General features: G+C 50.2%; 56 protein-coding genes (2 of these 56 cut by a window edge). 28 read left to right on the top strand and 28 right to left on the bottom strand.

Going from position 1 to position 56,843, the window contains the following annotated elements; all coding sequences use genetic code 11:
- The 8 genes from I2I11_RS03325 to I2I11_RS03360 form a co-directional block, all read left to right on the top strand.
- Positions 1–88: the end of a lysophospholipid acyltransferase family protein gene (locus I2I11_RS03325; RefSeq protein ID WP_230679859.1), read on the top strand. The gene continues 719 nt to the left of window position 1, outside the view; only the last 88 of its 807 coding nucleotides appear in the window; its start codon lies beyond the left edge, outside the window; its stop codon occupies positions 86–88.
- Positions 30–317, top strand: coding sequence for an Asp-tRNA(Asn)/Glu-tRNA(Gln) amidotransferase subunit GatC (gatC, locus tag I2I11_RS03330; RefSeq protein WP_196266217.1), 288 nt, complete (start codon positions 30–32; stop codon positions 315–317). The genes I2I11_RS03325 and gatC overlap by 59 nt, the downstream gene beginning before the upstream one ends.
- Before the next feature lie 15 nt (positions 318–332).
- A complete protein-coding gene (locus I2I11_RS03335) occupies positions 333–3,371 on the top strand; it encodes a hypothetical protein (RefSeq protein WP_196266218.1) in 3,039 nt (1,012 codons plus the stop codon).
- 11 nt (positions 3,372–3,382) lie between these two features.
- Positions 3,383–4,108 carry an ABC transporter ATP-binding protein gene (locus I2I11_RS03340; RefSeq protein WP_230679860.1) on the top strand — a complete coding sequence of 242 codons (726 nt, stop codon included), beginning with the start codon at positions 3,383–3,385 and terminating at the stop codon, positions 4,106–4,108.
- Positions 4,108–4,656, top strand: a complete 549-nt coding sequence (locus I2I11_RS03345; protein WP_196266219.1) for a cob(I)yrinic acid a,c-diamide adenosyltransferase — start codon at positions 4,108–4,110, stop codon at positions 4,654–4,656. The genes I2I11_RS03340 and I2I11_RS03345 overlap by 1 nt, the downstream gene beginning before the upstream one ends.
- A gap of 30 nt (positions 4,657–4,686) precedes the next feature.
- Positions 4,687–5,763 carry a branched-chain amino acid aminotransferase gene (locus I2I11_RS03350; RefSeq protein WP_196266220.1) on the top strand — a complete coding sequence of 359 codons (1,077 nt, stop codon included), beginning with the start codon at positions 4,687–4,689 and terminating at the stop codon, positions 5,761–5,763.
- Positions 5,764–5,942: 179 nt separating this feature from the next.
- Positions 5,943–7,020, top strand: a protein-coding gene (gene prfB / locus I2I11_RS03355) for a peptide chain release factor 2 (protein WP_196266221.1) whose coding sequence is annotated in 2 segments (ribosomal slippage) — positions 5,943–6,002 and positions 6,004–7,020 — 1,077 coding nt in all. Because the reading frame shifts where the segments join, the coding sequence is not laid out codon by codon here.
- Between the two features lie 135 nt (positions 7,021–7,155).
- Positions 7,156–7,734 (top strand): ribonuclease HII, encoded by a 579-nt coding sequence (locus I2I11_RS03360; RefSeq protein WP_196266222.1) that lies wholly within the window; start codon positions 7,156–7,158, stop codon positions 7,732–7,734.
- Positions 7,735–7,784: 50 nt separating this feature from the next.
- Here I2I11_RS03360 and I2I11_RS03365 read toward each other — a convergent pair whose 3' ends face one another.
- Together I2I11_RS03365 and I2I11_RS03370 are read right to left on the bottom strand one after the other, a co-directional pair.
- Positions 7,785–8,219 (bottom strand): response regulator, encoded by a 435-nt coding sequence (locus tag I2I11_RS03365; RefSeq protein WP_196266223.1) that lies wholly within the window; start codon positions 8,217–8,219, stop codon positions 7,785–7,787.
- Between the two features lie 42 nt (positions 8,220–8,261).
- Positions 8,262–9,749: a sensor histidine kinase gene (locus tag I2I11_RS03370; RefSeq protein WP_196266224.1), complete on the bottom strand. Its 1,488-nt coding sequence runs from the start codon at positions 9,747–9,749 to the stop codon at positions 8,262–8,264.
- A 273-nt stretch (positions 9,750–10,022) separates the two neighbouring features.
- Here I2I11_RS03370 and gcvT point away from each other — a divergent pair, with 273 nt between their 5' ends.
- A complete protein-coding gene (gcvT, locus tag I2I11_RS03375; protein ID WP_196266225.1) occupies positions 10,023–11,111 on the top strand; it encodes a glycine cleavage system aminomethyltransferase GcvT in 1,089 nt (362 codons plus the stop codon).
- Positions 11,112–11,192: 81 nt separating this feature from the next.
- Positions 11,193–11,912 (top strand): 2-phosphosulfolactate phosphatase, encoded by a 720-nt coding sequence (locus I2I11_RS03380; protein WP_196266226.1) that lies wholly within the window; start codon positions 11,193–11,195, stop codon positions 11,910–11,912.
- A gap of 52 nt (positions 11,913–11,964) precedes the next feature.
- Here the strand turns inward: I2I11_RS03380 and I2I11_RS03385 are convergent, their stop codons facing one another.
- From I2I11_RS03385 to I2I11_RS03395, 3 genes are all read right to left on the bottom strand, one after another.
- Positions 11,965–12,291: a nucleotide pyrophosphohydrolase gene (locus tag I2I11_RS03385; protein ID WP_196266227.1), complete on the bottom strand. Its 327-nt coding sequence runs from the start codon at positions 12,289–12,291 to the stop codon at positions 11,965–11,967.
- A gap of 93 nt (positions 12,292–12,384) precedes the next feature.
- Positions 12,385–12,837, bottom strand: coding sequence for a D-aminoacyl-tRNA deacylase (gene dtd / locus I2I11_RS03390; protein WP_196266228.1), 453 nt, complete (start codon positions 12,835–12,837; stop codon positions 12,385–12,387).
- A 195-nt stretch (positions 12,838–13,032) separates the two neighbouring features.
- Complete coding sequence (locus tag I2I11_RS03395) at positions 13,033–13,683, bottom strand: hypothetical protein (protein ID WP_196266229.1); 651 nt, start codon at positions 13,681–13,683, stop codon at positions 13,033–13,035.
- Between the two features lie 137 nt (positions 13,684–13,820).
- Between I2I11_RS03395 and I2I11_RS03400 the strand changes: the two genes are divergently transcribed.
- Positions 13,821–14,732: an ATP-grasp domain-containing protein gene (locus I2I11_RS03400; protein ID WP_230679861.1), complete on the top strand. Its 912-nt coding sequence runs from the start codon at positions 13,821–13,823 to the stop codon at positions 14,730–14,732.
- A gap of 381 nt (positions 14,733–15,113) precedes the next feature.
- Here the strand turns inward: I2I11_RS03400 and I2I11_RS03405 are convergent, their stop codons facing one another.
- On the bottom strand, positions 15,114–15,995 hold the full coding sequence (locus I2I11_RS03405; protein WP_196266230.1) for a universal stress protein: 882 nt from the start codon (positions 15,993–15,995) through the stop codon (positions 15,114–15,116).
- A gap of 164 nt (positions 15,996–16,159) precedes the next feature.
- Between I2I11_RS03405 and I2I11_RS03410 the strand changes: the two genes are divergently transcribed.
- A complete protein-coding gene (locus I2I11_RS03410) occupies positions 16,160–18,877 on the top strand; it encodes a hypothetical protein (RefSeq protein ID WP_196266231.1) in 2,718 nt (905 codons plus the stop codon).
- 159 nt (positions 18,878–19,036) lie between these two features.
- On the opposite strand, the gene corA is transcribed toward I2I11_RS03410, so the two are convergent.
- Positions 19,037–20,167 carry a magnesium/cobalt transporter CorA gene (gene corA / locus I2I11_RS03415; RefSeq protein WP_196266232.1) on the bottom strand — a complete coding sequence of 377 codons (1,131 nt, stop codon included), beginning with the start codon at positions 20,165–20,167 and terminating at the stop codon, positions 19,037–19,039.
- A 69-nt stretch (positions 20,168–20,236) separates the two neighbouring features.
- Positions 20,237–20,839, bottom strand: a complete 603-nt coding sequence (locus tag I2I11_RS03420; RefSeq protein ID WP_196266233.1) for an IMPACT family protein — start codon at positions 20,837–20,839, stop codon at positions 20,237–20,239.
- A 206-nt stretch (positions 20,840–21,045) separates the two neighbouring features.
- Here I2I11_RS03420 and I2I11_RS03425 point away from each other — a divergent pair, with 206 nt between their 5' ends.
- From I2I11_RS03425 to I2I11_RS03450, 6 genes are all read left to right on the top strand, one after another.
- Positions 21,046–21,459: a sugar 3,4-ketoisomerase gene (locus I2I11_RS03425; RefSeq protein ID WP_196266234.1), complete on the top strand. Its 414-nt coding sequence runs from the start codon at positions 21,046–21,048 to the stop codon at positions 21,457–21,459.
- Positions 21,460–21,539: 80 nt separating this feature from the next.
- A complete protein-coding gene (locus I2I11_RS03430) occupies positions 21,540–22,646 on the top strand; it encodes a DegT/DnrJ/EryC1/StrS family aminotransferase (RefSeq protein ID WP_196266235.1) in 1,107 nt (368 codons plus the stop codon).
- A gap of 63 nt (positions 22,647–22,709) precedes the next feature.
- Positions 22,710–23,660 (top strand): glycosyltransferase, encoded by a 951-nt coding sequence (locus I2I11_RS03435; RefSeq protein ID WP_196266236.1) that lies wholly within the window; start codon positions 22,710–22,712, stop codon positions 23,658–23,660.
- Positions 23,661–23,985: 325 nt separating this feature from the next.
- The gene (locus I2I11_RS03440) at positions 23,986–24,963 is read left to right on the top strand and encodes an acyl-ACP desaturase (protein WP_196266237.1); all 978 of its coding nucleotides are present in this window, start codon (positions 23,986–23,988) and stop codon (positions 24,961–24,963) included.
- 446 nt (positions 24,964–25,409) lie between these two features.
- A complete protein-coding gene (locus tag I2I11_RS03445) occupies positions 25,410–26,510 on the top strand; it encodes a vWA domain-containing protein (protein ID WP_196266238.1) in 1,101 nt (366 codons plus the stop codon).
- A gap of 245 nt (positions 26,511–26,755) precedes the next feature.
- A complete protein-coding gene (locus I2I11_RS03450) occupies positions 26,756–28,273 on the top strand; it encodes a sigma 54-interacting transcriptional regulator (RefSeq protein ID WP_196266239.1) in 1,518 nt (505 codons plus the stop codon).
- A gap of 88 nt (positions 28,274–28,361) precedes the next feature.
- Here the strand turns inward: I2I11_RS03450 and I2I11_RS03455 are convergent, their stop codons facing one another.
- Entirely contained in the window at positions 28,362–28,646 is a 285-nt protein-coding gene (locus I2I11_RS03455) for a hypothetical protein (protein ID WP_196266240.1), read from the bottom strand.
- A 125-nt stretch (positions 28,647–28,771) separates the two neighbouring features.
- On the bottom strand, positions 28,772–29,422 hold the full coding sequence (locus tag I2I11_RS03460; RefSeq protein WP_196266241.1) for a hypothetical protein: 651 nt from the start codon (positions 29,420–29,422) through the stop codon (positions 28,772–28,774).
- A gap of 223 nt (positions 29,423–29,645) precedes the next feature.
- Here I2I11_RS03460 and I2I11_RS03465 point away from each other — a divergent pair, with 223 nt between their 5' ends.
- Positions 29,646–30,374, top strand: coding sequence for a ZIP family metal transporter (locus tag I2I11_RS03465; RefSeq protein ID WP_196266242.1), 729 nt, complete (start codon positions 29,646–29,648; stop codon positions 30,372–30,374).
- Between the two features lie 302 nt (positions 30,375–30,676).
- Positions 30,677–31,444: a ZIP family metal transporter gene (locus tag I2I11_RS03470; RefSeq protein WP_196266243.1), complete on the top strand. Its 768-nt coding sequence runs from the start codon at positions 30,677–30,679 to the stop codon at positions 31,442–31,444.
- Between the two features lie 59 nt (positions 31,445–31,503).
- On the opposite strand, the gene I2I11_RS03475 is transcribed toward I2I11_RS03470, so the two are convergent.
- The gene (locus I2I11_RS03475) at positions 31,504–31,962 is read right to left on the bottom strand and encodes a peptidylprolyl isomerase (RefSeq protein WP_196266244.1); all 459 of its coding nucleotides are present in this window, start codon (positions 31,960–31,962) and stop codon (positions 31,504–31,506) included.
- A gap of 147 nt (positions 31,963–32,109) precedes the next feature.
- Between I2I11_RS03475 and I2I11_RS03480 the strand changes: the two genes are divergently transcribed.
- Positions 32,110–32,766 (top strand): fasciclin domain-containing protein, encoded by a 657-nt coding sequence (locus I2I11_RS03480; RefSeq protein ID WP_196266245.1) that lies wholly within the window; start codon positions 32,110–32,112, stop codon positions 32,764–32,766.
- Positions 32,767–32,976: 210 nt separating this feature from the next.
- On the opposite strand, the gene I2I11_RS03485 is transcribed toward I2I11_RS03480, so the two are convergent.
- From I2I11_RS03485 to I2I11_RS03495, 3 genes are all read right to left on the bottom strand, one after another.
- Positions 32,977–33,687, bottom strand: a complete 711-nt coding sequence (locus I2I11_RS03485; protein ID WP_196266246.1) for an SDR family oxidoreductase — start codon at positions 33,685–33,687, stop codon at positions 32,977–32,979.
- 107 nt (positions 33,688–33,794) lie between these two features.
- Positions 33,795–34,718: a ribosome small subunit-dependent GTPase A gene (gene rsgA, locus I2I11_RS03490; RefSeq protein ID WP_196266247.1), complete on the bottom strand. Its 924-nt coding sequence runs from the start codon at positions 34,716–34,718 to the stop codon at positions 33,795–33,797.
- A complete protein-coding gene (locus tag I2I11_RS03495; RefSeq protein ID WP_196266248.1) occupies positions 34,715–35,965 on the bottom strand; it encodes a 3-deoxy-D-manno-octulosonic acid transferase in 1,251 nt (416 codons plus the stop codon). The genes rsgA and I2I11_RS03495 overlap by 4 nt, the downstream gene beginning before the upstream one ends.
- Positions 35,966–36,425: 460 nt before the next feature.
- Here I2I11_RS03495 and I2I11_RS03500 point away from each other — a divergent pair, with 460 nt between their 5' ends.
- Positions 36,426–36,758 carry a hypothetical protein gene (locus tag I2I11_RS03500; RefSeq protein ID WP_196266249.1) on the top strand — a complete coding sequence of 111 codons (333 nt, stop codon included), beginning with the start codon at positions 36,426–36,428 and terminating at the stop codon, positions 36,756–36,758.
- 119 nt (positions 36,759–36,877) lie between these two features.
- Positions 36,878–37,198 carry a DUF6970 domain-containing protein gene (locus I2I11_RS03505; RefSeq protein WP_230679862.1) on the top strand — a complete coding sequence of 107 codons (321 nt, stop codon included), beginning with the start codon at positions 36,878–36,880 and terminating at the stop codon, positions 37,196–37,198.
- Between the two features lie 218 nt (positions 37,199–37,416).
- Here I2I11_RS03505 and I2I11_RS03510 read toward each other — a convergent pair whose 3' ends face one another.
- From I2I11_RS03510 to I2I11_RS03530, 5 genes are all read right to left on the bottom strand, one after another.
- Positions 37,417–38,052, bottom strand: coding sequence for a peroxiredoxin (locus I2I11_RS03510; RefSeq protein ID WP_196266250.1), 636 nt, complete (start codon positions 38,050–38,052; stop codon positions 37,417–37,419).
- Between the two features lie 151 nt (positions 38,053–38,203).
- Positions 38,204–38,668, bottom strand: a complete 465-nt coding sequence (locus I2I11_RS03515) for a Fur family transcriptional regulator (protein ID WP_196266251.1) — start codon at positions 38,666–38,668, stop codon at positions 38,204–38,206.
- Positions 38,669–39,032: 364 nt separating this feature from the next.
- Positions 39,033–39,815: an enoyl-CoA hydratase-related protein gene (locus I2I11_RS03520; RefSeq protein ID WP_196266252.1), complete on the bottom strand. Its 783-nt coding sequence runs from the start codon at positions 39,813–39,815 to the stop codon at positions 39,033–39,035.
- Between the two features lie 79 nt (positions 39,816–39,894).
- Positions 39,895–40,050: a hypothetical protein gene (locus I2I11_RS03525; RefSeq protein ID WP_196266253.1), complete on the bottom strand. Its 156-nt coding sequence runs from the start codon at positions 40,048–40,050 to the stop codon at positions 39,895–39,897.
- Between the two features lie 202 nt (positions 40,051–40,252).
- The gene (locus tag I2I11_RS03530; RefSeq protein WP_196266254.1) at positions 40,253–41,512 is read right to left on the bottom strand and encodes an aspartate kinase; all 1,260 of its coding nucleotides are present in this window, start codon (positions 41,510–41,512) and stop codon (positions 40,253–40,255) included.
- Positions 41,513–41,816: 304 nt separating this feature from the next.
- Between I2I11_RS03530 and fbp the strand changes: the two genes are divergently transcribed.
- A complete protein-coding gene (fbp, locus tag I2I11_RS03535) occupies positions 41,817–42,860 on the top strand; it encodes a class 1 fructose-bisphosphatase (protein WP_196266255.1) in 1,044 nt (347 codons plus the stop codon).
- Between the two features lie 83 nt (positions 42,861–42,943).
- Here fbp and I2I11_RS03540 read toward each other — a convergent pair whose 3' ends face one another.
- The 4 genes from I2I11_RS03540 to yihA all read right to left on the bottom strand — a co-directional run bounded on the left by I2I11_RS03540 (position 42,944) and on the right by yihA (position 44,882).
- Positions 42,944–43,246, bottom strand: a complete 303-nt coding sequence (locus tag I2I11_RS03540) for a hypothetical protein (RefSeq protein ID WP_196266256.1) — start codon at positions 43,244–43,246, stop codon at positions 42,944–42,946.
- A gap of 63 nt (positions 43,247–43,309) precedes the next feature.
- Positions 43,310–43,765 carry a DUF5606 family protein gene (locus I2I11_RS03545; RefSeq protein WP_196266257.1) on the bottom strand — a complete coding sequence of 152 codons (456 nt, stop codon included), beginning with the start codon at positions 43,763–43,765 and terminating at the stop codon, positions 43,310–43,312.
- Positions 43,766–43,786: 21 nt separating this feature from the next.
- Positions 43,787–44,191, bottom strand: coding sequence for an energy transducer TonB (locus I2I11_RS03550; protein WP_196266258.1), 405 nt, complete (start codon positions 44,189–44,191; stop codon positions 43,787–43,789).
- 55 nt (positions 44,192–44,246) lie between these two features.
- Positions 44,247–44,882, bottom strand: coding sequence for a ribosome biogenesis GTP-binding protein YihA/YsxC (gene yihA, locus I2I11_RS03555; RefSeq protein WP_196266259.1), 636 nt, complete (start codon positions 44,880–44,882; stop codon positions 44,247–44,249).
- A gap of 447 nt (positions 44,883–45,329) precedes the next feature.
- Here yihA and I2I11_RS03560 point away from each other — a divergent pair, with 447 nt between their 5' ends.
- The 4 genes from I2I11_RS03560 (at position 45,330) to I2I11_RS03575 (ending at position 49,079) form a co-directional block, all read left to right on the top strand.
- Positions 45,330–46,709: a tetratricopeptide repeat protein gene (locus tag I2I11_RS03560; RefSeq protein ID WP_196266260.1), complete on the top strand. Its 1,380-nt coding sequence runs from the start codon at positions 45,330–45,332 to the stop codon at positions 46,707–46,709.
- 163 nt (positions 46,710–46,872) lie between these two features.
- On the top strand, positions 46,873–47,595 hold the full coding sequence (gene ubiE / locus I2I11_RS03565; protein WP_196266261.1) for a bifunctional demethylmenaquinone methyltransferase/2-methoxy-6-polyprenyl-1,4-benzoquinol methylase UbiE: 723 nt from the start codon (positions 46,873–46,875) through the stop codon (positions 47,593–47,595).
- Positions 47,544–48,329, top strand: coding sequence for a type IX secretion/gliding motility protein PorT/SprT (gene porT, locus I2I11_RS03570; RefSeq protein WP_196266262.1), 786 nt, complete (start codon positions 47,544–47,546; stop codon positions 48,327–48,329). The genes ubiE and porT overlap by 52 nt, the downstream gene beginning before the upstream one ends.
- Positions 48,330–49,079, top strand: a complete 750-nt coding sequence (locus I2I11_RS03575; protein ID WP_196266263.1) for an SDR family NAD(P)-dependent oxidoreductase — start codon at positions 48,330–48,332, stop codon at positions 49,077–49,079.
- A gap of 94 nt (positions 49,080–49,173) precedes the next feature.
- On the opposite strand, the gene I2I11_RS03580 is transcribed toward I2I11_RS03575, so the two are convergent.
- The 5 genes from I2I11_RS03580 to I2I11_RS03600 all read right to left on the bottom strand — a co-directional run.
- On the bottom strand, positions 49,174–50,799 hold the full coding sequence (locus I2I11_RS03580; protein ID WP_196266264.1) for a hypothetical protein: 1,626 nt from the start codon (positions 50,797–50,799) through the stop codon (positions 49,174–49,176).
- Positions 50,800–50,954: 155 nt separating this feature from the next.
- Positions 50,955–52,556 carry a hypothetical protein gene (locus I2I11_RS03585; protein WP_196266265.1) on the bottom strand — a complete coding sequence of 534 codons (1,602 nt, stop codon included), beginning with the start codon at positions 52,554–52,556 and terminating at the stop codon, positions 50,955–50,957.
- Between the two features lie 493 nt (positions 52,557–53,049).
- The gene (locus I2I11_RS03590) at positions 53,050–54,138 is read right to left on the bottom strand and encodes a PepSY-associated TM helix domain-containing protein (protein WP_196266266.1); all 1,089 of its coding nucleotides are present in this window, start codon (positions 54,136–54,138) and stop codon (positions 53,050–53,052) included.
- Positions 54,138–56,477: a TonB-dependent receptor gene (locus I2I11_RS03595; protein WP_196266267.1), complete on the bottom strand. Its 2,340-nt coding sequence runs from the start codon at positions 56,475–56,477 to the stop codon at positions 54,138–54,140. Before I2I11_RS03595 ends, I2I11_RS03590 begins: the two co-directional genes overlap by 1 nt.
- A 181-nt stretch (positions 56,478–56,658) precedes the next feature.
- Positions 56,659–56,843: the 3' end of an OmpA family protein gene (locus tag I2I11_RS03600; RefSeq protein ID WP_196266268.1), read on the bottom strand. Its footprint extends 931 nt past the window's final position; 185 of the gene's 1,116 nt are visible here — the last part of the coding sequence; its start codon lies off the right edge, out of view — the gene reads right to left on this strand; the stop codon is at positions 56,659–56,661.

The following is a 56,843-nucleotide window of genomic DNA, read 5'->3' on the forward strand; positions in this document are numbered from 1 at the left end:
AACAGAAATTACGAAACACCACAAAGCACATGTCAACAGATATTCAAACCATCCGCAAAATAGCGCATTTAGCAAGGCTGGAGTTTAACGAGGAGAAAGAGCAGGAAATGCTGCAGGAACTGAACAAGATCCTGAACTGGATGGACCAGCTGCGCGCGCTGGACACGGAGCAGGTGGAGCCGCTTATACATATGTCGGAGGAGGTAAACGTGCTGCGCGACGACGTGGCCCGGAATACCACCACCCATGAAGAGGCGTTGCTGAACGCACCCAGAAAAGATTCAGACTACTTCCGTGTGCCCAAAGTAATGGAATAGCACACATGCCAGCCCATGCCTAAAATAAACTTCTGGAGAAACTGGAATTCAGACACCAGGTATCCTTACCTCTTTTTACTGCTGCTGGGTGTGCTGGCGCTCCTGTTGGGCGTGTACCATTACCTGACCGGTGAAAATATTTCCTTTGCCTGGGATACCATTGCCGACCTGCAGGTGGTGCCGCTGCCGGTGCACGAGAGCACGCACCTGTTGCAGAACTTTACGCTTTCTGCTGATGCTTACCTGTTGCTGGAGCAGTATGATGTGGCGCCGCCACAGGTGAATACGCTGGCCGCTACGCTGCTGCTGGGCATGCTGGCTGCCTGTGTTGCCTTTTATACAGCTGCCATCAGCGCCATGAAACGCTTTGCTTACTTTGGCGGCGTGTTGCTGCTGATGTTGTTTCTGGTCTCTTTTAATTTTGATTTGCTGGAGATTTTCGGGGATGGCGGCCAGACCATGCTATTGCTCAGCATCGTGGTGCTGGCAGCGGTGAGTTATGGCTTCCAGGTATTCTGGCAGCAGGTGCAATTTGGCTGGCGTGTGCTGGCGATGGCCGGTGTGGTACTGGTGCTGGGCATGCTGATCTATAGCGAGGCGGAATTCCCGGCTAAACTTATAACCCTGCACCTGGTAAATTACAGCAGCATCGGGTTGCTGGTGGCCACGCTGCTGTTTATACTATGGGTGGCTTACGAAAACGTAAATGCGCTGCTCTGGATAAACACGCAGGGCAAAACGCCTGAGCGGCGGTTCAGCCTGTGGCAGTTTATCCTGATAAGTGGTTTATACCTGCTCAACCTGCTCCTGCTATACCTGCACCAACTGGGCTATATCCAGACAAACCTGTTTTACATCAACGGCTATATTATATTGCTGCTCTCGGTGGTGGCGGGTTTCTGGGGCATGCGGCAGCGCGAAGCATACTACAAAGATCTGTTCCTGTTCAGGCCCACGGGGGCAGTGCTGTACCTCGTATTCGCCACCGTCAGCTTCCTGAGTATTGGCTATGCCTTTGCTACCGCCAACGACTCGCTCACCATCATGTACCGCGATGTGATCGTGTACACACACCTGGCTTTCGGATTGGGCTTCTTCCTCTACATCATGATAAACTTTGGGAAACTGATAGCGCAACGGCTGCCTGTGTACAGGGTGGTATATGAGCCGAAGCGGTTTTCCCTGTTTACGTTTTTCCTGATGAGCCTGATTATGTGCGCTATTCTGGTAATCCGCACACAGTACCGCGCTTACTTTTATGCTAAAGCCGGTTATTATAACTATCTCGGTGACCTTTACCGTACTTCCGGCAACGACATGCTGGCGCAGCGCTTTTATGAGGAGAGCGACCTGTACGACAACGACAACGTGAAAGCCAACTATAGTTTGGCTAGTTTGTACAGGGCACAAAGCCAGCGCAACAACGAAATCCTGCAGATGAAAAGTGCCCTGGAGAAGCGGCCTACGCCGAAACTGTACGTGCGCCTGGCCAACCTTTACGACGGAAAACAATATTTCTTTGAGAAGCTGTACGTGCTGCAGGAGGGCGCTGAGAAATTCCCCGAAAGCAGCGAGTTGTACAACAACCTGGCGCTGCTCTACATGCAAACCAGTGTGCCCGACAGCACCAGCTATTATTTTGACCTGGCCCGCAAGTATAGCGATAACAAAGATTTTATCCGCAGCAACCAGCTGGCTTTTTATACCCGGCAGGCCATGCTGGAGCCGGCGCAGGCGGTGCTGGAAGAAAGCGACGAATCTGCCTACAAACCTCTGCGCAGCAACGTAGCAGCGCTGCGTCAATTATTGGGTAAAGCGCCACAGGAGGAAGATGCTTTTATACCCGACTCGCTGAAAGCGGTTGAAGACCTTACTTTGTTTTACAACCAGACCATCAGCACGCTAAATCAAGGCGATACTACCCGCCTGCAGGCCATTAACAGGTACCTGGATACGCCCGGCAATGAGATCTTTTTTGAGGATCTGCGCTACCTGAAAGGACTGGTGCATCATTACAACGGCAGGCCCAAAGAAGCCCGGAATGTGCTGGAGAACCTGGTGCTACAGGCGGGGGAACGCAGCGGCTATTATGCTAATGCACTGGGATTGTGGATGCTGGAAGAGCAGAATGACCGCGCGGCAGCAGCCTACTTCAAACAGGCCAAGGATCAGGGTTTTCAGCCTGCTTACCTGTCGCAGGGCTATGCGCTGGCGCTGGCGCATAAACCGGAAGAAGCAGTGCAGGCATTGGAGGAAGTAGCTTATACCGAAGATCCTGAAGCGGTGAACGTGGCCCAGGAATTGGCTACACTGCTGCGCCAGAATGTAGAGGCCGTTCTGGCGCAGGGCTCCGATAAAGACAAAGTACAGTACCTGCTTACATACCTGCCGCAGCTAAACCCGGCGCACGTAAATGCGCTGGTGCAGGCGGTGGAGGATGAGAACCTGAAGGCGAGGGCGCAGCTGGCACGCATAAATTACCTGATGAACCGCAAGCAGTGGCAGCAGGCCGGCAACGCTATAAACGAACTAAGCGCACAACTCCCACAGGAGGGCGAGCTTCGTTCCGCCCTGGACCTGCAGCAGCTAAACCTCTTGCTTTATACCCGCAAGTATGATGCGCTGCTGAACCGCATGAACGACCTGTACCTGACGGACCGCGACAAGCGACAGATTTTATACTTTAGAGCAAAGGCAGCGGAGGCCGGAGGGAAAAAGCAGGAAGCGGCAAAGTTTTACCGGCAGGCCCTTAAAATGCTGATATATGATGAGGAGGTAGTGCTGGCAGCAGCTGATTTCTTCCGGAAATATCATCCCAAAGAGGAACAGGCTTACAATGTCCTGCTGAGCGGCATCACCTACAACCCATATTCGGCGGATCTGTATAAAGCATATGCACTGGAGAGCCTGAATCAGGGTTTAACAGGTTATGCCGAGCAGGCCTTAACAACACTGCAAAGTTTGCTTCCTGCCGCAGAATACGCTACATTTATTCAGAAATTCGAAAAGCAGCGACAGGACGTGGCAGCGCGCGCTGATAACTGGCAATTATAAAATCAGGCAGTATGAGCACTATCATCGAAACACACGATATCTCTAAAATATACCGCATGGGCAGCGAGACGATTCACGCGCTCAAATCTGTAACCATCAACATAAGCAAAGGCGAGTATGTTGCCTTTATGGGCCCGTCAGGTTCAGGTAAATCTACGCTCATGAACATTATCGGCTGTCTGGATACACCCACTGCGGGTACCTATATCCTGAACGGCCACGATGTGAGCAACATGACGGACAATGAACTGGCGGAAGTGCGTAACAAGGAAATTGGCTTTGTGTTTCAGACGTTTAACCTGCTGCCGCGCCAATCGTCGCTGGACAATGTAGCCCTGCCGCTGATTTATGCGGGCTATAACAAAAGCCAGCGGGACGAAATGGCACAAATGGCGCTGGAGAGTGTGGGCCTGGGCAACCGTGGCAAGCATAAACCCAACGAATTATCAGGCGGCCAGCGACAGCGTGTGGCCATTGCCCGCGCGCTCATCAACAACCCCAGCATCATACTGGCCGACGAACCAACGGGTAACCTCGACACAAAAACCTCCTACGAAATTATGGAGTTGTTCGAGAACCTGCACGCCAAAGGCAATACCATCATCATGGTAACGCACGAGGAAGATATTGCCCGGTATGCGCACCGTATAGTCCGGTTGCGTGATGGCCTGGTAGAGTCTGACGTGCTGAACGAGGATATTGTAACGGCCGCTAAACTACAGGCAGCGCAGCATTAATGAAGATATACACCAAAACCGGCGACAAAGGCGCAACCTCCCTCATTGGCGGTACGCGTGTCGCCAAATCAGATCTGCGCATAGATGCTTACGGCACCATAGACGAACTAAACTCCTACATCGGCCTGGTACGTGATCAGGAAGTCAACAAGAGCCGCGCCGGCATTCTGAAGGAAATCCAGGACAGGCTTTTTACCATTGGCGCCTTGCTGGCCACCGATCCGGACAAATCAAGAATGAAAACACCCGACTTGCACCCGGAAGATGTTATACTTCTGGAACAGGAAATAGACGAGATGACGGCAGCCGTGCCGCCGCTGCGTGCTTTTGTATTGCCGGGCGGGCACCAGTCTGTGTCGTTTTGCCACGTGGCCCGCTGTGTATGCCGCCGCGCCGAGCGCCTCGTTATCCGGTTGCAGGAAGTATCGGTGGTGGAGGAACTGGTGATAATATATCTGAACCGGCTTTCTGACTACTTGTTTGCCCTTTGCCGTATAATGTCGCAGGAATTGGGTGCTGAAGAAATAACCTGGAAAGCCCGCATCTGATACCCCAACAAGAATAATTTAAAATCTCTTATGTCAACAAATACATTAACGATACCAACACAGCGTGTGGCGCAGTCGCGCATCTCCGAACTGGACTTTAACAACATGGAGTTCGGGAAAACTTTTGCAGACCACATGCTGGTCGCCGATTATAAGGACGGCGCCTGGCAGACACCCCAGATCTTGCCTTATGGCGATATGACACTGAGCCCGGCTACCTCGGCGCTGCATTACGGGCAAGCTATTTTTGAGGGTATGAAAGCGTACCGCAATAACGCGAACGGTGATATTCTGCTGTTTCGCCCGCTGGATAACTTCAGGCGGTTCAATATTTCGGCTGCGCGTATGTGCATGCCGGAACTGCCGGAAGATCTGTTTATGCAAGGCATGGAGCAGTTGCTGCGCTTGGACGCCGACTGGGTACCACCTGTGCCCGGAAGTGCCCTGTACCTGCGTCCGTTTATGTTTGCGACCGACGCTTTTATCGGTGTGCGCCCGTCCAACACCTATCGCTTCATTATTTTTTCCTGCCCGGTAGGCGCTTACTACAACAAACCCATAAAAGCGGCTATCGAGCCTGAGTTTGCCCGCGCTGCTGAGGGCGGTACCGGCTTTGCGAAGACAGCCGGCAACTACGGTGCTGCCCTGATGCCTTCCCGCAACATGCAGGAAAGAGGCTTTCAGCAACTCATCTGGACGGATGCCCGCGAGCACAAGTATATTGAAGAGGCAGGCACCATGAATGTAATGTTTGTGATAGACGGCAAACTGGTTACACCGGCCGTAAGCTCAACCATCCTGAACGGCGTTACGCGCAACAGCGTGCTGACAGTGGCCCGCGACATGGGTTATCCCGTGGAAGAACGTAAAGTAGCGGTGGATGAAGTGATAGAAGCGCATAAAGCAGGCAAGCTGCAGGAAGCCTTTGGTGTCGGCACCGCTGCCACCGTTGCGCAAATCCTTACCATTCATTACAACGGCACCGATTATGAGCTGCCGCCGGTGGAAGAGCGCGAAATATCCAACCGCATTGCCGTAGAACTGGAAAAAATCAGGACAGGCCAGCTGCCGGATACGCATGGCTGGATATATAAAATTGCACGGTAACATTATAATACCTTACCGTGTGCGCAGTTCCTGTGAGTGCCTGTAGTAAGTATAACATGTTAAATTAAGTTTGTCTTTATACTTACAGGTCGCAAAGTATAAAAGTATAAAATGCTGAAGTATAAGGCAAAGGTTTTATACTTCAGCATTATTGTTTAAAGAAGTATAAAGTATAACAGATGACGACAGAGCAGGTAAAAGAATTAAAGGCCAGAGTAGAGGCCTTGAGGAGGTATCTTTGACTACGATACCAGGAAAGAGCAAATAGCAGAAACGGAAAAGCAGACTGCCGCTGCTGATTTCTGGGATGACCCGAAAGAAGCAGAAAAAATTCTGAAGGAGATAAAATCAGTAAAGGTATGGACGGACCATTACGAGGAGGTGGAGAAAGCCGTATCCGATTTTCAGGTGCTGTTTGATTTCTATAAAGAAGGAGACGTATCGGAAGAGGATATTTTGCAGGAGTATAAGAAAGCCCTCGCGGCTGTGGAAGGCCTGGAGTTTAAGCGCATGCTAAGCGGCGAGGAAGACCAGCTGAGCGCCATACTGGAGATAAACCCCGGTGCAGGCGGCACCGAAAGCCAGGACTGGGCCGAGATGCTGATGCGCATGTACATTATGTGGGCCGAAGCACATAAATTTGGCGTACGGCAGGTAAACTACAATGCCGGGGAAGGCGCAGGTATAAAATCAGCCACGTTGGAGATTACGGGTGAATTTGCTTATGGCTACCTGAAGTCAGAGATTGGTGTGCACCGCCTGGTGCGCATTTCGCCTTTCGATTCCGGTGGCCGGCGCCATACTTCCTTTGCCTCTGTGTTTGCCTACCCCGTGGTGGATGATACCATCAACATTGAAGTAAACCCGGCTGACATCGACTGGGATACTTTCCGCTCGGGAGGAGCCGGCGGCCAGAACGTGAACAAGGTAGAAACCGCTGTGCGCCTGAAGCACAGGCCAACGGGTATTGTGATAGAGTGCCAGATTGAGCGCTCGCAGCTCATGAACAAGGAACACGCCTTACGCATGCTGCGCTCGCGCCTCTACCAGATAGAAATTGAAAAACGCAACGAGGAGCGCGACCGCATCGAGAGCACCAAAAAGCGTATCGATTTCGGTTCGCAGATCCGTAACTACGTGCTGCACCCTTACAAGCTCATCAAGGACATTAGAACAGGTGTGGAGCGCACTGACGTGCAGAACGTGCTGGACGGCGATTTGGACGAATATATCAAAGCCTACCTGATGCAGGCGTAGACAATCTCCGGTATCAGTTAAAGAAGAAAAGGCACTGCAGAAGGTGCCTTTTCTTTTAAAATAACGATGGCTTGCCATCGTACAAAACCGGTTATTGTGCCTGCACAGGATATGTAATTTGCTGACATCTATACTATGCTCTTTTCCAACTACAGCGGCTATTCTTTTGAGGCAGGCATTGATGAAGCGGGCAGGGGCTGCCTGGCGGGCCCGGTGGTGGCCGCCGCCGTGGTGCTGCCGCCAAAGTATAAACATGCCCTGCTGACCGACTCGAAATTGCTGAGCAGGAAGCAGCGCGAATTGCTGCGGAAAGATGTTTTAAGAGATGCTGTGGCCTGGGCCATCGGAGAAGCTTCGCCTGCTGAAATAGACCAGATCAATATTTTACAGGCTACTTTTCTGGCCATGCACCGGGCAGTGGAGGCACTGCCGCAACAACCGGACTTTCTTTTAATTGACGGAAACAGGTTTAAGTGCTACAAAGAAGTGCCACACGCCTGCATTGTAAAAGGCGATAGCAAGTATTTATCGATTGCGGCGGCATCTATACTTGCCAAAACTCACCGCGATGATGTGATGGCCGGCCTGGCGGATGTGTGCGGCGGGTATGGCTGGGAGCAAAATGCAGGCTATCCTACTGCGCTGCACCGCGAGGCCATTGCGCAACACGGCGTTACGCCGCACCACCGGTTATCGTTTAAGCTGTTGCCATAAGTTTTATACTGCCATACTTTAAAAGTAGGGTTGCTGCGGTGTTTCCGTGTTTATTTAAGTTTGATGAGATCGAGGAAAAGGCTGAAGCTGTCGAGGGAGGAGTGGCTTTTTTCAAAGCTGTCGAAGGTAAGCGGTTTTACGATGTAACCTGTTACATTCAGGCGCTGCGCTGCCAGGCGGTCGGTTTCCTCGTTCGAGGTGGTCATAATAAAAACAGGGATGTGGCTGAACTCGGGGTCATGGCGCAGTTCTGCCAGAAACTCCAGCCCGTTCATTTTGGGCATGTTGATGTCGAGCAGAATAACGCTTGGGGCCGGTGATATTTTTTCGGTTCCGTTGCCGCGAAGCATGTCTAGGGCTTCCTTGCCGTTCCGGCCACCGTGGATGGGGTGCGTGATACTTATTTTTTTCAGCTCTCGCTCCACATTCATAATATCCAGGTAATCATCTTCTACTAAAAGGATGTTTACAGTAGTCTCACTCATTATTTCGGGGTAAAAAATCAGTTTTAAACAAAATTAATAAAATTATACTACCTGTACCTCATCCTTGGGCCAGGTAAAGGAAAAGGTGGCACCCTGGCCGGGCTGCGAGGTTACCCAAATCGAGCCACCCTGCCGCTCCACTATTTTCTTTACAATGGCCAGTCCTACGCCGGTGCTTTCCACAGCGTCACGCTCCTGCAGGGTCTGGAAAATTACGAAGATACGCTCATGATAGGCCGGATCTATGCCGGGTCCATCATCAGATACGGAAAAAACATGAAAGTGATCTGTTTCGTGATGCGCGATAGTTATCAGGCCTGTACTTTTGTTATGGTATTTAACAGCATTGCTGATAAGGTTTGAAAATACCTGCTGCAATTGTATCGGTACGGTATGCAGCGTGGGCATGCCGTCCTGCACGTTAAGCTCAAAGCCATCCGGAAAAGAAACCATGTCCGCCACCTCTGTCAGCAACTGGTCTACGTCCACCTCTTCTTCTATCTGCTTGGTGCGGCCTATACGTGCCACCGCAAGTATGCCGTTAATCAGGTTCTCCATGCGGTGTACGCGTACGCGCATCATCATCAGGTATTCCTGCACATTTGGCGGCAGATCCTTGCCCATGTCTTCTTCTACCCAGCGGGAGGCAACTTCAATGCCACGCAAAGGCGCTTTCAGGTCGTGCGACACAACGTAGGCAAACTGATCGAGTTCTTTATTCTTGCGATCCAGTTCCGAGAACGTTTCATCAATGGTAGTGGACATGCGGTTGAGCGAGTGCGACAGCTGGCTCAATTCATCTTTGGAGTTGTCCACAATCCGGGTTTTATAGTCGCCCTGCGAGATCTGTTCGGCCAGCATTACCATTTTAACAATACGTTTGGTGATCAGGCGCGTAATATAATAAGCCCAGGTGAGGCCCAGGATAACGGAAAGTATGGTAAGGATGCCGGAAACCTTGCGGGTAATGTTAATGCTGTGGCTGAGGCGTTCGCGGCGGATGTCCCGCACCCGGTACTCAGCAGCATTAAACTGGCGGAACGCAACACGGATAGAATCCATAACTGTTTTCTCTTCCAGTACAAGGCTGTCTAATTTAATATTGTAGCGGGAGGCCGCCGGTGTGAGGGAAACGGAATCCTGCTGCTTCAGCCGGATCAGCGGCTCAGCCAGTTCATCCTGCCAGTGAGTTTGCAACTGAATAATCGTATTCAGCTTTTCGGTTTGCTCCGGCGAATTTACAGTGAAGTGCTTGATTTCCCTGAACAGTGCCGGCAGCTGCTCTTTGGCCTGCACGTAAGGCTGCAGGAAAGCCGGGTTTCCATTCAGCAGGTAGCCGCGCAGGCCGGTTTCCATGTCGATAACGTTTCGCTGCAGCGCGGCCGAGTTGCGTACCACATTCTGGGAGCGCGACACCCACTGGCTGTTCTCGATCACATCCTCCGACAACTGGAGGTTAACCAGGGCAACGGCCGTAAAAAGCGCCGACATGATAACGAATCCGGCAAAAAGCTTTACAGATAATTTCATGTACTGTTTATACTTGGTAATAAATCGCTGAGATGTGCCTGCCTTGCACCCCGGCCGCCGCAGCAGGGAATGCAATATACAGCTGTTTTAATAAAGATGAAGGCAAAACTGCCTGCAAGCGGCCAGAGAACCAGTAACCAGTCTTTTCATTGTTGTATAAACAGGTAAAAGAATTTCAGAATGCCTCAAACAAAACAAACTGCTGTTCAAGTATAAATTTCGGATGCGGCTTAAATTTCTTATTTTTGCCAATCCGGTCAATCAAAAAGATATATGGAGCTCAAGAAGATTGCTTTGAATGATGTGCACGAGGCGCTGGGCGCTAAAATGGTGCCTTTTGCCGGCTACAACATGCCTGTGCGCTATTCATCCGATATAGAAGAACACAATGCCGTACGCAATGCAGTCGGTATTTTTGATGTGTCGCACATGGGTGAATTTATGGTGCGCGGCCCACAGGCCCTGGACCTTATCCAGCGCGTTACCTCCAACGATGCCGCAAAGCTGGCCGACAACAAAGTCCAGTATTCCTGCCTGCCCAACGAAGAAGGCGGTATTGTAGATGACCTGCTGGTATACCGCCTCAGCGCCGAAGAGTACATGCTGGTGGTAAATGCCTCCAACATTGACAAAGACTGGAACTGGATAAGCAAGTATAACACGGCTGGCGCAGAGCTGGAAAATATTTCAGATGAACTGTCGTTATTTGCCGTGCAGGGTCCCAAAGCAGCAGAGATACTCCAACCGCTTACGTCCATCGACCTGGCAAGTATGGCCTACTACACCTTTGCTAAAGGCCCGTTCGCAGGAGTGGCCGATGTAATCGTTTCGGCAACAGGCTATACAGGCGCAGGCGGTTTCGAAATTTATGTGAAAAACGAAGACGCCGGGAAAGTATTTAATGCCATTATGGAAGCGGGCAAAGCAGCAGGCATCAAACCTATTGGTTTGGGCGCGCGCGATACCCTGCGTCTGGAAATGGGTTTCTGCCTCTATGGCAACGATATCAACGATGATACTTCGCCGCTGGAGGCCGGGTTGGGCTGGATTACCAAATTCGACAAAGATTTTACCAATGCCGGCAAGCTCAAAGCGCAAAAAGAAGCAGGCGTTAACCGCAAGCTCATCGGCTTTGAGATGGTAGACAGGGCCATTCCGCGGGCGCATTACGAAATTGTAGATGCTGAAGGCGCGAAAATAGGTGAAGTTACCTCCGGCACCCAATCACCAACACTGGGCAAAGGCATCGGGCTGGGCTATGTAACAACAGCATACAGCAAACCCGGGAGCGAAATTTTCGTCAGGGTGCGCAACAAAGACATGAAAGCCAGGGTAGTAAAACTGCCGTTCGTTAAGAAATAAATTTATTGTTAGTTGTTAATCCTTAATCGTTGTTCAGATAGATACGAACAATGATTAACAGCAACGGAAAACGAAACAAATATGCCAAGTATAGACGTGTGTTACAGCCCCGAGCTGTTGCATTTATATGATCTGAAGGAGAAAGCTGTAGTGGCTGTAGATGTTTTGCGGGCTACCTCCACCATGGTAACCGCCTTTGCGCATGGCGCCACCAATATTATTCCGGTAATGGATCTGGCGGAGTGCCGCACATATGCTGCGCAGGGATGCCTGACTGCTGCCGAACGCAACGGAATAAAAGCAGCTGGCTTTGATTTCGGAAATTCGCCTTTCAGCTACATGCAGGAAATAATAAAGGGACGTACCATCGCCATCACCACCACCAATGGCACGCGGGCCATCCGCTTGTCGGAGGCAGCAGGGGAGATTGTAATTGGCTCGTTTCTGAACCTGCAGGCCGTGGCAGATTATCTGCAGGAGTTGCAACAGGATGTACTGGTGGTGTGCGCCGGCTGGAAAGGCAAGTTTAACCTGGAAGATACTCTTTTTGCCGGTGCCTTGGTAGAGCGCCTGCGAAACACCTTCTCTTTTGCAAATGATTCTGCGCAGGCTTCGCTATACTTATACCAGATAGCCAAAGAAGATTTGCTTACGTTTCTCTGGCAGTCTTCGCATGTGCGCCGCCTCGAAAAGCTGGGCATTCACGAAGATATCGAATTCTGCCTGCAATACGATGTATACAACGTGCTGCCCGTCTGGCGCCACGACAGGCTGGTGGATCTTGCGGTAATTACGAATTAAGAGTTATAAGTTTCCGGTTTAAACTCGGAACCTATGATTTGGAACTCTTAACTCATTTAAGTTTCTCGTTTTGCTTGTGCCGCTGGCTGTCGCGGTTGGTTTTCTTATCCAGGTTTTGGCGAAGCGCTTCCGTCAGATCAATGCCGGTTTGGTTGGCCAGGCAAATCAGCACAAACAGCACGTCGGCCAGTTCATCTGAAAGCTGTTTTCCTTCGTCGCTCTTCTTAAACGACTGCTCGCCATACTGCCGCGAAATAATACGCGCTACCTCGCCTACTTCTTCGGTAAGTATGGCCATGTTGGTGAGTTCGTTGAAATAGCGGACACCGTTTTCCTTTATCCAGGTATCAACAGCGGCTTGTGCTTCGGCTATGGTCATGTGCGGGCGTATAGAGAATTTGAATAGAAGTATAAGCCTTAAAAGCTATACTTCCCTCTTTAGAAAAGGAGGAACCAGGGATGATTGGACTACTCATTCTTTGTTTTTAGAATCTATTATAATTGTTACCGGTCCGTCATTCAGCAGCGATACTTTCATGTCGGCGCCAAATTCTCCGGTTTGTATGGGTTTGCCTAAGGCAGTTTGCAGCAGGTATACAAATTGCTCGTACAGGGGTATGGCTATGGCAGGCGGCGCTGCATTGATGTAAGAGGGCCGGTTGCCTTTTCTGGTATTGGCATACAGTGTAAACTGGCTGATAACGAGTACGTCACCCTGCACATCCTGCACACTCAGGTTCATTTTGTCGTTGGCATCGGAGAAAATACGGAGCTGCACAATCTTGCCGGCCATCCATTTCAAATCCTCCTCGTTGTCTTCGGAGCAAATACCGGTTAGTACCAGCAAACCCGGCCCAATCTGTCCTTTTACTTTTTTATTTATCTCTACAGCAGCTTGTGTTACCCGCTGAATCACCACGCGCATAGCTTTTATACTTTGGTTCGGGGCAAAGATAGAGATTTGAGAATTCGGAAATATGAAGATTGGTAAATGAATCAGTTTAGATAAAAACTTTCAACAACAAACCGTCAATAGTTCAGCCTTTAGACAATTCAACGATCCAGCACATCAAATAATTAGCACATCACCACATCTCCAAATTTTCAAATCTTTACATCTTCAATCTACATAGCCCTCATACCGGATGCGGCTGACTTTGCCGTTTTTGAGGAAGAAGCGCAGTGTTACGGGGGCGCCTTCGCGGTTGGCAGCTACTATCTCTGCAGGTGTCTGTGTGATGAGCAGTTGCTGATCTTTCTGCCTTTTTAAGCTGCCCATCAGTTCTGCCTGGCTCATTCCCACCCGCAGGTTATTGCGCAACGTAATGGCGTTGCTCTTAATATCGGCCACCTGCAACAGCAGCTCCCCGGATTGGGCGGGAGCATAAAATTCCATCATCGAGTTCCCAAAGCGGATGGTATAAAGCGTATCGGTAACATCCGATTGGTGCAGGTTTTCTATAGGATTGGCATCCACGGTAAAGTCAGTGCTGATGTGGTCGTAATAAGCGCTGAGGCTTGAACTGCGGCCGGATACAAAAGGATCGCTTAGTAAATCTGTGACGGCCGGCTCGCCCGAACTGCGCCGGGTAGCTGTAGTATCGGCATAAGCCAGTTCCGGGCGTTTCTCCTGCGGATTCTCGTCCTGTTCCTCCTGCCCGTTATCAGTGCTGCAGGCAGATGTAAAAGTGGAGACAAACAACAGCACGACCAGCAGCCGGATGGCAAGGCTGTGGCTGTAACGGGGGCTGTTGGAACACAGGTAAAACATGGTGACAGTAAAAGGGTTGGGTGAGAATTATACCTGCATACGAGAACTGCCTACCTAAAAGTTATGCTTAATAGATAGCGGGACTAGTGGTTTGTGCGCCGGATAAAGCCTAAATTCGCAGCAAATATCAGACAAATATGAATATCCGGCAAGTAGCATTGATAACCTATCAAAGCAAAGGCAATTACAGCGACATATCAGAAGAAGAGAACGACAATCTCCTTCATTTCCTGCAGGAAAAAGGCCTGTCCATATCCTTCCAGGTATGGGACGATCCGGCTGTAGACTGGAGCCGCTTTGATGCCATCATCATGAAATCTCCCTGGGATTATTTCGATAAGATAGATGCGTTTTATACTTGGCTTAACGAGTTGGAAAATCTTAATTGCCTGGTGCTGAATCCCTTGAAAACGATACGCTGGAACGCCGACAAATTATACTTTAAAGACCTAGCGGAACAGGGCACAGAGGTGGTGCCGACGGTATGGCTGAACCAGGGCGATGCTTTTGACGCTGCGCATGTATTTAGTCAACTGGCCGTGGATAAGATAATCATAAAGCCGCGCGTAAGTGGCGGCGCAAAAAACACGCTGGCACTTACGCAGCAGGAGGCCGCAGCCGCCATAGCGGCCATAAATGCCCTGCTGCAGCAGGAGCCATTTATGGCGCAGCCTTTTATACCAGAGGTGGCGGGCAAAGGCGAGTGGTCGTTCCTGTATTTTGGCGGCAGGTACAGCCACAGTGTGCTCAAGGCAGTGAAGCCCGGCGATTTCAGGGTACAGCATTTTTTCGGTGGCACCATCCACACACCCGAGCCGCCTGCAGCTTTGTTAAGCACCGCACAGACCATCGTAGATAAATTTGCCTCCGACTGCCTGTACGCCCGTGTGGACGGCGTGGATATTGATGGCCGCTTCGTGCTGATGGAACTCGAACTGATTGAGCCTTTCCTTTTTCTGGCTACCAGCCCTGGCGCCATAGAGCGTTACTATGAGGCACTGCAGGCGCGGCTGCAGACGCTGCCTGTGAGTCAAAACACGATAAATTAATTTTAAAACAGGCTTCCCTTGCCAGGGTTGCAAAACGACACTTTAAGTATAATGCCTTATTTGCGGAAGCGCTAATACACAGTCAATTTAAATTTTGCAAGCAAATTTGTTCTCTACGAAGTAAGAACATCTGCCAGGTGCACATTTTGACGCTCCACTGTTTGAGCGTTCAGCGAGTGGGAGTAGGGGCCTTCGATTTAAAGCGTCTTAATTCTTTTGCACACCCCTCCTTTTTCAAGGAGGGGTGCCGCAGGCGGGGTGGTTCATTTTATCAAGAAGAAAAGTAAGGCCTGGCCGGCGAGGCGAAAAGCCAGTTTACGCTTAGGAATTAAAGCTCTCAGAAAAGCATGCAGAAATCCTAACAAGTAAGTTGGCTACGTACTAGGCCTTTGCGGTACTATGAAAGACCAGCAGGGGTACTTCCGAGTTTAGTACAAGCTCCTGCGCAAGGCTGGAGTGAAGCATATTGCTTAGCATGCCGCGCTTGTGTGTGGTCAGGGCAATCAGATCGATGTTATGCTCCTGCACAAACTGCTGTAGCGTGTCAGCCACATGATCGCCTTCCAGCAAAGTATACCGGATGTTTTGCGCAGGTGCTTCGCGCTGGAGTTTTTCCCGCAGCCCGGCCATTTGTGCTCTGTCCTGCTGCGGTTCGGCTTCATCAGAAACATGTACACAATAGACGTTAGGAGCATAAGGCTGTAACAGATCCTGCAACTGCCGTATGGCACTGCTGTCGGTCTTATCAAAATCGGTTGCATAAATAACGTTGCGCAGGTCGCTGCCACCAAAGGCATCAGGGATGGTCAGCACAGGCACATTCAGATCCTGCACTACTTTAGTAGTAACGGTGCCGAAAAAAGAGCGGGCCAGGCCTGACTCGCCTTTGGTGCTCATAATAACCAGATCCGGTTTATACTGTTGAGCTTCTTCCACAATTTTATCCTCCGGAAAACCATGCACAAGCGCACGCTCAACCAATACCTGCTGCCCGGAGGTCTCTGCCTCCTGTAACAACTCCTGGTAAAGTACCTCGAGCTGGTTTGCAGCTGACGTTTCGTTGCGGTGCAGGACCCGCTCTGCCTGTGCCTCTGAAGCCGTCATCGGGACGGGAGGTGTTTCATCGGCATCAGCCAGGTAATCCTGGTGGCAGTGCAGGAGCAGCAATTGCGCGTGCGGCAAGGTTCCGGCCAGGCGTAGGGCGTAGTGGCAGGTTTTGTTGGTGCCTTCGGTAAAATCAACGGGGAGCAGAATTTTATACATGGACGTAGCTATATAAGTTGATTTACAATACGAATACTTGTATTAATAAAGTTACTATATTTTGCCTGATGCGGCTTATGCCATACCTGTTGCCAAAGCGTTTGTCGTATGCAAAAGCCATAATTCAGAATTTCGGTTAATTTTGTAATCTCAACCTGCTTGCTATGCCGAAACGCGTTGTTTTATACTTTCTCGGATTTGTGGTGCTTGCTTCGCTGGCTTACTATGGCTACAGCCGTTGGCAGGACGCCAGGGAGAAGGTAGATCTGTGGACGCTGGTGCCGGATGATGCTACATTCGTGATAGAAACCAACAACCACGCGGACCTGGTAGCGCATCTGAAAGAAACAGAACTGTGGAACAACCTGGCTATACTTCCATTTGCCCAGCGCTTTCAGGAAAACATCGCCTGGCTCGACAGTGTTTCTCCCGGCAACCAGCGGCTGGAGCGGTTCCTGGATGAAAAGAACATTCTCACTTCTGTTCATGTGGTTGATAAATCGGAGGTGGAGGTGGTATACTATGTACCGGTAAATTCTGTGGGAGAACATCGCTTTGTGCGCACGTTAACCGAAAACATTGGCAGAAGCGCTATTTTTAAAGAGAAGTCGCGGAAATACCTGGGAGAGGTGCTGACGGATGTTGCCAATACGCGCAACGGCAGCAGCTTTACTTACTTCTCTTATCACAACAATATTATCATGAGCCCTTCGCCGGAGCTGGTAGAAACCATTGTGCGGCGCATCAGCCGGGGAAATCTTACCTCTGTGGCCACCGCTTTTAAAGAAGCCAACTACCTCGATCAGCCGGATGTATACGCCAACGTTTTTATCAACTACCGCAACCTGCCCGACCTGTTGGGCCTGTTTCTGGAAGAGGATCTGATGCCGGAGGTGGTGCATTTATCCAGTTTGTGCCAGAGCGGCATGCTGGAGCTAAAACTGGAGCACGACAAAATTTTCCTGAACGGATTCTCTAATCCCGAGTTACTCAAAGGCTCGCTGCACAGCAACCTGAAACCGCAAAAGCCACAACCACTCGGGGTAAAAGCATACCTGCCCGGCCGCACAGCTGTGCTCCTGGATTTTGGGTTGGAAGAAGTCGCCCGGTTGCGGGCGCAAACCACAGGTACACAGCTGCCCCCGTTTGCTGCCCTCACAGACAGTCTGGCGCACACGTTCAGCGATGAAGTGGCCTTGGCTTACCTGGAAACTTACAACATGAACACCGCCCCCGGCAAAGTAGCCTTGGCACATATCGGCAACACTGCGTTGGCGGCTAAACTGCTGGATCGTCTGCAGGAGGCAGCGGCTGGCAGCAAAAGCAAGCCATATACAGAGGCATACGGCAGCTATGACATCCGCCTGATAGATATGCCCGGGTTGCCGGCGCATCTGTTCGGCCGGCTGTTTACCGGATTTACGCAGAGCTACACGGTGCAGGTAGATGATTACCTGCTCATCTCCCCGGATATAGCCACTTTGCGCGCACTGCTGGACGATATTTCGGCTGAGAACGTGTGGGGGAAGTCGGGGGTGCAGAAGGCATTTCTGGAGGAAACCCTGCAGCAAGCCAATTTGAGTCTGTACCTCAACACCGTAAATGCCTGGTACATCCTCAACCGTTACGTGTTGGATGATAGCCGCGAAGACCTGCTGCAGAACGCCTCCCTTATCAAGCGTTTTAACCAGGTCAGCCTGCAGTTTGCCAAAGCAGACTCGCAGTATTATACCAGCTTTGTTTTCAGGAGGCAGAACAGGGGCAAAACCGAAGAGGAAGTATTCAGTACCGAACTGGCCATGAAGTTTGACAACCGGTTGGATACACGCCCTTTCCCGCTTCAGAATGCCGTTGATAGGAGCGGGGAAGTACTGGTGCAGGACTCAGCCGGCGTGCTCTACAACATTACCGCCACCGACAAACGTGGCTGGACCGACAGCCTGGGCGCTCCCCTGAGGAGCGATATCAAGCAGATAAAAGCCGGTGCCGATAAAAAGCTTCGTTACCTGTATGCCACGGCCAACCACATCCATGCTGTAGATAACCAGGGGCAGGAACTGGAGAACTTTCCTTTTAACGTAGGCGACTCTTTGCAGATACAGCATCTGGCAGTGTACGATTATCAAAAAGACGGCAACTACCGCCTGCTGGTGGATGATGCTGGCGGAGATTTATACATGTACGACATGCGTGGTGCGGCCATACCCGGCTGGCAGCCCCGCCGCATGGATGCCAGGCTGGCAGCAGAGCCGCAGCACGTCCGGGTAGCAGGCCACGACGTGCTGCTGGTGCTGTTGGAAAACGGCTATGTATATGCCCTGAACCATGATGGCGAAACATACCCCGGGTTTCCGTTCAGCGTTAAGTCGCCGCTTACGTCGGGTGCGGTCATAAAGCCTGGCGCAGACCTGCGGCACACCGAGATAACCGTGATAACCAAGTATGGCAGCCTGGTGGTGTTTAACCTGCAGGGCAGGGTGCTGCGCCGGCAGCAGTTGCCACGGCCAAGCAAACGCGCCATGTTCACGCTGGTGCCCGAAAGCAGCAGCGGCCGCTCGTTTATACTGGTGCGGCAGGAGCAGGGAAAAGTAGTTGTCTTTAACGAAGACCTGAACCAGGTATTTGAGAAGCATTACGTTACCTCGGCGCCCAAGATTGTGCAGTATTACCACTTCGGCGGCGACAACAAAGTATACGCCATCACAGAAACCGGCCCGCAGAAAACATACCTCTACGACAGGAAAGGCAACCTGATCGGCGGCCGCCCCCTGGAAAGCAGCCAGCCCGTCACCATTTATTACAACGAAACTACAAACAGCTATACTTTATACAAGGTATACCGGCACGAGCTCCAGAAAATTAACTTTAAAATAGCAGAGTGATGTTGCGCCCGTATCCGGTGCCGGGTATCATGATGTAGTCTCTGGTATGTGCCGCTGCGTTTTCGGGCAGGAAATCAGCATACTACCTACTGGCCTTCTGCCTTGTCCTTGTACAGCTTGCAGCACGTACTACTTGTACGTGCTACGAAATACGTAAAGCTAAAAGCTCCTGAGCCAGCCCTTGCGATAGAAAAAGTATAACTGCAGGCAAATCAGCGAGAGCATTAGTACCAGCAGGACAGGGTAGGCATAGGGCTGGTATAACTCGGGCATGCTGAGCGGGTATACTTTGCCGGTTTCAGGATTCTCGTGTGCAAAGTTCATCCCGTAGAGCCCTACAATAAAACTAAGCGGAATAAAGATGCTGGAAATAATGGTAAGTACCTTCATGATTTCGTTCATGCGGTTACTCACAGTAGACATGTACAGCTCTACCAGGCTCGACGCTGTTTCTTTCTGGTTGTCAATCAGGTCGATGAGCTGTACCACATGGTCATAGGCATCGTGAAAGTATACCCGGAGGCTATCAGGAAGCATCTCTTCATCCAGGCGCAACATTTCGTTCAGTTTATCGCGCTCGGGCCAGGCAATGCGGCGGAGTTTTACGAGTTCGTTTTTCAGGCCAAGTATGTCGCTAAGGGTTTGCTTGGAGGCCTCTTGTAAAATGTGCCGTTCCAGTTCCTCAATATAATTACCGATCTCGTTCATTACCGGGAAATAGTAATCCAGTATCACGTCCATAATGGCGTATGCCAGGTACATGGTGGGGCGGCTGCGGATAAGGCCCTTGCCTACGCGGATGCGCTCGCGCAGTTGATCCAGGCAATCTTCGTAATCGCTCTGGAGTGTGAGTACATAATTGGGGCCGGTAAATATGGAAAGCTGTACATCGTCGAGGCAATGGGTCTCTGCAGACCAGCGCAGCATCCGCGAGATGATAAACAGGCGGTTGCGATCCTGCTCCACTACTTTAGGCCGCTGGTAATCGTTTATCACATCCTCCATCTGCAGCGGGTGAATAGAAAAATCCAGTGTAATCTGTTCCAGCAGTTTCAGATCGCCGTAGCCCCGTATGTCTATCCAGTGCCGCAGATCAGGCTGGTCGCTCACCTTTTTCATCAGCAGTTCATAACTGGGAAGCTCGGTCTGTTCTAAAAAAGTATCGCTGAACGATACGAGGAAAAAGCGCGGGGCATGGGCGCCGGCAGGAACGAACAAAAACCCCGGACGGGTACCGGCGGTTCTGTTCAGGATGCTGTTGCGGTGGCGGTGGTGTTTGCGTTTCGACATGGTTTGGCAGCTGAGCAATGACATTGCAAGGTAATAATTTCCGGGCTTGCGCCATACATGCGGCAGCAGCTATACCTGCTCCAAAACCGTTACGGCTTCCATTTCCTCCAGCCTGGCCGTAACCTCCTCCAGCAGCTTTTTGCGCACCTCCAGTGTTAGGCGGCAGTCCAGTTCAAACAGCTGCTCTTTTATCTCCAGGCTATATGTCTTCACCAGGCTCATAACCTCGTTCATCTGCGGATAAGCGAAGTATACCTGTAGCAGCGCTGTTTCATACTTCTCAATAAGCGTGGCATGGGCCAGGGCATCGGCTGCAGCTGTTTTGTAGGCATTTATCAGGCCGCTCACACCCAGTTTGGTACCGCCAAAATACCGCACCACCACTACCAGCACGTTGCTTAAATCAGCAGACCGAATCTGGCCAAGTATAGGATCGCCTGCCGAGTGGTTGGGTTCGCCATCGTCGTTGGCGCGGTAGCGGCTTTTGCCGGCCCCTAATATGTAGGCGTAGCAATGGTGGCGCGCGTCGTAGTATTGTTTGCGGAGTTCGGCCAGCAGTTCCTTTACTTCTTCTTCGGAATATACCGGATAAGCCAGCGCGATAAACTTGCTGCCTTTTTCCTTGTAAAGGCCTTCGGAAGGCGCCACAATGGTCTGGTAAGTATCTTCCATGTATAAAATATGTCGGGAGGCTTTGCAGGAACTCCGGCACTAGATTGCAACCAATTACCGCTTAAAGTAAAGTATAAAATTTTTGGAGAAGAGATTACGGGGCAAATGTAGCCTAAAAGTATAAGCTTTTACAGGAACTGCATTTGCGTCAGTGCCGCTTTTAAAGTATAAAATACTTATTTTGTAGCCATTAAACACATACGCCCTTGCCCGGATCTCCTTACCTCCTTACTTTCGATAGCACCGGCTCGAATGCCGAAGGCTTTTTAACCAGTACACAACGCGGCGAAAATCTTCCGTTTGTGGTAAAGCGCGTGTTCTGGACAAACGGCACGCCAGCCGGAGCAATACGGGGGCAGCATGCCAATAAAGCTACGGAGGAAGTCCTGATTGCTTTGTCCGGAAATATCAGGGTAAGGGCAGAGACAGGTGGAATGGTGGAAGAATTTGAGCTGAAGCAGGCGCAGCAGGGATTGTACATACCGGTCATGTGCTGGACGGAGCTGACATTTTCGGAAGGTGCGATTGCGCTTTGCCTGGCCTCAACGGACTTTAATGAAGCGGATTATATCTACGATTACGCCTATTTCAGAAAACTGTCCGCGCACCAGGCACTATAGTGGTAACCGGCAAAGCAAATGGTTTTAGTACAGTTTTCCTTTTTTGAGATAAGCTACTGATTTGTCCTTACCAGCACTTTATGCAGCCAATTCCATACTTTCAGTTCAGAGACTACCCGGCGGGGCTGGAGGCTGAGGTGCTGCAGGCTTTAACGGCGGCCGTGGGCAAAAAAAACTATGTGCTCGGCCCGGAGGTACATGCTTTTGAAGAAGAATTTGGCAGTTACCTGGGCGCAGCAAAGGCCGTAGGCGTGGGCAACGGCTACGATGCTTTGGTGATAGCCCTGAAAGCCTCGGGTGTGGGCAGCGGTGATGAGGTAGTAGTACCGGCGAATACTTTTGTCGCTACCATCAATGCGGTGCTGCAGGCAGGGGCAAAGCCGGTGCTGGCCGAGCCTGATGACGCAACATATAACCTGACCGCGGCATCCGCAGGCAAGCGTATTACCGCCGCAACCAAAGCAATCCTGGCAGTACACCTGTACGGCCAGACGTGCCGGATGCCCGAACTGTTGCAACTTTGCCGGGAGAGCGGCATACTTCTGGTAGAAGATGCTGCGCAGGCACACGGGGCCACCTACAACAATCAGTTAGCCGGCACCTTTGGACATGCCGCAGCCTTTAGCTTTTACCCCACCAAAAACCTGGGCGCTTTAGGAGATGGCGGAGCCGTGGTAACCAGCAGCGCTGCCCTTGCTGATTTTGCCCGCAAATACCGCAACTATGGCGAGTCGCAGAAATACTGCTCCGAACTGGTGGGCATCAACTCGCGGCTGGACGAACTGCAGGCGGCCGTGCTTCGGATAAAACTGCAGCGCCTGGATGTGTTAAATGCGGAGCGGCAGCGGCTGGCACAGGTATATTTGCAGGAGCTGCGGGAAGTGGGGGACTTGATGCTGCCTGTCACTGCTCCCGGCAGTAGCCACGTTTACCACATCTTCAACATCCGCACAAAGTATAGAGACCGTTTGCAAACGTATTTGCAGGCGCAAGGTATCAGTACAGCCATACATTACCCGGTGCCCGTACACCTGCAGCCTGCCTATCAGTTCCTGAATTACAAGCAGGGCGATTTTCCGGTGGCGGAAGAACTGGCACAAACCAGCCTCAGTTTGCCGCTGTTCCCGGGGCTTACAGCGCAGGAACAGCAGGCAGTAGTGCAGGCCGTAAGGCAATTTTATAAATAAGTGTTAGCGTATGAGTAACACGATACACGACACCACCACGCCAAACGACATTGAGTAATACCTATGAGTTCGCTGCCGCTTGTTTCTGTTATCTGCCTGTGCTACAACCACGAGCGCTTCCTGGCAGAGGCGCTGGATTCTGTTCTGGCACAAACCTATCCTAACCTTGAGATTGTGGTGGTGGATGATTGCAGTACAGATGGAAGTATGGACATCATCAAACATTACCTGCAAAAATATCCGCAGCTGAAGTTTATCAGCACCGGGCAAAACCGCGGTAATTGTACTGCCTTTAACAGGGGGTGGCGGGCTAGTCAGGGCGATTTGCTGGTTGATTTTGCTACCGATGATGTGTTGCTGCCCGACCGTGTGGCACGGCAGGTGGACGCCTTCCAAAGGCTTGACAGCAGCTTTGGTGTAATATACTCTGATGCGGAATATATCAGCGACAGCGGCGGGCATTTATACTTACACAGTAGCAAGTATAAAGCTGCACCGGATGGTGATGTTTTTGCAGAGGTACTGCGGCGCTATTTCATCTGCCCGCCTACCATGATGATGCGCCGCACCGTGCTGGAACAGCTCAACGGCTACGATGAAACACTGGCCTATGAGGACTTTGATTTCTGGGTAAGATCAGCGCGGCAGTATAATTATTTTTATTTGCCGGAGCCAACCACCAAGCGCCGGTTACATGCAGCTTCGCTTTCGCGCGGGTGGTATGCGCCGGGCAATCACCTATTGGACGCTACTATAAAAGTATGCGAAAAAGCAGCGCGGCTGGTGCAAACGCCGGCAGAAGAAGAGGCTTTGCTGATCCGGGTGAAGTATGAAGTGCGGCATGCTTATTTCTCAGGAAATTTTACGCAGGCAAGCGTATTATTCAATCTGCTTTATCAGGCTGCTCCATCATTGCCGCTTGCTTATACATGCATAAGGCTGCTCAACAAGTATAAAATAAACCTTTCTGCCTTACGGAAGTTGTACTACCGGATACGCTATGGTAATGGCTGAGTTTGCCTGCCACAAAGCCCATACAGAACAGCAGGGTAGCATCCGGGCTATGGCCGGGAAATAAACTAAGAGGCTTATACTTTACTGTTTATACAGGAAAATATAACGTAATGCTTGCTGAAGGCATGAGTTCTCGGGAACTTGAACTATTTTCACCCGTAAATTGTTAAAAAGTATAAATTTGTCATCATCCTGCCTTACTTTTACGTAAGCAAAATTCCCGGCGCTTTACATTTACCGTCGTTTGCTGCGTTTTTCCGGTGCTATCGTTCGGTATTTTTATAACATAAACCATTAAATCAGTTTCAAACAAACAGCATAATATATGATCACAGCAGTTGCCACAAGAGGAGAAGTAATTCGATGGATGGAGGATTTCGTGAGTGAAAAAATCTCTGAGTTCCTGAAATCTGTAGAAGACAGCTGGCAGCCCGCTGATTTGCTGCCGGATGCTACGCTGGAAGGTTTTCTGGATGAAATAAAACAGCTACGTGAACGGGCGCAGGATTTAAGCTATGACCTGTTGGCAGTGCTGGTAGGCGATACCATTACCGAAGAGGCGCTGCCTACTTACGAGAGCTGGCTAATGACTATTGACGGTTTGCCACAAAATCCGAGCGGGCCCTGGATGACCTGGAACCGCGCCTGGACAGCCGAGGAAAACCGTCATGGTGATGCCCTGAACCGGTATTTATACTTGTCCGGCCGCATTAATATGCGCGAGATGGAAGCTTCTACGCAATACCTGATTGCTGATGGGTTTGACCTGCAGACGGATAATGACCCATACCGCTCGTTTGTGTATACCAGTTTCCAGGAGACTGCCACCAATATTTCGCACCGACGTGTGGCGCAGATAGCCAAAAAGCAGGGCGATAATATGCTGGCAAAATTATGCGGACACGTCGCCTCGGACGAAGCCCGGCATGCCAAAGCATATAAGTCGTTTGTAGGTAAAATATTTGAAGCTGACCCCAACGAAATGATGCTGGCTTTTGAAGATATGATGCGCAAGAAAATTGTGATGCCGGCACACTACATGCGCGAGCTGGGTGTGGAAATAGGCAGAACGTTCGGGCACTTTACGGATGCGGCACAGCGCATTGGCGTGTATACTGCTGCCGACTATACCGGCATATTGGAAGAGCTGATTGACGAATGGAAAATAGAAGCGCTGACCGGGCTGAACGGTGCCGGAGAGCGTGCCCGCGATTATGTGATGGCACTCCCCAACAGGTTAAAGCGTGTGGCAGAACGCATGAAGGCACCAACGCTGGAGTACAAATTCCGCTGGATAAACTAAGAACCAAAGTATAAAATAAGAATGGGTGAGTTGTGGGAACAGCTCACCCATTTTTATTTTATGACCTGGCACGGCCGGTTAATTCCTGCGCTTACGCGTCTTTGTCTGAACCTTTGATTAAGCGTGGGGTAGAGGATTACCGGGTTGCTTATACTTTAGCTCTCTGAGCTGTTGCGAGCAGGCAGCCTTATCACGTTCCGCCGGGTTCGGCGGGAATATTGGTTCCCCTCAATTTTAATAGTTCTGCCGCTGCACACAATTACTACTTCATGCCATATCGCTTTCGTGGGTTAGCACGTTTAAAGTTGGTGGGGTTTGTATTGTAGCGCGCACTTCTCAGGAATGTTTGCCGCCCTGTCCGCCTGGTTAAACATACTTGTTTTTATTGTTGCGCAGAACAGAACATTGCAACCGCACATCTTGTTATAACATCTAAATAGGTACATATGGCTTTAGGATATAGATTTACAGATTACGTGCCGCCGCAGGACGACAAGCCGGGTTTCGAGTCGCTGCTGAAGATATTTCTGCAGCTGGTTACTATTTCCTCCGGCGATGTGGGAGAAGCACTTGCCTGGCTTAGTTCGCTCGATAAACAGTATAACTTAACCGGCGACGAATACGGCATCGGGGATTTTATTGAAGACCTCAAAAAGAAAGGCTATCTGGATGAAAATCCGCAGGAAAAAGGCAGCTTTTCGCTGACTGCCAAGAGCGAGCAGGGTATTCGCAAAAGTGCTTTGGAGGAGATTTTCGGTAAGCTGAAGAAGGGCGGCAAAGGCAGCCATACGTCGCCGCATACCGGCACCGGCGACGAGGCTAGCACCGACCGCCGCGAGTACCGTTTCGGCGATGCGCTGGAGCAAATCTCGATGACCGAATCGCTGCGCAACGCCCAGATAAACCACGGTATCGGCGACCTGCGCCTCACAGAGCAGGACCTGGAAGTAACCGAAACCGAGCACAAAACCCAGGCAGCCACTGTGCTGATGATAGACATTTCGCACTCCATGATTCTGTACGGTGAAGATCGCATTACGCCTGCCAAAAAAGTAGCCATGGCGCTGGCCGAGCTCATCAAACAAAAATACCCGAAAGACTCTTTGGACGTAATTGTGTTTGGCAACGATGCCTGGCAGATTGAAATAAAAGACCTGCCCTACCTGAAAGTAGGTCCTTACCACACCAACACCGTAGCGGGGCTGGAGCTGGCGATGGATATTCTAAGAAAGCGTAAAACGCCCAACAAGCAAATTTTTATGATTACGGACGGCAAGCCCACCTGCCTGAAAGAAGGCCTGCACTACTATAAAAACAGCTTCGGCCTGGACCGCAAAGTTGTAAACAAGACCCTGAACCTGGCTGCCCAGTGCCGCCGCATTAAAATTCCGATTACCACCTTTATGATTGCCTCAGACCCTTACCTGCAGGCTTTCGTAGATGAATTCACGAAAGTGAACAACGGCCAGGCTTACTACAGCAGCCTGAAAGGCCTGGGTCATTTAGTGTTCCGGGACTACAAACAAAACCGGAAGAAGAATTTTTAAGCGAGCAGACCTCGCCGTGTGCGCAGCTCCTGCGAATGTCTTAATTGCGACAAAGCAACAGATAAGATATTGCTGATCCGGGCTTGTTAACCCGTGTTTTAAGCATATGGGGATTCGGAAATCCCCAACAGTAAACTTTCGGATTGGAAAATCCGAAAGAGCATAAAAGAGTAGTATTGCATAACTTAAACTAAAATTAAACTCACCCTTCCTGTTTTTAGGAGGAGGCAGAGGAGGTAACATACATGAACTACAGAGATATACCAGCCGATAAGCTGCATCAGATAAAAACACTGGGCCAACTGAAAGCCACCGGCTATGAGCCTGAAACTGTAAAACAGGAACTGCGCCGTAACCTGATTCAGAAACTTCAAAACAAAGAAGAGATTTTCCCGGGCATCTGGGGTTACGAGGAGACCGTAATTCCGGACATGCAGCGGGCCATCCTGTCGATGCACCACATTAACCTGCTGGGCCTGCGCGGACAGGCCAAAACCCGTATTGCACGGCAAATGGTAGACCTGCTGGACGAGTACATTCCGGTAGTGCAGGGCTCCGAACTGAACGACGATCCGCTGCAACCGCTCTCGCGCTACGCCAAAGACCTGGTACACGAGCATGGCGACGATACCCCCATCAGCTGGATGCACCGCGATGAGCGCTATACCGAAAAACTGGCCACACCCGACGTATCCGTCGCCGATTTAATTGGCGACGCCGACCCGATAAAAGCAGCTACCATGAAGTTGCCTTACTCCGATGAACGGGTAATTCATTTCGGTTTGATCCCGCGTTCGCATCGGGGCATTTTCGTAATTAACGAATTGCCCGATTTGCAGGCGCGCATCCAGGTGGCGCTGTTTAACATCCTGCAGGAAGGCGATATCCAGATACGCGGGTTTAAAGTGCGCATGCCTTTGGATATACAGTTTGTGTTTACCGCCAACCCCGAAGATTATACCAATCGTGGCTCCATCGTAACGCCGCTCAAAGACCGTATCGATTCCCAGATTATCACGCATTATCCGAAGTCGATAGAAACGGGCAAAAAGATTACGCAGCAGGAAGCGCATGTGAAGGAAGAGCAGGAACACCTGGTGAAAACCAACGACCTGATTGGCGACCTGATAGAGCAGGTGGCTTTTGAAGCACGCGAAAGCGAGTATGTAGATGCCAAAAGCGGGGTATCGGCACGATTAACTATTTCGGCTTACGAAAACCTGCTAAGTGCTGCGGAACGCAGGGCGCTGCTCAATGGCGAAAAGTCAACTTACGTGCGCATAGCGGATTTCCTGAATACCATACCTGCCGTGACCGGTAAGGTAGAATTGGTGTATGAAGGCGAGCAGGAGGGAGCCGGCCACGTGGCGCAGGTGCTCATGGGCAAAGCCATCCGCACGCAGTTCCTGAAATACTTCCCTGATCCGGACAAAGCCAAGAAAGCGAAGCAGGGCAATCCGTATAAGACTATCACCAACTGGTTCGGCGACGGCCATACTGTTGATATTCTGAGCGATGCTTCTGCAACAGCGTATAAAAAAGCCTTGCAGCAGGTACCTGGTTTGGAGGCACTGGTAGAGAAGCAGCAGCCACAGGCCAAAGGTGACGAAAAGCTATTTATGATGGAATTTGCGTTGCATGGCCTGGCCGAACACAGCCAGCTCAGCAAGAATCGCCTCAGCACCGGCCTCCAGTTCAAAGACCTGCTCAGCGGCATGTTCTCGATGCCTAAATTTGGCGAAGAAGACGAGGAAGATTATTAGGGAGTTCCGAGTTACGAATTCTGAGTTCCGAGTTGATGAAAAGTATAAAGGCAGAAATATAGCGCTTCTGCCTTTATACTTGTATAGGCTACAGGAGCGCTGCCACCATTTGTTCCCATTCCGCTCCCAGCGTCATCTGTGGTCTTTTGCGGGCGGCACGGCGGTACCAATAGTCTGCATTCCAGGTGTCGCCTTCTTTGCGGTGGAGGTAGGCATGTATCCAGGCAGCATCGCGGTCAGGCAAGTCCTGAATTAGTTCGTGCGATTTATGCCAGTCGCCCTTCGCATCATACCAAAGTGCCTGCAGGTATACAGAAGCATCCACAGGTGGTGTATTTTCTGAAAGGCTTTGGGTGAAGGTTGATAAATTCATAAAAGAGTTGCATAACGTTGAAGTGTTTATGAAGTTGTGGGAATCTACAAAAGCAAAATAGTAATTTAAAGCTGATTGGGTAATGTTCCGCTACAATTTTATAAACATATTGTTAGCTGCAGTCTTTAATTACTCCCAAACTTCTCCTCCAATCCTTTGATTATTAGCATGAGGTCTGCTTCTAGGGCTTTGGTGCTTGACTCCATATGCATTAGACCTTTTAAGTACTTATCTAAGTTTTGGTATTTATCTTGATAAATAATTAAGTAAACCATTTTCAATTTCTTAAACAAGAAATCTTTATTACTTTCCATTTTATTAATAATATCAGCTGTCAACTCGAAAACAGTTGTCGTATAAAGAGCCTTATTGAGTGCACTTTTTCTAATGAAGTAAGATTTTTGTACACCTTTGTCAAAATTATTTAGGAGTTTACTGGATTCTCTTATGTCGAAATAAATTGAGTCGTTAACCTTCGATAAGTCTATAAAATTATCCTCAAGCCTATGTATTTGTTCTTGTATATGTTGAAAAAGCTGTTGCTCCTTAATTAGATTGTTTGCTTTTATTTGCTCCTTAAAAGCCAGGAAAACAAGAATAGCTCCAATTGCATTTATAAATGGAGCAGTAATGCCTCCAATAGTATCGCCAACTTGCCCTGCAGAGCTGAAATCGAAAAATTTACTAATAGCGGGTAATTTTAAAAGTGGTGGAATGACTAAAATTATCAAACCAAGAACTATAACTAAATGCCGAACCTTTACGTCAAATTTCATTTTTGGATTTCTGCTAACTACCTGCTAACAGGAACTACTCCTGCTAGCTGTACTACAAGCTGAGCAGCATAAGCTCTTCACAAACGTAGGGCTGCTCTCTGCTTCTCATACCTCAATATAAAGCATTTTAGATTCTTTTCCGCTATTATCTCCCTGTTAGCCAAAGTTTCCATCATTCCTGCCCAGGGTAACCCAATGCGCCCAAACAAAGTACCTGTGGTGTATGGAACACATCTCAATCTGGCCGGTACTGGTACTGGCGCTCATACATTTCTTTGGCACCAGTCTCAGGTTCCTGGGCGGAACCCCGCGAAGTATCTGGCTGTCGGCAGCGGGCGGCGTGTCTGTGGCCTATGTATTTCTGCACCTTTTTCCGGAACTGAACGAGGGGCAGGAACAGGTAAAGGAGGTGGTGGCTGCGGGGCCCTTTTTAGAGCACCATGTGTACCTGATGGCGCTGTTCGGCCTGGCGCTGTTTTATGGCCTGGAGCGGGCGGTCGTCACCAACAAACAGAAGCGGGAAGAACAGGGAAAAGATAATAAACCTTCTGATAAACTGTTCTGGATACACATCGGCTCCTTTGCTGTATACAATGCCCTCATCGGGTATCTGTTGTTTCAGCGGGAAGAGGGGCCTGTGCGCGTGCTGATCCTCTTTTCTATTGCCATGGCCCTGCACTTTATTGTAAACGACTTTGGCCTGCAGGAAAAGCACAAAGAACGTTATGTGCGTGTGGGCAGATGGGTGCTGGTGGTGGCGCTGGTAGCCGGTTGGGTCGTAGGATACCTGGTGGCGGTTTCGGAAGCGGCACTGGCCTTACTGATGGCCTTTATTGCCGGTGGTATTATACTGAACGTACTGAAAGAGGAACTGCCAGAAGAGCGCGAAAGCCGCTACTGGGCCTTCGCGCTTGGGGCAGCAGCCTATGCTATACTTTTGCTGTCGATATAAAGATTGCTTTTGGCAGATGTAATGCCAGAGCATCCTCTGCTATAGGTACAGTGGTAAGCAGCACATGCCCGTGATACGATCCGGCAAGTATAAACATGGTGCGTTCCCAGATCAGGGAGGCCTGCCAGAGCACCTTTACCAGTAAAGGGAAAAGTATATCCAAAAGCATCCTGCATCAGTGTTTGCCGGCGCAAGGCTGTTTCCCAAAAGTATAGCATCAGGTACAATTCCAGTTCGTGCTGCACCGTTCACCCCGATCTGCCGTAAGTGTATGCATCCGCAAACAGCAAAAAACTAAAGATATGATAATTCCGCTTTGGATGCAGGCCGGTTTATGGGGGCTTCTGTCGGGCTCAGCACTTTTTATTGGGGCGGCTATCGGGTACTTTGTGCCTCTCCGGCAACGTATTATTGCGGCTGTTATGGCTTTTGGCAGCGGTGTTTTGATCTCAGCGCTGTCCTTTGATTTAGTGGATGAGGCTTATCACAAAGGCGGTTTTATGGCTACCGCATTGGGCTTTCTGGCCGGCGCAACAATTTATACCGGTGCCAACTGGTTGCTGGCGCGCCAGGGAGCCAGGCACCGCAAGCGCTCCGGTGACCAGCAGCCTACCGAAGCGCAGGACAATGGAAGCGGCCTGGCTTTAGCTATTGGTGCCTTGATTGACGGTATCCCGGAGTCGATAGTAATTGGCATCAGCATGATTTCGGGCGGGGTGGTAAGTATGGTTGCAGTGGCGGCTATTTTCCTGTCAAACCTGCCGGAAGGGCTTTCCAGTTCTGCCGGTATGAAAAAGGCTGGCCGCTCCAAAGTATATGTTTTCGGCGTATGGCTGAGTATCGCACTAATTTCGGGCATAGCATCGCTGACAGGTTATGCCCTGTTTAGCAGGTTTGCGCCGGAGGTAATAGCGGCTACTACAGCTCTGGCGGCGGGCGCCATACTGGCCATGCTCTCTGATACCATGATGCCCGAAGCTTACGAGTTCGGCCATAATTTTACGGGCCTTATTACCGTTTCAGGATTCCTGCTGGCCTTTATTCTGAGCCGGCTGGCTGAGGGGGTGTAAAAGAAAAGCCGCGCTGATAGTTTTATCAGCGCGGCTTTGCCTGTTTAGTCTTTACAGGATTATGCTTCGTTCACTACAATCTTCTCGATCTTGTCGTTAGCCTTAATCTGGTCGATTACGTCAAGCCCCTCTACCACTTTGCCGAAGCAGGTATGATTGCGGTCGAGGTGGGCGGTGTTTTTACGGCTGTGGCACACGAAAAACTGGGAGCCGCCGGTATTGCGGCCTGCATGCGCCATGCTCAGCACACCGCGGTCATGATACTGGTTTTCGCCTGTGAGTTCGCAGTCAATTTTATAACCTGGCCCGCCAGTTCCCGGCACGCCTTTGGCGCCTTCGCGCGAGTTGGGGCAACCGCCCTGGATTACGAAATCAGGAATAACACGGTGAAACGTGAGGCCGTCGTAAAAGCCTTTTTTGGCAAGGTCTATAAAATTCTGTACCGTTTTGGGCGCATCTTTTTCGTAAAATTCTACTTTCATAACACCTTTGCCGGTATGGATTTCTGCAGTTTTCATTTTAGGTATGGTTTAGCTTAAAAACAATCTATATAACAAAAGTACGCAAATTATAGTTTAAGAAACCAACAGGCAGCGATTACGCCAGCCATTGGTGTGCATTTAGCTGCCATAATCATTTATTTAAAACGACCAGAAGTACATACTATGAGAAGAACAAAAATGCTGGCCTATGGCATTGCCATCTGCTGCAGCGTGGCGCTTACAAGCTGCGGTGGCACAAACGAAGACAACGCTGAAAACGAACTGCAGGAGGAAACACAGGCTACACCCGGAGCACAGGAGGAAGCAAGAGGCACAGACCCCAATACACCTGGCGCACAGACAGGAGACACCGATATAGAAGCAACCGAACTGAACCCGGATTTAGGAGGCCACGAGATGATGCCTTCGCAGAGCATCGTGCAGAACATTTCCTCCGATCCGGAGCTCACCACTATGGCCTCGGTGCTGCGCCAGGCAGGGCTGGTGGATGATTTGGATGGTACCGGTCCTTACACCATTCTCGCCCCGACCAACGATGCCTTTGAAGCGCTGCCCGAGGGTACGCTAGAGGACCTGATGAAACCGGAAAATAAAGAACGGCTGGTAGCTATTGTTAAAAACCACGTAGTGGCCGGTAAAATAAGCGCGGCAGATTTACAGGATGGCAACACATTGCGCACCATGGCCAATGCCCCCCTGAAGATTGATAAGAAGGCAGATGAAGCGATGATAAACGGAGCCGAAATAGAGAAGGCAGATGTGATCAGCAGTAATGGGGTTATCCACGTTATCAACAAAGTGCTGGTGCCTGCAGAATAGCACTTAATGTGTTCATGTGGTGCGGTGCTACTGCGTTCATCAGTAAATTCTCATACATGGTGCAGGTTTGGATTTACACGACTGTTTGGAGCAGAACATCAGGCTGCAAATATAAAAAAGGAGCGGAGGCTAATGTCTCCGCTCCTTTTTTATACATGGTAAGCATCTACATTTGAGGGAAGCTAAAGATGTTTTAGCTGTTTACGTACCTTACTTTTCCTGAAATGGGTTTGTTGCCCAGACCGCCAGTTCGGGGATAAAACCGCGGCAGTCCATTTCCAGGGCGCTTTTTATGGCCCAGGCAATTTCTTCCCCTCTTAGTTTATTGGGCTTGCTTTCGCGCTCTTCCCTGTCTTCGCGGCCAAAAGCGGTGGTTACCTCGCTCGGGTTTATCAGCATGATACGCACATCATACCTGCGCAACTCGGCCTGCCAGCTTTGCGTCATGCTACGGATGGCTGCCTTGGAAGAGGCATAGACAGATCCGCCTTCGTACCCCTTGGTAGCAGCTGTAGATCCGATGTTGATAATGTTGCCCGCGTTTTGTTTCTTAAAGATTTCGGCAGCATGGGCCGCCATCATGGCCGCGCCAAATACGTTTACGCGGTATACTTTCTCAAAATCTTCTATTGTCAGGTGCTCCAGCTTCCGCGACAAGCCAATGCCCGCGTTGTTTATCAGCACGTCGAGCTTTTCATACTTGTCCATAAAAACCTGGAAGGTGCGGGCCACATCGTCGGGGTTGCCCACATCGGCAGTAATGGGCATAGCCCCCAGTTCACGGGCGGCCTTTTGCGTGCGCTCCTCATCACGGCCCGTAATAGCTACGTTGGCGCCATGTTCAATCAGTAGTTTTGCCGTGGCGTGTCCAATGCCCAGGGTGCCGCCGGTTATCAGAATATTTGCGTTTTCAAGTTTCATGTCGTTGCTATAAGTTTATTCAGTGTAACGGCGGGGGATGTATTGCGTTCGGGAATCTTTAAAACGGAATACAGGCACAGACAGCAATTATACGCTTTTGATAGAAACTATTTACGGTTATCGCCGCCGTGCAGCATGCTCAGGTAACTTTCGTAGCGGGAAAGGGCAATTTCGTTATGGCGCACGGCCTCTATTACGGCGCAGCCGGGCTCGTTGAAGTGGGTGCAGTTGTTGAAGCGGCACTGGTTCAGGCGGGTACGCATCTCCGGGAAATAATGGCTCAGTTCGGTTGCCGGAATGTCTACAATACCCAGCTCCTTAATGCCGGGCGTATCAATGATAAACGTATCCGGGTCCACTTCAAACATTTCGGCAAAAGTGGTGGTATGTACACCTTTATCTGAGAAATCGGAAATCTCGGAAGTCTTCAGTTCCAGGTCGGGCACCAGCAGGTTGATGAGTGTGGATTTGCCTACACCGGAATGGCCGGAGAGCAGCGACGTTTTGCCCTGCAGCAGCGCCTTCAGCGCCTCTATGCCTTCGTTGGCCTGGGCTGATGTTGCCAGGCTACTGTAGCCAATCTGCTCATACAGGAGGCTTATCTGACGCTGGTAATCCTGCACTTCTTCATCATACAAATCAGTTTTGTTGAAGATGAGGACGGTCGGGATCTGGTAAGCCTCGGCGGTGACCAGAAAACGGTCGATAAAGCCAAACGAGGTGCGCGGTGATACCAGCGTTACCAGCAGCAGGGCCTGATCGAGGTTGGCGGCTATGATATGCGAGTAGGCTGTTTTGTGTGTGCTCTGCCGGATGATGTAGTTTTCGCGGTCTTCGATGTGATGGATAACGGCCGTTGCCGCTTCGGTGTCTTCCACGTCAAATGCCACGCGGTCGCCTACAGCCAGCGGGTTGCTCACCTTCATGTCCTTCAGCTTAAACTTGCCGCGCAGGCGGGCCCGGTGCAGTTGCCCGGCCTCGTCGCGGACAAGGTACCACGAACCTGTAGATTTGATGACAGTTCCTTTCATGTATGCTGGTTAAGCAGGCGCTGTATGTCGGCCATAATGCTGGCAGTGGCGCCTGCCTGCTGTTGTACGTATTGTTTCTCCTGGTCAGCTATACTTTGTCGCAGCCCCGGCGTATGGTGCACCCGCTCAAAAGCCTGCAACAGCGCAGTGCTGCCATTTACCGGAAAGGCGCAGCCCAGGGCCACCAGATCTTTCGCCTCCTGAAATTTAGCATACGCAGGCCCGAAAAAGAGCGGCAATCCAAACACGGCAGCCTCCAGCGTGTTGTGCAAACCCTTGCCAAACGCACCGCCGATGTAGGCATAAGTGCCATAGCTGTAAAGCGAAGAAAGCATACCGATGTTATCGATAACGAGCACCTCATATCCGGCGGCATCTGCCTCAGTAGCTTCTGAAAAACGCACTGCTCCTTTGCCCGCTTTTTGCATTATAGTCGTTATTCCTGCCGCGTGCACCTCGTGCGGAGCAAGTATAAACTTTATACTTTGCTTATACTTCTCCAACAGCGGCAGCAACATTTCTATGTCGGCGGGCCAGGTGCTGCCTGCTATAAACACCGGCTGTCCTGCTGTAAATGCCTCTACCAGAGGTATGGTTTTAACAGAAGCCGCCGTTTGCAACACCCTGTCGAAACGCGTGTCGCCGGCTATACTGGCCTTGGTTACACCTATACTTTGCAGCAGCCTCAGCGAGGATTCGTTTTGGGTATAGATGTGGGTGAAGGTACGAAGCATGGCACGATTAAATTCGCCATAAGGCTTAAAGAAAACCTGATCAGGGAGAAAGATAGCCGACACGGAAAGTACCGGAATATGGCGCCGGCGCAGGTCCTGCAGGTAATAATGCCAGAATTCATACTTGACGAACACGGCCAGCCTGGGCTGTACCAGATCCAGGAATTTTTTTGCATTTGAGGCACTATCGAGAGGCAGGTACAGGACGTAATCGGCACCGCTATAGTTTTTGCGCACCTCATACCCGGAAGGCGAGAAGAAAGTGAGCAGGATTTTATACTTGGGGAAAGCCTCCCGGAAAGCCTCTATCACCGGCCGTCCCTGCTCGAACTCTCCCAGGGAGGCACAATGAAACCAAACCACCGGCGCCTGGTTGCCCTGCATGGCCTGCTGCAGCTTTTGGAACTGGTGCGCCCGCCCCTGCCGCATCAGCCTGGCTTTGGGGTTAAAAGGAGCTGCCAGGGCCAGCCCCGCCGCGAAAGCTCTCAGCCCGATGTCGTAAAGTAGCTTCAAATTTTATACTTGGTTATGGCAGATGTATTGTACAAGACCTTGCAGCGTGCTTAGCTCCTGCAAAGTCTGCACTGCAAATATAAGGTATTCGCCCTGGAGAATGGAGGAGAAGTTTTGGGCTGAAATATAGTTTGCTAGCTGACGGTTATACTTATATAATCTGAGTTTTACAGATAACTACTAACAGAGATGCGCTAATCTGTAAAATCCGGCAGATTTATATGTTCATGCATGGCTATAACATGGTTAATGGTAATAACAACAGCAGGTAATGCAACCATCATGAGCTTTTATGTATCTTAAAGTAAACGCCGGAAAAATCATGAAAGAATTAATCTGTTTTGGGTTTTGCCTTTTAGGCTTGCTTGCCTGTAAGAAAGATGATGTTTCATCAACCACCCGGGATTATTTAGTGTTCGGACACTTCTATGGTGAATGCGTAGGTGAAACATGTATCTAGATGTTTAAAATAGAGAACAATCATCTTTTTGAAGATACCAATGATTCCTACCCAGGTAGCAACACAGCTTATGAAGGTAATTACATTTTACAAAGTGACGCAAAGTATGAGCAAGTTAAGGATTTAGTGAATCATCTTCCGGCAAGACTTTTAGAAGAAAACAGCACTGTTATTGGCCAACCTGATGCGGGCGATTGGGGAGGGATTTATATAGAAGTAAGGAAAAACGGGCAGCGTAAATTTTACCTTATTGATAAAATGGAAGACCACGTCCCGGCTTATTTACGACCCTTTGTCGATGAAGTGGAAGCAAGTATTGCTAAACTGGAATAATAACGCAAGCCAAATACAAGTTTCACGATAACTACGCTACCGCAGAATCTCCGGTTATTTACAAAAATCTGAAAAGCAAGAATATGGCAGTATTAGCAAGGTTCTTTCCGATACTTATAATGTTGACAGTCCCTCTGAGTTCTTGTGAGAAATTGGAGCTGGAAGTTAACGTCCCGAATTGCATAGAGCAGCAAATCAGAGAAATAAAGCAGGAAGATGTTAGAAACCCGCCTGCAAAAGTCTGGCAATGGAAAGTGGACAACAAGATTTATTACTACATCACTTCTGACTGTTGCGACCAGTTTAATTACCTGTATGACAGCAACTGCAATGTAGTTTGTGCCCCGGATGGAGGCATTACCGGAGCAGGAGACGGAAGATGTCCGGATTTTAATGGGCAGGTTGAGCAAACCTTGATTTGGGAAGATGACAGGAACTAGAGACTTATTACCAGCATTGTATATAACGGACGAAGTGATAATAACTGAGCTGTTAATAAGCAGCATCCAGGCAAGATGAAGTTGGCGTTAAGCTAAATGAAACGAATGCCTCGCCTTTGAATGGATTAGCCAAGGAGAAAACAGAACCAGGTATAAAATAAGAAACGCCCCTGCAAATGCAGGGGCGTTTCTTATTTTAATCAGCTAATAAGCCAGGCTTAGTTGGATCTGCCGGCCAGGTAGTTAGATACACCTTCGAAACTAGCTTCGAGGGCTTCTTCGCCTTCAGACCAGTTGGCCGGGCATACTTCGCCTTTTTCCTCAAAATACTGCAGGGCATCTACCATGCGCAGGGCCTCGTCGATAGAGCGGCCAAGCGGCAGGTCGTTTACAACCTGGTGGCGTACCACGCCTTCTTTATCGATCAGGAACAGGCCACGGTATGCAACCGGCTCGCCCACAAAAGTCATTTCGCCTTCGTCGTTGTACTCGTAGTGGCCTGCCAGCACATCGTAGTTGGTCGAGATGGTTTTAGCAGCGTCGGCTACCAGCGGATACGTTACGCCTTCGATACCGCCCTGGTTCTGCGGTGTGTTCAGCCACGCAAAATGCGAGAAATGCGTGTCGGTAGAGCAACCTACCACAGCTACATTCTTGCGTTCGAAATCCTCCATTCTGTCCTGGAAAGCGATGATTTCTGTGGGGCACACAAACGTAAAGTCCATGGGCCAGAAAAAGAATACTACATGTTTTTTACCAATATATTGCTCCAGCGAGAAGTCTTCTACAAACTCTCCGTCTACTACTGCTGTTGCTTTAAATGAAGGAGCTTTTTTTCCTACTAATACTGCCATTTTCTATTAATTTTTAAGTTTAAAATCTGTTAAAATATGGGCACAAGATTATTGGTATAAGCTGAATTGCCGTACATGCGAAGGAGGTTTCGACAGGTGGGATTTTATAATTTACCAATCTTGTGTCTGATGTCTTTATACTCGTAATCTCTTATTTGGATACCCTGGAAACGCTGATTTTTTTATCAGGTTCCACTTTATTGCCCGTTAGCTGCACCGAAAAGCCTTTTATTTCAAAGTTACTCATGTTGCGCTTTTGGAAAAATTCCGTGAGGAGCCGGTCCAACTCCGCATCCTCAAAATCGATTATCTCTTTGGTGTTGCTGCAGTAAATATGGCTGTGCGCCATGGCATTGGCATCGTAGCGCTTGCCGCTTTCTTCGGATAGCACCCGGAAAATCAGGCCGGTGTCCACAAAGGTATCAAGCGTTTTGTAAACGGTGCCCAGCGAGATACTCGGGTTAGCCGGTTTGAGCCGCTGGTATACTTCCTCGGCGGTGGGATGATGGCCGTGCAATTCGGTAAGTGCCTCAAATACCACAATGCGCTGGTGCGTTGCTTTCAGGTTGCTTGCCACCAGGCGCTCCCGTAAGTCTGAGCGGTTTACTAACTGCATGCTGTCTTTCTAAATAAGAAAAATTCCTAAGTAATAATTTTTACAAAGATAGGGAGTATAGTTAAGAGTTAAAAGTTATGCGTTAAAAAGTAAGAAAGGATTGCTGTTGCAGGTTTAGTGCAGGGAGCTTGTGATTGATTATGCCAGTTTTCAACTAGCTTTCTGCAGCGGCAGAAAAGTGTACTTCTTCAGAACTATACTTTAATCTGCTTCAGGTAAAGTATAGACCATTCCTATCCTTACTTTTGCAAAGAAGTTAAAGACTTCTGCCATGAACGGTCCATAAGTTATGCTGCGCTAAACCTGCGACAGCATCTATACTTTAACTTTCTAACTCTCTAACCCCATAACTCTCTAACTCAAATTACTTCCCTTTAAATGCCGGTTTGCGCTTTTCTACAAAGGCGTTCATGCCTTCGGTCTGGTCTTCGGAGGCGAAGCAGAGGTAAAAGTTCTTGCGCTCAAAGTATAAACCTTCGTCCAGGTGTGTTTCAAAAGCACGGTTCACGGCTTCTTTGGCTAGCCTGGCCGCTACCGGCGACATTTCCGCGATTTCAGCAGCCAGCTTAAAGGCTTCGTCCAGGTATAGCTCTACAGGTACAATGCGGTTGATGAGGCCGTGCTTTTCAGCTTCCGTAGCAGTCATAAACTTGCCGGTCAGCACCATTTCCATGGCTTTGGCCTTGCCAATGGCTCTGGTCAGGCGCTGCGTGCCGCCTGCGCCCGGCATCACGCCTATTTTTATTTCCGGCTGCCCGAATACGGCCGTTTCAGAGGCTACAATCATGTCGCAGGTCATGGCCAGCTCACAGCCGCCACCCAGCGCAAAGCCGGATACAGCGGCAATCAGCGGCTTTTTGGTTTTGCGGATCTGATCCCAGGTCGAAAACTGGTCAATGTGGAGCATGTCGATAGCAGTTTTGCCAGCCATTTGCTTGATGTCGGCGCCGGCAGCAAAAGCACGCTCATTGCCGGAAATGACAATGACACGCACTGCGTCGTCCTCATCCAGTATTTTCAGGGCATCACGCAGTTCGCCCATCAGCTGCAGGTTCAGGGCATTCAGTTCTTTAGGGCGGTTCAGTTGGATGTGAGCCACGTGTGGCTGTGCCTGCGGGGTAACAAGTATAAATTCTGTAGTATGCATAAGGCTCCGGTTGATGATGCCTCAAGTTACAGTTTTTAGACAAGCCACAAAAAGCCTGCTTCGTAGCAGTGAGCTTAGATTAAAGCGTGGAGGAGAGTTCCTGCTGTTTTATCAGGCGAAAAGAATTCATAGGAGGCTCCTGTTCTGCGCGCGGTTTAGCTGCGACGGGTACCTGCAGGGTTTTGGCAGGTAACAGGGTGGTGGCCGGCTTTATCTGATGGGTAGCTTTCAGCATTACGCCTGATAACAGAAGTACAAAGAGAAGCGCAAGCTTAAGCACAAAGCGGATTGTAATTTTCTCGGCAGGTTGCATGGTAATTTGTAAAATATTAATTCCGCCAGATGGTGGTTTGCCTGCAAAGTAAATATTAATTTTTGTAAATATAAAACTTTATAGTGAAATTTTTCTGAAAAAATAAAAAAAATATTTTTGAACTTTATTGACAAACGAACTGCAGTGTAGTACGTGTGCGTTGTTCCATCAGGATTTTTCTATCATTAACTATAAGTTGTAAACTCTCCGGAGTATAATTCTTTATAGTATAAAGGTGCAAATTTGTGTTGTAATGTATTACAAACTGATCATGTAACATTTCGATGAGGCGATGCAGGCGCTCCTGGTGGAAATCAGAGCAGATAGAAAAGGAAATGGCGGAGTTTTGCATCAGGTTGATTTTCATGCGCAGTTCCGACAAAGCATGAAAAATAGTGCCTAGGTTTTTTTCAGAAATAAAGGTGAAATCTTTTACGCTGAACGACACGAGGCATTGGTTTTCCTTGATAATATAAGCGGGCGCTATTTTCCCGAAGCGGCAGTCAAAAATTTTGGTGCCTTTGCCGGCAGGGTTCAGAAACGATTTGACATACAGCGGAATGAGTTTATTAGCCAGCGGCTTTATAGTTTTCGGATGAATGACTGAGGCGCCATAATAAGCCATTTCCACTGTTTCCTGGTACGATATTTCTGGATAGCACACCGTATCAGGAAAGTATTTCGGGTCGGCATTCAGCAGGCCTTCCACATCTTTCCAGATCCAGACGCCCGCCGCCTCCAGGCCATAAGCAAAAATGGCAGCGCTGAAGTCGGAACCATCGCGGCCAAGGGTGGTGGTGAGCCCCTTGCCGGTGCCGCCCAGGAAGCCCGGCGCTACTACCAACTGTTGTGCCAGTATGGGCGGCAGGTTGCGTTTAATCAGCCGTTCCGTCCGGGCCCAGTCCACTTTTGCCTCGCGCCAGCTATTGTCGGTCATGATGTACCTGCGGCTGTCGATCCAGGTATTTTGCAGGCTTTGCTGCTGCAAATAGCAGTGTAGCAGAACAGACGCAAACAACTCTCCATAACTGACCACCTGATCATACTGCTGGTCGTAACTGACAGACGGACTAACAGCCTGCAGGGCCTGTTGCAATGACGTATAAAGCTGCTCCAGGCGCTCATGCGCGGGGCTTGCAGCATCCGGGAAAAGCGCAGCCAACACCTGCTGGTGATGAAGCCAGATTTGTTGCAAAGCCTGCTGGTAATCCTCCCCCTGAAAAGCCTGTTTGTATACCTGCTCCAGGGCATCGGTGGTTTTGCCCATGGCAGAAACCACGATCAGCAGGCGGCTGGTACCGCCATGCTCCTGCACTATGGCCGCCAGGTTCTGAAATGCTTCCGGGTTTTTTATAGAAGCGCCTCCGAATTTAAATACTTTCATCTGGTTGTAAATGAATAAGATGCTCACAGCAAGGCTTTTGGCGCAGGCCTGTAAGCAAGTACAGGGACAGCATAGGCCTTTTATTTTGGTTATTAATCTTTATGCTTAAAGAACTTATAGTCAGGTATTCATAAGTAACTATACAAGAAGCTCATTATCAGCTACAAGCAAAAAAAATGTAGTCTTGTGTCTAATGTCATGATACTTGTGCTCTTTTACTTACACGTGCAGTAAAATTAAGTATAGTTTATTCGGAACTATACCTGAAAATGATATTTTTGTACATAGCAAAAACCCGGATTTTATGAATGATAAACTTGCGCTACCTGTAGGCACTACGCTGGATAGGTTTATTATGAGAAAACAGGAAGACTTTCCGTATGCCACAGGCGAGCTTTCGCAGTTGCTGCGCGATATTGCCCTGGCAAGTAAAATAGTAAACCGCGAGATAAACCGCGCCGGGCTGCTTGGTATAACGGGCGCATATGGGCAGCAGAATGTGCAGGGTGAAGAACAGCAGAAGCTGGACGTAATTGCCAACATTCGGTTTATCCGGGCATTGCGCAACGGGGGCGAAGTTTGTACTATCATTTCGGAGGAGGAAGATGAAATCATCCAGACCGGCAACACAAGAGGCAAGTATATTGTGGCGATGGATCCGCTGGACGGATCATCCAACATTGATGTAAATGTTTCGATTGGCACCATTTTCTCAGTTTACAGAAGAACCTCCGAGGCAGGAAGCGACGGCACTGAAAAAGACTGCCTTCAAAGTGGCACCAAGCAGATTGCAGCCGGCTATATTATTTATGGGTCCTCTACCATGATGGTATACACCACCGGCAATGGCGTCAACGGGTTTACGTATGAGCCAAGCCTGGGCGAGTTTTTCCTGTCGCACCCCGATATTACCACGCCTAAAGCCGGAACCATTTACTCCTGCAACGAGGGCCATGTCAACAGCTTTTCGGAAGGAATCAGGAAGTACCTGCGTTATTGCCAGGACAACAACTATTCGGCACGCTACATTGGCTCGCTGGTGGCAGACTTTCACCGCAACCTGCTGAAAGGTGGTATTTACATATACCCGTCCACTACCAAATCGCCTAACGGCAAGCTGCGCCTGATGTATGAGTGTAACACGCTTGCTTTTATCATAGAACAGGCCGGCGGCAAGGCAACTGATGGCTGCAATCGTATTATGGAAATGGAGCCGGCAGAACTGCACCAGCGATGCCCGCTTATTATCGGCTCGTCTGAGATGGTGGATAAGGCAGTGGAGTTTCTGCGGGAGGAAGCAGCAGCGGAAAGAACTGTAGGGGCAGCGACAAAGGAGATGCTGCGCTAAAGTATTATACTATACATAAGAAGGGCTGCAGGTTTTATACTTTCCACCTAACTTGTTTTTGGGTGCTTCCAGGTAAATCTGCTTTAACTGTACCTGAGGCGGAGTTGCGCTTTCTGCAGTTCTCTTTTTACAATCAGGCGGGCAAGGCGCTCGGCAATTATCTCGGCATCGTCGGCCACCATGGCTTGTTTTACCTGCTGTTCTTCCACATCGATGCGGTAAAGCAGGTGCAGCAAACGGTTCAGGTCGGTGTGGAGCAGGTGCAGCACCACGCGCGACAGTTTAAAGCATAGCGCCTCTAAGTCGGAGGCAGGCAGGTTCTCTACCTCAAATACTTTTTGCAGGTGGCTGGTAGTGCTGTTAAGTATGGCCGGCGAATAAGACATAGAAATAGTGATTTATACCTGTGCAAAAAGAAAGCCCTCTAAATCAGAGGGCTTTCTTTTCGCTTATTCAGCTTTTTTTGCTTCTTCGGTTTCCTTTGCCTCAGGTGCAGCAGCTTTTTCGGCTTCGGTAAAGCCTACAAACCGGTTCACAATAGCGTACCAGCTCACCAGTTTCTTCATGTCCGATACATACACGCGGCTTTCATCGTACTCCGGCAGAGCCTCTTCCATAAAGCGCTTCAGCTCGTCGTTGTCCGGCTTTTCGCTTACGGGCAGGCTGTCGCCATACTTGTCGTGGAGGCGGTCAAAAACCTCAGCCAGCGCTATGGTGCCTTCTTCGTCGGTAGTATAAATCGAAATTTCATCCAGCAACGACATGCGGTGTCGTGCCTGGGCTACTAAGCTCCTAGGTGTTTCCTCCAGGCTTTCGATGATAACACCCGTGCGGGTTGGCTTTACAATGCGGTAGAGGCCGCTCATGCCGGAAATGGCTGCAACTTGTTTTAAATCAATAGGCATAAGAAATCTTAAAACGGTAGGTTATAGTTTAAACATAATGGGCATAGTGGCATTCATGGCATAGCCCGGGGCTTTAAATTTAAGCAACTTTACTACACGAAGCGCTTCATCGCCTGTGCCGCCGCCTGGGTTACGCAGCACTTTAAAGCTGGAAGTAGAACCGTCCTCATTTAGCACAAAGCTGATGATAACGTCGCCCTGCACGCGGTTGCGCTTAGCCAGGGGCGGGTACTTCAGTTCTTTGTAGATGTCTTTGTACAAGGAATCTACGCCGCCTTCGTAAAATTCGGCTACCGGAATTACTTTATCCGGCACCCAGACTTTTTTTTCGGGTGTTGCCTGTGGTTTGGTTTCGGCTGTTTGCGCCGATGCTGAGAATGCTGCAAAAACAAATAGAAGGAATAAAAACGAAATTCTGTTTTTCATAAAAATCTGATTTAATGTAATGTGCTGGTGTGCTAACAGGTTTGTTATCAATTGATTAAAAATTATTCCCGGAATCTCCTGCATCGGGCTGTTGCTGCATTTGTGCATTCACCTCGTCTATATAAGCAAGTATTTCGTCGCGGCCGTCTCTTTTTACAGCAGAGGTCAGGAAAATGCGGGGCAGCTCTTCCCAGGTTTCCAGCAGTTTACGCTTGTAGGCGGCTATAGTTGAGTCAGTTTTGGCGGCAGACTGCTTATCTGCTTTGGTAAAAACAATAACAAAAGGCACGCCAGTTTTTCCGAGGTATTCCAGAAAATCCAAATCCTGCTGCATCGGCTCGTGTCGCGAATCTATCAGCACAAACACACAGGTCAGGTTTTCGCGGTGCTGCAGGTAATAATTTATCATCCGGCGCCAGCTGTCGCGCGCGTCTTTGCTGACCTTGGCGTAGCCGTAGCCCGGCAAATCCACCAGGTACCAAGTATCGTTGATGAGAAAATGGTTGATAAGCTGCGTTTTGCCGGGGGAGGAAGAGGTCTTAGCCAGTCCTTTCTGCTCTGTCAGCATGTTAATGAGCGACGATTTACCCACATTAGAGCGGCCGATAAAAGCGTACTCGGGCTTGGTTGGGGCAGGGCACAAGGCTACCTTGGTGTTGCTCATTAAAAATTTTGCTTCTTTTATTATCATCTTATCTGGCTTCTGTTGATGCCGCGCATAAAGTTCTCAGCAGTAACCAATAATGCAGAAGTATACTTTTGCTGTAAGCGCCCCTGCATTTGCGGTGAGGCAGTTACTGGCCCCGCAAAGTTACCAATTATTTTGCCAAACAGGAAGTATGCGCCGCTTTTGCTAACTGCAGGCCCATCTGTAGCGGACAGGAGCGGGAAAATACATGCAGCAAGACCTCAAGCCATACTTGTTTTATCTGAAAACTGCTTGCCCACCCCGCTTGGGCAGCTTTATACCTGGATAGTACAGGCTTGAGAAACTAGTGAGAAAAAGTATAAACAATTATATATACTTTTTCTAATCCTTTGCGTATAGCCAAAAGCGTTTATCAGGAATATGGCTTAGCATATAATTTTTATACACTTTCCACTATTCATTTAGAAATTTAGAACCAGCCATTTATACATGAACAATTCAGCCAAACGGGGTGCAGGAGTTTCTTTGCTGCTGCTGATATTATGCTTTTTAGCGGCTCCGGTATCTGCCCAGGACATCAGAAAACAGATGCAGGCCGGAAACAGGCTTCTCGACGAAGGAAATTACCGCGACGCTGTTCCTCTTTATGAGCAGGTGCTGGCGGCAGATCCTGATAATGCACGGGCGCTTTATTATGCCGGCATCAGCTACATGACTTTCGACAAAGAGAAAGCCTGTGATTACCTGTACCGGGTGCAGGAACTAAAGCCGAATATCGACAAAGATTTGGTGTACTGGCTGGGCCGCGCAGACCATCTCAACTATCGCTTCGACAGCGCTATCAGGCAGTTTGAGAAGTACCGGAAAACGCTTAAAAAGCGCGACCAGGAACGCCGCATGGAGGTGGCGCAGCTGATTCAGCAAGCGCAGAACGCCAAAAACGAAATAGCAAACCCCAGAAACGTACTCGTGGCAAACCTGGGCAGAACCATCAATACAGCTTACTCGGAACACAGCCCCGTTATTTCAGCAGACTTTAATTACCTGCTGTTTACCTCGCGTGGCAAAAACGTAACAGGCGGCAAAGAAGCCCCTGACGGTGAGTTTTACGAGGATATTTTTGAAGCCAGGCGCACCGGCCAGGATGAATGGTCTGTACCCCATATGGTGGGCGGGCAACTGAACAGCACCGGACACGATGCCTCCATTCAGCTATTTGATAAAGATACTAAGATGCTGCTGTACCGCGCCGAAAATAATGGCGACATTATGATAGCGGAGCGCCTGCCGGATGGCACCTGGTCTGCCCCGGAGAGTATCGGCAGCAATATCAATTCAGAAGATGTTGAATCAGATGCCTTTATCACGCCGGACGGGCAAACGCTTTTCTTCTCAACCAACCATTACGCCGGCAACGGAGACCTGGATATCTATGTAGCACACCGCAAGGCAAACGGCGACGGCTGGCAAACTCCTGAGCGGCTGGATTATACTATCAACACGCCTTATGACGAGGACAGCCCTTCTCTGGCTGCTGATGGCACCTTGTATTTTGCTTCGCGCGGGCACAACACCATGGGCGGCTACGACATTTTTTCAGCTAAGTATGATGCTGTGTCCGGAAACTGGACACACCCCGTAAATCTTGGCGCACTAATAAATACACCCGGCGATGACACCCACTACCGCCTGGCGCCGGATGGAAGTTATGCTTATCTGTCGTCTGACCGCATGGGGTGCTTCGGTGGGAAAGATATTTACAAGGTTAGCTATACCCAAAGCGCTGCTGCAAAAGAGCAGGAGTTCTCGCAGGCTGAGAGCTCCGCTTTGCCGGATGCAGATGATGTGCCGGGCCGCAGGGCAAAGTAACCCCGGAAGGTGACGAAGAACAGCCCAAGGTCGCGGCAGCAGGTGTAGCAGTATAGAGACCAGGCAGACGTATGTGCCTGGTTTTTTATATTTCGGAACATTAAGCGCGGAATATAGTTATAGGAACTGTATTTTTGCCTGAATTTTATCCGATAAACAGCCCATGGCGGTAGTACCATACAAAGACCAGGACGAGAACAAAAAGCAGCAGGTAGCCACAATGTTTAACAACATTGCCGGCAAGTATGACTTCCTGAATCACTTTTTAAGCGCCGGCATCGATATTATCTGGCGGAAAAAAGCGGTAAGCCTGCTAAAAGCGGAGCAGCCAAAGCTGGTGCTGGATATTGCCACCGGCACCGCCGACTTTGCCATTGAAACACTGCGCCTGAATCCCGAAAAAATTGTAGGTGTCGACATCTCGGAAGGCATGCTGGCCGTAGGACGGGAGAAGCTGGCCAAACGCGGCCTTAGCCATAAGATAGAGCTCAAGTATGGCGACTCCGAAAACCTGCCTTTTGCTGACAATTCGTTTGATGCGATTACGGTGGCTTTTGGTGTGCGTAACTTCGAGCACTTGGCCAAAGGCCTGGCCGAGATGAACCGCGTGCTGAAGCCGGGCGGCATGGCTGTGGTGCTGGAGTTTTCGAAGCCCCGCAGCTTCCCGATGAAGCAACTTTATCAATTTTATTTTAAGAACATACTACCAGTGGTAGGTAAGATCGTTTCAAAGGACAATGCTGCTTATACCTACCTGCCCGAGTCGGTGCAGGCATTTCCGGACGGGCAGGATTTTATAAACATTTTTCAGGAAGTTGGATTTAAAAACATACGATGGCATTCTCTCACATTCGGCATCAGTTCTATTTACACAGGCAAAAAATAACGTTTATCGGGCTGCTGGCGCTGTTGCTCTTCGGGGCAAATCCGGTGGCGCAGGCCCAGAAAAAGATTAAAGGGGAGAACAAGCCCGGCTACGACGACAAGCCCGTGCATTATGGTTTTTACCTGGCCCTGCCCGCCACCCGCTTTACCCTGCAGCACTCGCAGTTGTACGCCGACTTACTGGCACAAGCCGATACCTCAGGCGGTAATTACCTGGTAGCCAATACTAAAACGGATTTCGGGTTATATACCGGCCTGGTGCTGAACGTGCGTCTGGCCGAGTACCTTGATGCCCGCTTTGTGCCGGGCGTGGGCTTTTACAATCGTTCCATCGTATTCACAAGCCCCGGCTCCGAATCAAATGATGATGTGCAGCATATCAGCTCAACGGTGGTGGAGCTGCCTTTCCTGCTTAAGTATAAAGCGAAGCGCCGCGGCAATTTCAGGATGTACTTTGTAGGCGGCCTGAAGCCCGGCATAGATCTGGGAAGCGGCAAGAACAATCCCGAGGATCCCGATACAGAACAGCTGCGGATAACGAAGTATGACCTGGCAATAGAGTATGGCGTAGGCCTAGATATTTTTTACCCATACTTTAAATTTGCGCCCGAGCTGCGTTTTTCGCACGGCCTGCTGAACGTGCACCAGCCTGTTGATGAAGAATTGCAGGTGTACAGCAGAAGCATCGAACGGCTCTCTACCAATAATGTCTCCTTGATTTTATTTTTTGAATAGATGACAAAAATTGCACTCGTAACCGGCGCTACTTCCGGTATAGGGCACGCTACTGCGCTGGAGCTGGCCAGGCAAGGATACCACATTATTGCCACAGGCCGCCGTACTGAGCGGCTGGAGGAGCTGAAAAAGCAAATAACAAACGTGCCGGTTTATACCCTGGCCTTTGATGTGCGCGACAATGAGGCCGTGCAACAAGCCATAAATTCGCTGCCTGCTGCGTGGCGGCAGGTAGAGGTGCTGGTAAATAATGCCGGTAACGCACATGGCCTGTCTACGATACAGAACGGTTCCCTCGACGACTGGGATGCGATGATTGATATCAATGTAAAAGGACTGTTATATGTGAGCAAGGCTGTGCTGCCCCTGATGCTGGCGCATAAAAAAGGCCACATCATCAATATCGGTTCTATTGCAGGGAAAGAAGTATACCCCAACGGCAACGTATACTGCGCCTCCAAGCACGCAGTGGATGCCCTATCTCAAGCCATGCGCCTGGACCTGGTGAAGGAGGGTATCAAAGTATCGGAAGTGAACCCCGGCATGGTGGAAACCGAATTTTCGGAAGTGCGCTTTAAAGGCGATAAAGATCGTGCGGCCTCAGTATACGAAGGGTTTCAGCCCCTGCAGGCACAGGATATTGCCGAACTGATTGGTTTTATCGTATCGCGCCCTGCGCACGTAAACTGGGCCGAGGTGCTTATACTTCCTGCGGCGCAGGCGAGCGCGACCGTTGTAAACAAGCAGTAATTGCGCTTATAAAGATGCGAAAGCCTCTTCTTTGCTACCGGAGAAGGGGCTTTTCGCTTTGCAGGTAGCTATTTATTTTCTGATCAGCTCAGGCTCAGTCCAGGTAGTAGCGCAGTATCCAGCCGGCAGCATCAAACTTTTTGGCAGGCAGTTCATCATCAATTACAACAGACGTATAAGCTCCGACACGGAAGGTATTACTGTATCTGGAATCGGTTATGCGGATGCGCTTGCCCAGCTTACTGCCATTTTCCTGCACCCGGTAGATGTCCTCGCCGGCGCCTCCCCAAATGTTGATGCCGATTGCAGATGTGAGCCGGCCTTTAACTATAAATTCATCATCTCCCCCTAAACCGTACAGGTTCAGCTCATCTGTTTCCGTTTTGCTGAAGGTTCGGTCCAGCAACAGCAACGCATCATTACCGTCGTTCTCAATCCTGTATTCAAGTACGTGCACCTGTTCCGGCGAAAGTACTTCTATCTGAAAACGTTCATGTTCGTCTGAGCCTGTAATGTTTATCTGCGGGGCCAGCATGCTGTAATATGTGAGTGCTATTTGCACCAACTGGTCGCGGCGCGACTTAAGCTTAGCAATCATAGGGGCGGCGGAGAGTTCGTAAACAGTGTCAGGCATAGCCTTAAAAGCATTTTCGATGACAGCATCCGTTAGCTGATTTTTTACGCTGTCGGCTATTTCTATCCAGTCCTGCCGGCTTAGGGCTGCCAGTATCAGTTCGTCGAGGTTGCGGCCGCTGCTGTTAAGCCCCTCCAGGTTTTCGCGGGTAATTTTGCGCTGGAATGTCTGGTATTGCGGTTTGAAACCAAGCTGCAAAAAGAGCCACGGAACAGGCCCGTCTTTGATCTTATAGAAAGCATTGTCGCGGTCGCGCGGAATAGCACGGTACGTATAGCCTTTATCCTGATTTCTGAACTCTGCCCAGCGCCAGTTGTCTTCATGGCGGCTCCAGTCCCCCAAAAGCATATCCAGGAGGCGGGCACGCAGGTAAAAACGGGCATCGAAGCGGGAGTCGTTGTCGGCGAGGCGTTCTTCCAGCGCCGAACGGGTGCTTTTTACATCCGGTGCATTTCCCATCTGCGGATTATCTGTCTGGTTACCCGTAGGGCGGCGCTCCAGCAAGGCCATGGTACCACCTATGGCTGCCATATACTTGCCCAGACGTGGATCATGTGGCACATACACCAGTTCCGGCTTGGTATGGTATACGCCAACCGCCGCTGCCATTGCCGGTATCACAAAAGCTCCATACGGATGTGTGGCCGTGTTGGCATCCCGGATAATGTTGGCGATATAGCTGTTCTGCCATTTTTCAGGCAAGATGCTGGCAGGTTCTTTATCAATGGAGCGCAGGACGTATTCTGTACCTGCAGGATTCTCCAGCCGCAGGCTGATGGTCTGGCGGCTGCCACCCAGTTCCAGGGGTGTGAGGCCTCCTCTGGCAGTGCCTATATCCAGTACTTTTACCTGTACCGGCGTAATCCAGGCAGGACGGTAGTGTTTGCCGTAGAAGAAAGTGTGCAGCGGGCTGCGGTCGTAATGAGCGCCTGCAGCAATCGTAATGGTACTGTCTGTGTAATCAGGTGAGGTGGCAATTGTAGGCGGGGCCGGCACCTGTTGTACAGAATGCCTGAAGCGCTCGCTGCAGCCCGACAGCATACCTGCAAGGAACAGTATAAGTATAAAGCTGCTTCTGATGTTCATAATGTTACAGCTTAATTTGTTTCGGAACCTGCTTACTAAGTGGGCAAAATAAGCCATATGTTTTTCAGGTATAAATTGCTGACTTCCAAGTACCGCTATATAAAATACTCTTGTGTTTATTGTCCTGATACCTGTGTTCTTTTACTTGCTTTCACTTAAAAGCCTTCCCGGTCAAAGGCATTCACGCGTATGTCGTTGCTACGCTTGTCTTTGGTAGTGGGGCCGGCCTCCAACTCGGTACCGCCTTTCGTGTCGTATACCCAAGTTTTTTTGCCCCAGCCTCTTACATCCGACGCATCTTTTATTTCGTCCTCGCCCCGGCCGCCTACAATTTTTATTTTGATGCCTTTGTCTACTTTTCCGTTTATCTCAAATTCATCGTCACCGGCCAGGCCGTACAGGGAGAGAAGGCTGGTTTCGGAGCGGTGGAAAATACGATGGTAGGCAATGGTATCATCAGATTTCCGGTACACGGTTACTTCTGTGTCGTCGTTGTTCAGGCGCTCCACTACGAAGCGTTCTTCCTGATCGGTGCCAACCACCAGCGGTTCTTCTGCCAGAATCTCATAAAATTCGTCAGCAGCTTTGGGTAGCTGATCGCGGCGGTTCTTCAGCTTGTCAATAATCTCCGGGCCTATCAGCTCGAATACTGTGTCAGGAAAGTGGTGTACGGCCTGCGTTATCAGTGTGTCGGTAAGGCTGCTTTGCAGTACCTGCGCCAGCGAATCGAACTGCTGCCGCGTCAGTTCCGACAAAGCGCGCCGATCAATAAACTCAGCGTTTATGGTGAGTGCCTTTACGTCGGTAAAATCATCCCGGAAGGACTCGAATTTACGAATACCCCAATTGCGGCTGAAAAGCCAGGGCACCAGCCCATCCTGAAACCGGAAGAAGGCATTGTCCCGATCTTTGGGTATGGGGCGGTAAGTGGTTTCGCCGTCTTTCTTATACTGTGCCCATTCCCACTGCCCCTCATGCCGGTCCCAGTCGCCGATGAGCATATCGAACAGGCGGGCTTTGGCGAAAGCCCGCTGGTCAATATGCACATCATCGCTGTCAAAGCGGTCGTGCAGTACGGTTCCCGAGCCATCAATATCCCTGGCATTTCCCAGGTCGGGCGTTATGTCCTTTTCGCTGTCATACTTGTTTTCCAGCAGAAACAGCCTGTCGCTGAACTGCGCTTCATACTTGCCAAAATCGCTGTCGTGGGGCCGCACATAAACCAGTTCGGGCATGGTGTGCGGAATACCTGCTGCTGCAGCCAGCGGAGCTACTACTAAAGCGCCATAAGGGTTACCGGCTGAGGTCTGGTCGCGCAATATATTCAGCGCAAAAGTTCTGCGCAGGAACGGAGGGAGCACCGCAGAAGGATCTTTGTCGAGCGTGCGCAGGGCATATTGCCGGCCCTTTTCGTCTGTTAATGTCATGCTGGTGGTCTGAAAGCCTCCGCCCAGTTTTTCGAATTTCAAACCGCCCTTGGTCGTGTCCATGTCAAATACCGCCACTTCAACGGGAGCATTCCAGACGGGGCGGTAGTGTTCTCCCCAAAACAGGTTATGGAAACTGCTCCGATCATAATGTTTGCCCGCCTGCACCACCACACTATCTATGCCGGCAGGATTTGCCTCCAGTTTCTGCCGCACAGCCGGATCCGAAACCGGAGTTGCGGCAAAAAAATCTTTCCGGGCACACCCTGAGGAGATGGCGAAAAGCAGGATGACAAGCACAGGTGTTAATGGCAGGTAAGGTATTTTCATAGACAGTGGATTCATTAAATATATTTCCTATATAACGTAACGCAGTTATAATGTTTCTATAGAAACAACGATTTATATTCTGGCTGGATAATGGCGTTAAGGCGGAGGTTTTGTATACGTTGGCAAAGTTTGCAGCTGTACAACTACTTTGCTGACCCAGGGTATTCTTCCGCTGCTGAAATTCTCCTGCTATATATTGCACAAATGCGTGCCGTAACCCAAGTATTGCCTGATAGGAGTATTGGGCTGGCTTGATAGTCAAGTTGCAGGGTGATTTCCTGTAAGTATCTGTGCAGAATGAAGCTTAACTTATTTTGTCCTCCTGCAAGTATAAATGCCTCACTTGTTACGGGGTATCTTGTCAGCGGGCTTTATATCCGCTTCATAAGCCTTACTGACGCCTGTAGGCAAGATTCCTTCAGAATGACAGCATCTGCTTATACTTTAAACCGCTTTTGTACAGCTACTTATTTGAAAAAGCCGCGAACTATTTTCAGGCTGATACTTTTCTGGCTTTGGTAGTAAGCTGCGCCGCTTGTTTATACTTCCAGAGCAGAAAGCCGGAGATGGAAAGGATACCGGGCATCAACCCAAAAAAGCTGTACAGGAACTTAACGAAATAACCGGCATAGTCGCCAAAGTGGAGGGCCTGCAGCACCAGCGGTAAGCGGCTAAGCAGGGGCTGCTCCCGTAAAAAGCTGGTTTTCTCTACCGCTCCGGTTTTATAGTTCACGGCCACGCTGCTGTAGATAGCGCCATAGTAAACAGGGTCGGAGCGGAAGCGGCCTTTCAGTTGCAGCTGCCCGGCGGCATTTACCGGAAAACGCAGGTACGTCACCTCAAAGCCCGGGTACTGCCGGCGCACTTGTTGCAAAGCAGCATCTACAGAAGCAGTGATGGGCGGAACCGTTATCGTTTTGGGGCTGCCTTTCAGGGCGCTCTCCAGCACGGTATAGGCCAGCACCAGCCCGGAGGTACTCATCAGCAGGTTAAAGAGCAGCGCCCACACGCCTACCGTGCGGTGCAGGCCCGAGAACAGGCCCCGTCGGCTTTTAAAAGAAAACTTCTGCCGGAACAGCAGCACTTGCCAAATGGAGCGGCGGTAAAGCATAAAACCCGTAACGGTAAGTATAAAAAGCGACAGCCCCACAAGCAGCACCACGAATTTACCGGGCAGGCCTGCCAGGTAGGTATAATGTATATCCAGGAGCAGCTGCGTGAGGCGGTGGTGCGCCTGATTTATGGTGGCCAGTTCGGCCCCGGTTTCAGGATGCACAAAAATCCATTTCTTGTGCAGGCCCTGCCGCAGCTCGTAGCGCAGCGCCTGGTCAGCCGACTCCGGCAGGCTGGGCACCCGGATGTCCCAGCCGGGGTTTTGCTGCCGGATGCGCGCCACCGAGGCATCTATACGCAGGTGTTGGGCCGGCTCGGCAAGTGTGGCTTTGTCGGCAAAAAGGGCGGCATCTATGTCATCATCAAAAACAAGCACCACGCCGCTGAGGCTGCTGACTAGGATAAGGATTCCGGCCACCAGCCCCAGCCAGTGGTGCAGGGCAAAGGTATATTTTGTTCGTTTCCGCATTACCAGTTATAAGAAGCCCCCACCTGGAAGCGTGCACCGTTGGCGCGGGTAAAGTAATCGTTGCGGCCATACCAGTAGGCCTGCGGCAGGTAGTAGGCCTGGTCCAGCAGGTTCTCCACGCCCAGGTTTATACTTAGTTTTTCGGTGGCCTGGTAAGCGGCAGCCAGGTTAAAAATACTGAAAGCCTCCACCGGACCTTCGCCGGAACTATAGGCTCCTTTGGCGTTGCGCTCAAAATGGTCGCGGGCACCGGAGTACAGCCACTGCAGGTTCAGGTTCAGTTTTTCGGTGGGTTTTACGTTTAGGTACGAGGTTATTTTCAGCGGTGGAATGCGGGTACCGTTCAGGTAAGTATCTGCATCATCGTTAAAATCATCGTTGTCGTTTACGTCTGCTTTGCCTTCGCTGTAAGCGGCACTTGCGCCGAGGGTCAGTTTATCGGAGGCAAAGAAATCGGCCACGACTTCAAAGCCTTCCACATATTCCGGAGCCCGCGCAATGGCGTATACCCCGTCTTCGTTGGCTTTCAGGTTAGCGCCAAGCTTGGAGGTGCTGATAAAGTAGGCACCGCTAAAATTAAATTTGCCGATGCTGCTGTTAAAGCCTGCCTCATAGTTGTTCACAATCACGGGGTCCAGGTCCATCTGCGCAATGTAGTTTTCGGTAGCGCCGCGCACATACCGGCCAACATCAATCATCGAAAACCCCTGCGAATAGCTCACAAATGGCTTAAACTGCCGGATGCCGGCATAGCGGAAGCCTACGTTAAAAGTGTTGGCATCAAACTTCAGGGTGCCGCCGCGCACGTACTCGCCGCCTGCGCCGGAGGCCAGCACCAGCTGTTGAAAATCAGGAATGTCGATCCGCACATTGTCGTAGCGGTAACCTGCTTTAAAGATGAAATCCTGGTAGAGGTTAAGCTGCAACTGCGCGTAGGGTGCCAGGTTTTGCAGGTCCATTTCGGGTACCCAGGTGCGCCCGTCAACCAGCGGCTGCGAGGTAACGTCGTTCAGGTAATCCACCCCGTACAAAATACTGAGTTTGGCTTTACCCAGGTCAACCGGCGTGTTCAGGCTCAGGCGCAGTCCTTTTTTGTTTGATTCGATGGTAGACTGGCCGCCGTTCTCGAAGTAAGACGTCCAGCCATACACGGTATAGAAATTCTGCAGGTAAGCACTCAGGTCCACATCGGTGTGCAGAAACAGGTCTTTGCCGGTATAGCGCAGCTGGGCGTTGTGGTTGTAGCGCGTACCCTCGCTGATGCCCTGCTGCTCGCCTTTTACCCCAATGCTGGGCTCCTCGGCATAGGTACCTTCCTGCAACACGTAATCCGACTGCTGGCGGCTGCTGAAGTAGTTGTACATGGCCTCTACCCGGTGGTGGGTGTTAACATTGTAGCCTACTTTGGCGAAGCCGTTATACAGCCTGGTTTCGCCGAGGCCATACACCGGCGAGATCACCTGGCCTTCGCCATCTTTAAACACACCGTTTTTCTCGTAGGTGCCGGTGGCTACATAATCGAAGTGCTTTAGTTTGCCCGTAAACTGCTGCGAAACACGTCCGCCAAAGGTATCATCGGCGTGGAACAGCATGCCGGTGCCACTCACCGAGGTAGCAGCGCTAAACGGTTTGCTGGTGTCGGCTTTTTTGGTGATGTAATTGATGAGGCCGCCGTCGGCACCGTTGCCATACACGGCGGTAGCGCCTTTTACCACTTCCACGCGCTCAATGGCGGCGGGGTCGATGGTGCGCACGTCGCGGCTGCCGGCGCGCAAAGGCGTAGACTGCGGAATGCCGTCTATCATCACCAGCACATTCCGGCCCCGGAGCGTCTGGCCCACGTTGCTGGTAGAGTTGCTGTTAAGGCCCAGCCCCGGCACCGCGTTAGCAAGGATGTTGGAGATGTTGGTACTGATCTGCGACTGGATCTGCAGCGTGCGGGAGTCCAGAACATATACCGAAGCCGGCGTTTCATCCAGGGTTTCCACGGTGCGGCTCGCCGACACAATTACTTCGCGCAGGGCCCTTTCGTTTGTCTGGATGGTCAGGTCCAGCGTCAGCGCCTGGCCTGCTGCCACCGTAAGTGGCTTTTTGATGGCATTGTAGCCGACGCCGCCCACGCGTAAGGTATAGGTGCCGGGCTGTACGTTTTCTATCCGGAAGTACCCTTGTTCGTTGGTATTGTCGCCAAGCGTAGCGCCTTCCAGGGCTACGGTAACCATTTCTACAGGCGCACCTTTTTCGTTTTTCACCGTCCCGTGTATCAGCCCGGCCTGGCTTTGCGCCTGCGCCGCGACCGTAAACCCAAAGAGGAAAAGGAGGAGTAAAGACTTTTGCATGTTTTATTTTTATTTAGACTGATTCTATTCAGACAAAAGTAGTGGCTCCCCTTTAAACTGTCAAGGCTTATTTAAAATTATTCTAAATTACTAAAGATGGAACTTAGTTACCACAGGTATAACACAGCAAAAGGGCCGGAATAATCCGGCCCTTTTGCTGCTTGATAACTTAAAAATAAAGTTACTGTCTTACAAACTCTGTTCGCCTGTTGTTTGGCTGTGCTTGGGAAGCGTTGCTGGTGTTTAGTGGTTTTGTCTCGCCCCAGCCTCTGGCCGACAGACGCTCCGGCGCAATGCCCAGGTTTACAAGTAAAGCTTTTGTGGCTTCTGCCCGCTTCTGGCTCAGGGTCATGTTAAACCTGTTGT

Origin of the sequence: Pontibacter rufus (assembly GCF_015694705.1) — a bacterium.
GTDB classification, from domain to species: Bacteria; Bacteroidota; Bacteroidia; order Cytophagales; family Hymenobacteraceae; genus Pontibacter; species Pontibacter rufus.

Excerpts from the sequence above, each read along its gene's own strand:
- gatC (WP_196266217.1), top strand. The coding sequence starts at position 30 with ATGTCAACAGATATTCAAACCATCCGCAAAATAGCGCATTTAGCAAGG.
- I2I11_RS03335 (WP_196266218.1), top strand. The coding sequence starts at position 333 with ATGCCTAAAATAAACTTCTGGAGAAACTGGAATTCAGACACCAGGTAT.
- I2I11_RS03340 (WP_230679860.1), top strand. The coding sequence starts at position 3,383 with ATGAGCACTATCATCGAAACACACGATATCTCTAAAATATACCGCATG.
- I2I11_RS03345 (WP_196266219.1), top strand. The coding sequence starts at position 4,108 with ATGAAGATATACACCAAAACCGGCGACAAAGGCGCAACCTCCCTCATT.
- I2I11_RS03350 (WP_196266220.1), top strand. The coding sequence starts at position 4,687 with ATGTCAACAAATACATTAACGATACCAACACAGCGTGTGGCGCAGTCG.
- I2I11_RS03360 (WP_196266222.1), top strand. The coding sequence starts at position 7,156 with ATGCTCTTTTCCAACTACAGCGGCTATTCTTTTGAGGCAGGCATTGAT.
- I2I11_RS03365 (WP_196266223.1), bottom strand. The coding sequence starts at position 8,219 with ATGAGTGAGACTACTGTAAACATCCTTTTAGTAGAAGATGATTACCTG.
- I2I11_RS03370 (WP_196266224.1), bottom strand. The coding sequence starts at position 9,749 with ATGAAATTATCTGTAAAGCTTTTTGCCGGATTCGTTATCATGTCGGCG.
- gcvT (WP_196266225.1), top strand. The coding sequence starts at position 10,023 with ATGGAGCTCAAGAAGATTGCTTTGAATGATGTGCACGAGGCGCTGGGC.
- I2I11_RS03380 (WP_196266226.1), top strand. The coding sequence starts at position 11,193 with ATGCCAAGTATAGACGTGTGTTACAGCCCCGAGCTGTTGCATTTATAT.
- I2I11_RS03385 (WP_196266227.1), bottom strand. The coding sequence starts at position 12,291 with ATGACCATAGCCGAAGCACAAGCCGCTGTTGATACCTGGATAAAGGAA.
- dtd (WP_196266228.1), bottom strand. The coding sequence starts at position 12,837 with ATGCGCGTGGTGATTCAGCGGGTAACACAAGCTGCTGTAGAGATAAAT.
- I2I11_RS03395 (WP_196266229.1), bottom strand. The coding sequence starts at position 13,683 with ATGTTTTACCTGTGTTCCAACAGCCCCCGTTACAGCCACAGCCTTGCC.
- I2I11_RS03400 (WP_230679861.1), top strand. The coding sequence starts at position 13,821 with ATGAATATCCGGCAAGTAGCATTGATAACCTATCAAAGCAAAGGCAAT.
- I2I11_RS03405 (WP_196266230.1), bottom strand. The coding sequence starts at position 15,995 with ATGTATAAAATTCTGCTCCCCGTTGATTTTACCGAAGGCACCAACAAA.
- I2I11_RS03410 (WP_196266231.1), top strand. The coding sequence starts at position 16,160 with ATGCCGAAACGCGTTGTTTTATACTTTCTCGGATTTGTGGTGCTTGCT.
- corA (WP_196266232.1), bottom strand. The coding sequence starts at position 20,167 with ATGTCGAAACGCAAACACCACCGCCACCGCAACAGCATCCTGAACAGA.
- I2I11_RS03420 (WP_196266233.1), bottom strand. The coding sequence starts at position 20,839 with ATGGAAGATACTTACCAGACCATTGTGGCGCCTTCCGAAGGCCTTTAC.
- I2I11_RS03430 (WP_196266235.1), top strand. The coding sequence starts at position 21,540 with ATGCAGCCAATTCCATACTTTCAGTTCAGAGACTACCCGGCGGGGCTG.
- I2I11_RS03435 (WP_196266236.1), top strand. The coding sequence starts at position 22,710 with ATGAGTTCGCTGCCGCTTGTTTCTGTTATCTGCCTGTGCTACAACCAC.
- I2I11_RS03440 (WP_196266237.1), top strand. The coding sequence starts at position 23,986 with ATGATCACAGCAGTTGCCACAAGAGGAGAAGTAATTCGATGGATGGAG.
- I2I11_RS03445 (WP_196266238.1), top strand. The coding sequence starts at position 25,410 with ATGGCTTTAGGATATAGATTTACAGATTACGTGCCGCCGCAGGACGAC.
- I2I11_RS03450 (WP_196266239.1), top strand. The coding sequence starts at position 26,756 with ATGAACTACAGAGATATACCAGCCGATAAGCTGCATCAGATAAAAACA.
- I2I11_RS03455 (WP_196266240.1), bottom strand. The coding sequence starts at position 28,646 with ATGAATTTATCAACCTTCACCCAAAGCCTTTCAGAAAATACACCACCT.
- I2I11_RS03460 (WP_196266241.1), bottom strand. The coding sequence starts at position 29,422 with ATGAAATTTGACGTAAAGGTTCGGCATTTAGTTATAGTTCTTGGTTTG.
- I2I11_RS03465 (WP_196266242.1), top strand. The coding sequence starts at position 29,646 with ATGGAACACATCTCAATCTGGCCGGTACTGGTACTGGCGCTCATACAT.
- I2I11_RS03470 (WP_196266243.1), top strand. The coding sequence starts at position 30,677 with ATGATAATTCCGCTTTGGATGCAGGCCGGTTTATGGGGGCTTCTGTCG.
- I2I11_RS03475 (WP_196266244.1), bottom strand. The coding sequence starts at position 31,962 with ATGAAAACTGCAGAAATCCATACCGGCAAAGGTGTTATGAAAGTAGAA.
- I2I11_RS03480 (WP_196266245.1), top strand. The coding sequence starts at position 32,110 with ATGAGAAGAACAAAAATGCTGGCCTATGGCATTGCCATCTGCTGCAGC.
- I2I11_RS03485 (WP_196266246.1), bottom strand. The coding sequence starts at position 33,687 with ATGAAACTTGAAAACGCAAATATTCTGATAACCGGCGGCACCCTGGGC.
- rsgA (WP_196266247.1), bottom strand. The coding sequence starts at position 34,718 with ATGAAAGGAACTGTCATCAAATCTACAGGTTCGTGGTACCTTGTCCGC.
- I2I11_RS03500 (WP_196266249.1), top strand. The coding sequence starts at position 36,426 with ATGTTTAAAATAGAGAACAATCATCTTTTTGAAGATACCAATGATTCC.
- I2I11_RS03505 (WP_230679862.1), top strand. The coding sequence starts at position 36,878 with ATGTTGACAGTCCCTCTGAGTTCTTGTGAGAAATTGGAGCTGGAAGTT.
- I2I11_RS03510 (WP_196266250.1), bottom strand. The coding sequence starts at position 38,052 with ATGGCAGTATTAGTAGGAAAAAAAGCTCCTTCATTTAAAGCAACAGCA.
- I2I11_RS03515 (WP_196266251.1), bottom strand. The coding sequence starts at position 38,668 with ATGCAGTTAGTAAACCGCTCAGACTTACGGGAGCGCCTGGTGGCAAGC.
- I2I11_RS03520 (WP_196266252.1), bottom strand. The coding sequence starts at position 39,815 with ATGCATACTACAGAATTTATACTTGTTACCCCGCAGGCACAGCCACAC.
- I2I11_RS03525 (WP_196266253.1), bottom strand. The coding sequence starts at position 40,050 with ATGCTGAAAGCTACCCATCAGATAAAGCCGGCCACCACCCTGTTACCT.
- I2I11_RS03530 (WP_196266254.1), bottom strand. The coding sequence starts at position 41,512 with ATGAAAGTATTTAAATTCGGAGGCGCTTCTATAAAAAACCCGGAAGCA.
- fbp (WP_196266255.1), top strand. The coding sequence starts at position 41,817 with ATGAATGATAAACTTGCGCTACCTGTAGGCACTACGCTGGATAGGTTT.
- I2I11_RS03540 (WP_196266256.1), bottom strand. The coding sequence starts at position 43,246 with ATGTCTTATTCGCCGGCCATACTTAACAGCACTACCAGCCACCTGCAA.
- I2I11_RS03545 (WP_196266257.1), bottom strand. The coding sequence starts at position 43,765 with ATGCCTATTGATTTAAAACAAGTTGCAGCCATTTCCGGCATGAGCGGC.
- I2I11_RS03550 (WP_196266258.1), bottom strand. The coding sequence starts at position 44,191 with ATGAAAAACAGAATTTCGTTTTTATTCCTTCTATTTGTTTTTGCAGCA.
- yihA (WP_196266259.1), bottom strand. The coding sequence starts at position 44,882 with ATGATAATAAAAGAAGCAAAATTTTTAATGAGCAACACCAAGGTAGCC.
- I2I11_RS03560 (WP_196266260.1), top strand. The coding sequence starts at position 45,330 with ATGAACAATTCAGCCAAACGGGGTGCAGGAGTTTCTTTGCTGCTGCTG.
- ubiE (WP_196266261.1), top strand. The coding sequence starts at position 46,873 with ATGGCGGTAGTACCATACAAAGACCAGGACGAGAACAAAAAGCAGCAG.
- porT (WP_196266262.1), top strand. The coding sequence starts at position 47,544 with ATGGCATTCTCTCACATTCGGCATCAGTTCTATTTACACAGGCAAAAA.
- I2I11_RS03575 (WP_196266263.1), top strand. The coding sequence starts at position 48,330 with ATGACAAAAATTGCACTCGTAACCGGCGCTACTTCCGGTATAGGGCAC.
- I2I11_RS03580 (WP_196266264.1), bottom strand. The coding sequence starts at position 50,799 with ATGAACATCAGAAGCAGCTTTATACTTATACTGTTCCTTGCAGGTATG.
- I2I11_RS03585 (WP_196266265.1), bottom strand. The coding sequence starts at position 52,556 with ATGAAAATACCTTACCTGCCATTAACACCTGTGCTTGTCATCCTGCTT.
- I2I11_RS03590 (WP_196266266.1), bottom strand. The coding sequence starts at position 54,138 with ATGCGGAAACGAACAAAATATACCTTTGCCCTGCACCACTGGCTGGGG.
- I2I11_RS03595 (WP_196266267.1), bottom strand. The coding sequence starts at position 56,477 with ATGCAAAAGTCTTTACTCCTCCTTTTCCTCTTTGGGTTTACGGTCGCG.